The 56,003-nt window shown below is 63.3% G+C and carries 52 protein-coding genes and 12 pseudogenes (1 of these 64 running past the window's edge); 42 read left to right on the top strand and 22 right to left on the bottom strand.

Annotated elements, in window-relative coordinates; all coding sequences use genetic code 11:
- The 4 genes in view from HK436_RS27935 to trbB are tightly spaced (at most 5 nt apart) and all read right to left on the bottom strand, a layout consistent with a single transcriptional unit that may run on beyond the window.
- Nucleotides 1-815: the 5' portion of a conjugal transfer protein TrbE gene (locus HK436_RS27935; protein ID WP_173194898.1), read on the bottom strand. Its footprint begins 1,633 nt before the window's first position; only the first 815 of its 2,448 coding nucleotides appear in the window; its start codon is at nt 813-815; the stop codon falls past the left edge of the window.
- 5 nt (nt 816-820) lie between these two features.
- The gene (locus HK436_RS27930) at nt 821-1,120 is read right to left on the bottom strand and encodes a conjugal transfer protein TrbD (protein ID WP_173194897.1); all 300 of its coding nucleotides are present in this window, start codon (nt 1,118-1,120) and stop codon (nt 821-823) included.
- A complete protein-coding gene (locus HK436_RS27925; protein ID WP_173194896.1) occupies nt 1,113-1,490 on the bottom strand; it encodes a TrbC/VirB2 family protein in 378 nt (125 codons plus the stop codon). The genes HK436_RS27930 and HK436_RS27925 overlap by 8 nt, the downstream gene beginning before the upstream one ends.
- Nucleotides 1,480-2,451 (bottom strand): P-type conjugative transfer ATPase TrbB, encoded by a 972-nt coding sequence (gene trbB, locus HK436_RS27920; protein ID WP_173194895.1) that lies wholly within the window; start codon nt 2,449-2,451, stop codon nt 1,480-1,482. Before trbB ends, HK436_RS27925 begins: the two co-directional genes overlap by 11 nt.
- 435 nt (nt 2,452-2,886) lie before the next feature.
- Here trbB and repA point away from each other — a divergent pair, with 435 nt between their 5' ends.
- From repA to HK436_RS27900, 4 genes are all read left to right on the top strand, one after another.
- Nucleotides 2,887-4,119 carry a plasmid partitioning protein RepA gene (gene repA, locus HK436_RS27915; protein ID WP_009452546.1) on the top strand — a complete coding sequence of 411 codons (1,233 nt, stop codon included), beginning with the start codon at nt 2,887-2,889 and terminating at the stop codon, nt 4,117-4,119.
- A 75-nt stretch (nt 4,120-4,194) separates the two neighbouring features.
- A complete protein-coding gene (gene repB / locus HK436_RS27910; protein ID WP_009452547.1) occupies nt 4,195-5,205 on the top strand; it encodes a plasmid partitioning protein RepB in 1,011 nt (336 codons plus the stop codon).
- Nucleotides 5,206-5,370: 165 nt separating this feature from the next.
- Nucleotides 5,371-6,708, top strand: a complete 1,338-nt coding sequence (repC, locus tag HK436_RS27905) for a plasmid replication protein RepC (protein WP_173194894.1) — start codon at nt 5,371-5,373, stop codon at nt 6,706-6,708.
- A 4-nt stretch (nt 6,709-6,712) separates the two neighbouring features.
- A complete protein-coding gene (locus HK436_RS27900; RefSeq protein WP_119396910.1) occupies nt 6,713-7,375 on the top strand; it encodes a hypothetical protein in 663 nt (220 codons plus the stop codon).
- Between the two features lie 185 nt (nt 7,376-7,560).
- On the opposite strand, the gene HK436_RS27895 is transcribed toward HK436_RS27900, so the two are convergent.
- Nucleotides 7,561-8,484, bottom strand: a complete 924-nt coding sequence (locus HK436_RS27895) for a recombinase family protein (RefSeq protein WP_173194893.1) — start codon at nt 8,482-8,484, stop codon at nt 7,561-7,563.
- A 167-nt stretch (nt 8,485-8,651) separates the two neighbouring features.
- On the opposite strand from HK436_RS27895, the gene HK436_RS27890 reads away from it, so the two are divergent.
- Genes HK436_RS27890 through HK436_RS27880 form a run of 3 tightly spaced genes read left to right on the top strand, consistent with a single transcriptional unit; the run spans nt 8,652 to nt 10,866 of the window.
- Complete coding sequence (locus HK436_RS27890) at nt 8,652-9,944, top strand: hypothetical protein (protein WP_173194892.1); 1,293 nt, start codon at nt 8,652-8,654, stop codon at nt 9,942-9,944.
- Nucleotides 9,945-10,000: 56 nt separating this feature from the next.
- The gene (locus tag HK436_RS27885; RefSeq protein WP_244649497.1) at nt 10,001-10,288 is read left to right on the top strand and encodes an antitoxin Xre/MbcA/ParS toxin-binding domain-containing protein; all 288 of its coding nucleotides are present in this window, start codon (nt 10,001-10,003) and stop codon (nt 10,286-10,288) included.
- 8 nt (nt 10,289-10,296) lie between these two features.
- A complete protein-coding gene (locus HK436_RS27880) occupies nt 10,297-10,866 on the top strand; it encodes an RES family NAD+ phosphorylase (RefSeq protein WP_173194890.1) in 570 nt (189 codons plus the stop codon).
- 26 nt (nt 10,867-10,892) lie between these two features.
- On the opposite strand, the gene HK436_RS27875 is transcribed toward HK436_RS27880, so the two are convergent.
- On the bottom strand, nt 10,893-12,134 hold the full coding sequence (locus HK436_RS27875) for a site-specific integrase (RefSeq protein ID WP_173194889.1): 1,242 nt from the start codon (nt 12,132-12,134) through the stop codon (nt 10,893-10,895).
- 125 nt (nt 12,135-12,259) lie between these two features.
- Here HK436_RS27875 and HK436_RS27870 point away from each other — a divergent pair.
- The 4 genes and pseudogenes from HK436_RS27870 (at nt 12,260) to HK436_RS27855 (ending at nt 15,451) form a co-directional block, all read left to right on the top strand.
- Nucleotides 12,260-13,275 (top strand): annotated as a pseudogene (locus tag HK436_RS27870) (DUF1403 family protein).
- A gap of 5 nt (nt 13,276-13,280) precedes the next feature.
- Nucleotides 13,281-13,994 carry an SMC-Scp complex subunit ScpB gene (gene scpB / locus HK436_RS27865; protein WP_173194888.1) on the top strand — a complete coding sequence of 238 codons (714 nt, stop codon included), beginning with the start codon at nt 13,281-13,283 and terminating at the stop codon, nt 13,992-13,994.
- Between the two features lie 302 nt (nt 13,995-14,296).
- Nucleotides 14,297-14,908, top strand: a pseudogene (locus tag HK436_RS27860) (IS630 family transposase); the annotation flags it as partial.
- Nucleotides 14,909-15,019: 111 nt separating this feature from the next.
- On the top strand, nt 15,020-15,451 hold the full coding sequence (locus HK436_RS27855; protein WP_173194886.1) for a transposase: 432 nt from the start codon (nt 15,020-15,022) through the stop codon (nt 15,449-15,451).
- Here the strand turns inward: HK436_RS27855 and tnpC are convergent.
- The 3 genes and pseudogenes from tnpC to HK436_RS27835 all read right to left on the bottom strand — a co-directional run bounded on the left by tnpC (nt 15,368) and on the right by HK436_RS27835 (nt 19,361).
- Nucleotides 15,368-16,998 (bottom strand): annotated as a pseudogene (tnpC, locus tag HK436_RS27850) (IS66 family transposase). The gene HK436_RS27855 and the pseudogene tnpC overlap by 84 nt on opposite strands.
- A 73-nt stretch (nt 16,999-17,071) precedes the next feature.
- Nucleotides 17,072-17,818, bottom strand: a complete 747-nt coding sequence (gene tnpB / locus HK436_RS32005; protein ID WP_244649496.1) for an IS66 family insertion sequence element accessory protein TnpB — start codon at nt 17,816-17,818, stop codon at nt 17,072-17,074.
- Between the two features lie 382 nt (nt 17,819-18,200).
- Nucleotides 18,201-19,361, bottom strand: coding sequence for an IS110 family RNA-guided transposase (locus HK436_RS27835; protein ID WP_173194885.1), 1,161 nt, complete (start codon nt 19,359-19,361; stop codon nt 18,201-18,203).
- Between the two features lie 72 nt (nt 19,362-19,433).
- Between HK436_RS27835 and HK436_RS27830 the strand changes: the two are divergent.
- The 16 genes and pseudogenes from HK436_RS27830 to HK436_RS27765 all read left to right on the top strand — a co-directional run.
- Nucleotides 19,434-19,905 (top strand): annotated as a pseudogene (locus tag HK436_RS27830) (IS630 family transposase); the annotation flags it as partial.
- Between the two features lie 79 nt (nt 19,906-19,984).
- The gene (locus tag HK436_RS34135; protein WP_512770963.1) at nt 19,985-20,350 is read left to right on the top strand and encodes a transposase; all 366 of its coding nucleotides are present in this window, start codon (nt 19,985-19,987) and stop codon (nt 20,348-20,350) included.
- Entirely contained in the window at nt 20,242-21,039 is a 798-nt protein-coding gene (locus HK436_RS34130; protein ID WP_512770962.1) for a transposase, read from the top strand. The genes HK436_RS34135 and HK436_RS34130 overlap by 109 nt, the downstream gene beginning before the upstream one ends.
- Complete coding sequence (locus HK436_RS34125) at nt 21,012-21,335, top strand: transposase (RefSeq protein WP_512770960.1); 324 nt, start codon at nt 21,012-21,014, stop codon at nt 21,333-21,335. The genes HK436_RS34130 and HK436_RS34125 overlap by 28 nt, the downstream gene beginning before the upstream one ends.
- Nucleotides 21,336-22,082: 747 nt before the next feature.
- The gene (locus HK436_RS27820) at nt 22,083-23,063 is read left to right on the top strand and encodes a TRAP transporter substrate-binding protein (protein ID WP_173194883.1); all 981 of its coding nucleotides are present in this window, start codon (nt 22,083-22,085) and stop codon (nt 23,061-23,063) included.
- A 124-nt stretch (nt 23,064-23,187) separates the two neighbouring features.
- The gene (locus HK436_RS27815; protein WP_173194882.1) at nt 23,188-23,748 is read left to right on the top strand and encodes a TRAP transporter small permease; all 561 of its coding nucleotides are present in this window, start codon (nt 23,188-23,190) and stop codon (nt 23,746-23,748) included.
- A complete protein-coding gene (locus HK436_RS27810; RefSeq protein WP_173194881.1) occupies nt 23,745-25,019 on the top strand; it encodes a TRAP transporter large permease in 1,275 nt (424 codons plus the stop codon). Before HK436_RS27815 ends, HK436_RS27810 begins: the two co-directional genes overlap by 4 nt.
- 7 nt (nt 25,020-25,026) lie before the next feature.
- Complete coding sequence (locus HK436_RS27805; RefSeq protein ID WP_173194880.1) at nt 25,027-25,797, top strand: IclR family transcriptional regulator; 771 nt, start codon at nt 25,027-25,029, stop codon at nt 25,795-25,797.
- Nucleotides 25,794-27,866, top strand: coding sequence for a hydantoinase/oxoprolinase family protein (locus tag HK436_RS27800; RefSeq protein WP_173194879.1), 2,073 nt, complete (start codon nt 25,794-25,796; stop codon nt 27,864-27,866). Before HK436_RS27805 ends, HK436_RS27800 begins: the two co-directional genes overlap by 4 nt.
- A 2-nt stretch (nt 27,867-27,868) precedes the next feature.
- A pseudogene (locus tag HK436_RS27795) lies at nt 27,869-29,433 on the top strand (hydantoinase B/oxoprolinase family protein).
- A gap of 25 nt (nt 29,434-29,458) precedes the next feature.
- Complete coding sequence (locus tag HK436_RS27790) at nt 29,459-29,851, top strand: cupin domain-containing protein (protein WP_244649494.1); 393 nt, start codon at nt 29,459-29,461, stop codon at nt 29,849-29,851.
- Between the two features lies 1 nt (nt 29,852).
- Nucleotides 29,853-30,635, top strand: a complete 783-nt coding sequence (locus HK436_RS27785) for an HpcH/HpaI aldolase family protein (RefSeq protein WP_173194878.1) — start codon at nt 29,853-29,855, stop codon at nt 30,633-30,635.
- A pseudogene (locus HK436_RS33875) lies at nt 30,632-31,518 on the top strand (beta-keto acid cleavage family enzyme). Before HK436_RS27785 ends, HK436_RS33875 begins: the two are co-directional and overlap by 4 nt.
- Before the next feature lie 60 nt (nt 31,519-31,578).
- A pseudogene (locus HK436_RS31995) lies at nt 31,579-32,633 on the top strand (AMP-binding protein); the annotation flags it as partial.
- 45 nt (nt 32,634-32,678) lie between these two features.
- Nucleotides 32,679-33,131: a class I adenylate-forming enzyme family protein gene (locus HK436_RS33870; RefSeq protein WP_376769226.1), complete on the top strand. Its 453-nt coding sequence runs from the start codon at nt 32,679-32,681 to the stop codon at nt 33,129-33,131.
- A 230-nt stretch (nt 33,132-33,361) separates the two neighbouring features.
- Nucleotides 33,362-34,064 (top strand): annotated as a pseudogene (locus HK436_RS27765) (IS6 family transposase).
- A gap of 167 nt (nt 34,065-34,231) precedes the next feature.
- On the opposite strand, the gene HK436_RS27760 reads toward HK436_RS27765, so the two are convergent.
- The 4 genes from HK436_RS27760 to HK436_RS27745 form a co-directional block, all read right to left on the bottom strand.
- Nucleotides 34,232-35,131 (bottom strand): NAD(P)H-binding protein, encoded by a 900-nt coding sequence (locus HK436_RS27760; protein ID WP_173194876.1) that lies wholly within the window; start codon nt 35,129-35,131, stop codon nt 34,232-34,234.
- 43 nt (nt 35,132-35,174) lie between these two features.
- A complete protein-coding gene (locus HK436_RS27755) occupies nt 35,175-35,672 on the bottom strand; it encodes a luciferase domain-containing protein (RefSeq protein WP_173194875.1) in 498 nt (165 codons plus the stop codon).
- 4 nt (nt 35,673-35,676) lie between these two features.
- Entirely contained in the window at nt 35,677-36,435 is a 759-nt protein-coding gene (locus HK436_RS27750; protein ID WP_244649490.1) for a DODA-type extradiol aromatic ring-opening family dioxygenase, read from the bottom strand.
- 121 nt (nt 36,436-36,556) lie between these two features.
- Entirely contained in the window at nt 36,557-36,964 is a 408-nt protein-coding gene (locus HK436_RS27745) for a DoxX family protein (protein ID WP_173194873.1), read from the bottom strand.
- A 133-nt stretch (nt 36,965-37,097) separates the two neighbouring features.
- Here HK436_RS27745 and HK436_RS27740 point away from each other — a divergent pair, with 133 nt between their 5' ends.
- Complete coding sequence (locus HK436_RS27740; protein ID WP_206680605.1) at nt 37,098-37,451, top strand: winged helix-turn-helix transcriptional regulator; 354 nt, start codon at nt 37,098-37,100, stop codon at nt 37,449-37,451.
- A 24-nt stretch (nt 37,452-37,475) separates the two neighbouring features.
- Here the strand turns inward: HK436_RS27740 and HK436_RS33285 are convergent.
- The 9 genes and pseudogenes from HK436_RS33285 to HK436_RS27695 all read right to left on the bottom strand — a co-directional run.
- Nucleotides 37,476-37,565 (bottom strand): annotated as a pseudogene (locus tag HK436_RS33285) (IS6 family transposase); the annotation flags it as partial.
- A gap of 62 nt (nt 37,566-37,627) precedes the next feature.
- Nucleotides 37,628-38,509 carry an alpha/beta fold hydrolase gene (locus HK436_RS27730; protein WP_173194872.1) on the bottom strand — a complete coding sequence of 294 codons (882 nt, stop codon included), beginning with the start codon at nt 38,507-38,509 and terminating at the stop codon, nt 37,628-37,630.
- An 88-nt stretch (nt 38,510-38,597) separates the two neighbouring features.
- Nucleotides 38,598-39,425 carry an alpha/beta fold hydrolase gene (locus HK436_RS27725; RefSeq protein ID WP_173194871.1) on the bottom strand — a complete coding sequence of 276 codons (828 nt, stop codon included), beginning with the start codon at nt 39,423-39,425 and terminating at the stop codon, nt 38,598-38,600.
- Nucleotides 39,426-39,432: 7 nt separating this feature from the next.
- Nucleotides 39,433-39,648, bottom strand: coding sequence for a 2-hydroxymuconate tautomerase (gene thmT / locus HK436_RS27720; RefSeq protein ID WP_173194870.1), 216 nt, complete (start codon nt 39,646-39,648; stop codon nt 39,433-39,435).
- 23 nt (nt 39,649-39,671) lie between these two features.
- On the bottom strand, nt 39,672-40,451 hold the full coding sequence (locus HK436_RS27715) for a 2-keto-4-pentenoate hydratase (protein ID WP_173194869.1): 780 nt from the start codon (nt 40,449-40,451) through the stop codon (nt 39,672-39,674).
- Between the two features lie 61 nt (nt 40,452-40,512).
- Complete coding sequence (locus HK436_RS32635; protein ID WP_173194853.1) at nt 40,513-41,118, bottom strand: TRAP transporter large permease subunit; 606 nt, start codon at nt 41,116-41,118, stop codon at nt 40,513-40,515.
- A 2-nt stretch (nt 41,119-41,120) separates the two neighbouring features.
- Complete coding sequence (locus HK436_RS32630) at nt 41,121-42,323, bottom strand: TRAP transporter large permease subunit (protein ID WP_173194868.1); 1,203 nt, start codon at nt 42,321-42,323, stop codon at nt 41,121-41,123.
- A 115-nt stretch (nt 42,324-42,438) separates the two neighbouring features.
- Nucleotides 42,439-43,452 carry a TRAP transporter substrate-binding protein gene (locus HK436_RS27700; protein ID WP_173194867.1) on the bottom strand — a complete coding sequence of 338 codons (1,014 nt, stop codon included), beginning with the start codon at nt 43,450-43,452 and terminating at the stop codon, nt 42,439-42,441.
- 296 nt (nt 43,453-43,748) lie between these two features.
- Nucleotides 43,749-44,555 carry an IclR family transcriptional regulator domain-containing protein gene (locus tag HK436_RS27695; RefSeq protein WP_173194866.1) on the bottom strand — a complete coding sequence of 269 codons (807 nt, stop codon included), beginning with the start codon at nt 44,553-44,555 and terminating at the stop codon, nt 43,749-43,751.
- 76 nt (nt 44,556-44,631) lie between these two features.
- On the opposite strand from HK436_RS27695, the pseudogene HK436_RS33865 reads away from it, so the two are divergent.
- From HK436_RS33865 to HK436_RS27625, 14 genes and pseudogenes are all read left to right on the top strand, one after another.
- Nucleotides 44,632-45,602 (top strand): annotated as a pseudogene (locus HK436_RS33865) (3-carboxyethylcatechol 2,3-dioxygenase).
- Between the two features lie 76 nt (nt 45,603-45,678).
- Nucleotides 45,679-47,169, top strand: a complete 1,491-nt coding sequence (locus tag HK436_RS27680; RefSeq protein WP_173194863.1) for a 4-hydroxyphenylacetate 3-hydroxylase family protein — start codon at nt 45,679-45,681, stop codon at nt 47,167-47,169.
- 27 nt (nt 47,170-47,196) lie between these two features.
- Nucleotides 47,197-48,066 carry an alpha/beta fold hydrolase gene (locus tag HK436_RS27675; RefSeq protein ID WP_173194862.1) on the top strand — a complete coding sequence of 290 codons (870 nt, stop codon included), beginning with the start codon at nt 47,197-47,199 and terminating at the stop codon, nt 48,064-48,066.
- Nucleotides 48,067-48,136: 70 nt separating this feature from the next.
- A complete protein-coding gene (locus HK436_RS27670) occupies nt 48,137-48,685 on the top strand; it encodes a flavin reductase family protein (RefSeq protein ID WP_206680604.1) in 549 nt (182 codons plus the stop codon).
- A complete protein-coding gene (locus HK436_RS30730; RefSeq protein ID WP_206680603.1) occupies nt 48,682-49,026 on the top strand; it encodes a 2-keto-4-pentenoate hydratase in 345 nt (114 codons plus the stop codon). The genes HK436_RS27670 and HK436_RS30730 overlap by 4 nt, the downstream gene beginning before the upstream one ends.
- Complete coding sequence (locus HK436_RS30725; RefSeq protein ID WP_206680602.1) at nt 49,007-49,477, top strand: 2-keto-4-pentenoate hydratase; 471 nt, start codon at nt 49,007-49,009, stop codon at nt 49,475-49,477. The genes HK436_RS30730 and HK436_RS30725 overlap by 20 nt, the downstream gene beginning before the upstream one ends.
- Nucleotides 49,474-50,418 carry an acetaldehyde dehydrogenase (acetylating) gene (locus HK436_RS27660; RefSeq protein WP_173194861.1) on the top strand — a complete coding sequence of 315 codons (945 nt, stop codon included), beginning with the start codon at nt 49,474-49,476 and terminating at the stop codon, nt 50,416-50,418. Before HK436_RS30725 ends, HK436_RS27660 begins: the two co-directional genes overlap by 4 nt.
- Nucleotides 50,415-51,448: pseudogene (gene dmpG, locus HK436_RS27655) on the top strand (4-hydroxy-2-oxovalerate aldolase). Before HK436_RS27660 ends, dmpG begins: the two are co-directional and overlap by 4 nt.
- Nucleotides 51,449-51,582: 134 nt before the next feature.
- Nucleotides 51,583-52,170, top strand: coding sequence for an NADPH-dependent FMN reductase (locus HK436_RS27650; protein WP_173194860.1), 588 nt, complete (start codon nt 51,583-51,585; stop codon nt 52,168-52,170).
- A gap of 87 nt (nt 52,171-52,257) precedes the next feature.
- Entirely contained in the window at nt 52,258-52,755 is a 498-nt protein-coding gene (locus tag HK436_RS27645; RefSeq protein ID WP_173194859.1) for an LLM class flavin-dependent oxidoreductase, read from the top strand.
- Nucleotides 52,752-53,633 (top strand): LLM class flavin-dependent oxidoreductase, encoded by an 882-nt coding sequence (locus tag HK436_RS27640; protein ID WP_173194858.1) that lies wholly within the window; start codon nt 52,752-52,754, stop codon nt 53,631-53,633. Before HK436_RS27645 ends, HK436_RS27640 begins: the two co-directional genes overlap by 4 nt.
- Before the next feature lie 450 nt (nt 53,634-54,083).
- A complete protein-coding gene (locus HK436_RS27635; protein WP_173194857.1) occupies nt 54,084-54,266 on the top strand; it encodes a hypothetical protein in 183 nt (60 codons plus the stop codon).
- An 88-nt stretch (nt 54,267-54,354) separates the two neighbouring features.
- A pseudogene (locus HK436_RS33860) lies at nt 54,355-54,615 on the top strand (MBL fold metallo-hydrolase); the annotation flags it as partial.
- Between the two features lie 687 nt (nt 54,616-55,302).
- Nucleotides 55,303-55,677 (top strand): 3,4-dihydroxy-2-butanone-4-phosphate synthase, encoded by a 375-nt coding sequence (locus tag HK436_RS27625; protein WP_244649487.1) that lies wholly within the window; start codon nt 55,303-55,305, stop codon nt 55,675-55,677.
- Nucleotides 55,678-56,003 lie beyond the last annotated feature (326 nt).

Here is a 56,003-nt window from a genome sequence, read left to right as displayed (position 1 = left end):
TAAGTGAGCGGCATCAGGTCGAGCGAATTGAGAATCCCCGGCCAGCTCTCGGCCGGAAACCCGTCGATCGCGACGACGGCAAGATACCGTCCGTCGACCACCGGCGACAGGCCGTGGTGAAACTCGGCCGTCGCCAGCCAGTCGAGATACATCGGGATCGCCGGCAGGCGCACCGGATGGCTTTCGCCCACGATGCAGAACCGGATGAACTGGAAGAGTTCGTCGTACCGGGCTTCGCGACCGGATTCAGGGTCGGCGACCGTGCGGGTAACCATGCGCCGGATCGAAAGCACATTGGCCAGATACTGTTCGAACTCGCGGATGGATGTGCGGAAGGTGTCCAGGACCACATCGGCATAGGTCTCCGAGCGGCTCTCACTATCGGAATAGACATAGCGTGCGAGGCCCGACCGGCGCCGCTCGGGTGGCCGGTAGGTGAGAATGATGGCGTGCTGACTCTCGTAATGCCCGCTCTCGGCCTCGAAATGCGCCCGCCGTTCGTCATCGATCGCACGTGTCACCGGGTCAGGGAAATGGCAGTCCTCGCGTTCGGGATAGGCAACGGTGGGGATGCGCACTGCCTCGACCTGGATCATCCAGCCCGAGCCGAGCCGGGACAGGATCGTGTTGATCTGCCGCGACACCTCGTTGCGCTCGAAGTTGGTCGAGCTCTCCGAATCCGGGCCGGCAAAATACCAGCCGGCCATGACCGACCCATCCTTGAGCAGGATCACGCCGTCGTCGACCAGGCCCGCATAGGGCAGAAGGTCGGAGAAGGACGGCCGGGTGTTGCGGAACTGACGAAGCGCGACCATTCCAGTCAGGGCCTCCGCCACGGTGAGGCGGTCGGACGGTAGCCTGCTCGATAGCCGATATGGCGCAGATAGACCTGCCGCATCATCGGATCGGCTTTGGCCATCATGCGAAGCGCCGCCAGCACCGCAGCCCAGATGGCGATCCCGAGCAGCACCGAAAACCACGTCAGGACCACGAAGATCAGGATCACGGCGGCAAGGCCGGTCAGCAACACCAGCTCCCGATCGGCCCCCATCAAATGGTTCGGGCGCGAAAGCGCCCGATGAATGCGGGATCGTGCGAGAGCAACGCTTGGCTCAGCCATCGCTCCCCTCCCCTGCCCTGGCCCGCGACGCCTCGTGGGCCGGATAGCCGATCGAGGCGCCGCTCGCGCCGAATAGGCCGACGATCTGCGTGGCGCCGAGGAGGATGCCGGCGACCAGCACGACATACATCAGCCTGCGCGCGAAATCGTTCAATTCGCCGCCAAAGATCAGCATGCCGCCTGCGACTGCAACGGCGGCCAGCGCGATGAAGCCCGCAACCGGGCCGGTGATGGACTGCTGTATCTGTTGAAGCGGCCCTTCCCAGGGCAGACCGCCACCACTTGAGGCGAGCGCCGGCGTCGCGAGTGCGAGAAAGAAGAGCGTTGCCGCGACCGGGATGGCGGCCAGAGCGCGGTTGTTATGCGGCATGACTTTCCTCATCAATCTGGGGATGGTGATCGGTCGCGTAGCGCGCGCCGTCGAAGCCCGTGACATGCATGACATCACGCACGCGCCGGCCGTGGCCGGCACGTTCGATCGAGACGACGAGGTCGACGGCTTGGCCGATCACCTCACGCATCGGCTGCTGGCTGACCTCCGCGGTCAATTGCTCGAGGCGGCGGAGCGCGGAGACGGCGCTGTCGGCGTGAATGGTCGTCACACCGCCCGGGTGGCCGGTATTCCATGCCTTGAGCAGGGTGAGCGCGGCACCGTCGCGGACTTCGCCGACGATGATCCGGTCCGGCCTCAGCCGCATCGTGCTCTTCAACAGCCGGGCCATGTCCACTGTGTCGCTGGTATGAAGGGCAACGGCGTTGTCGGCTGCGCACTGGATTTCCGAGGTGTCCTCGAGGATGACCAGGCGGTCGTCGGGTGACAGCGAGACAATCTCCGCAATCACGGCGTTGGCCAAAGTCGTCTTGCCCGACCCAGTGCCGCCGCTGATCACAATGTTCATGCGCGAAGCAACAGCGCTCCGCAGCACGGTTGCTTGACGGTGGGTCATGATCCCGGCTCGCACATATTCCTCGAGCGGGATGAGCCGGGATGCCCGCCGTCGGATCGTGAACGTAGGTGCGGCGACAATCGGTGGGAGTAGGCCCTCGAAGCGGTGCCCACCGATCGGGAGTTCGCCCGAGATGATCGGCTGGCTTGCATCCACTTCAGTCTGCAGAGCATGGGCAACGCTGCCGATGATAATCTCGGCGGCGCCGGGCGCGAGCTCGCCAATGGGCTCGACCCCCTGCCCGAGCCGTTCCACAAACAGCCGGCCGTCGGGATTGAGCATGATTTCGACTACCAGCGGATCCTTGAGTGCCCCGCAGATCGCCTCACCGAGCGCGTCCTGGAGTTTGCGCACGAGCCGATCGTGCGATCGCGCCCGGCTCATTCGGCAACTTCCACAAACTGGACCTCGCTAGACGCAGATCTCTCGTATCGAGCGGCTCTACACCGCTCTCGTCTCCATGGCATGTTTCCGTCCTACAAATGCGATCGACGGGCCTATCGATCATGGATAACTGCCTTCCGTCAGCCCGGCAGAATTGCCGGGTTCGGACGGGGGTGAGTCGGGTTCCGGACGGCGGATTGGAGGATATTTGCTTTTCCCGGGCCCAACGGCCGGGCTCGGCCCCGGCAATTCTGCCGGGCCAGAATTTGCTCCAGGTATCATCGGGCAATGTTGGTAAGTGACTGAGAGAAAAGGAAAAAGGCCGCCAAGGTCACGGCCGCCGCCGATCTCGATCACGCTTCTGGCAACCTTCTGTTAACCTAAAATCGCTTGCCAGAGAACGGGAATCGCTCATACTGGCGCCAGATTGGCCGAATGGCCGAATATGGCGCTATTTTCTCGTTCGGGGACAAAGCGGAGATGGCATTTCTCCCAAGTTTTGAGTTTGACGACAAGATCCTCGCCCAAGGGGCCGAGATCTCGCGCAAGCTCGACCAACTGAGGGTCGAGAAGTTTCCGACCGAAGGGCAGAAGACGCTTCGGCGGTTCTCGATGGCCGAGGTCGCCCATTATCTCGGGATCAGTCCAAACAATCTGAAACGCCTCCATCTTGAAAAGAAAGGCCCCGAGCCGTTCGTCGTTGCCGGTGGACGGCGCTTTTACTCCGCCGAGCAGATGACCGAGCTGCGGGACTATCTGGATAAGCACGGGCGATCGGATTCCAAGAAGTATGTGCCCTACCGCAAACCCGGCGAAAAGCTGCAGGTCATTGCCGTGGTCAATTTCAAGGGCGGGTCGGGAAAAACCACCACTACGGCACATCTCGCGCAGCACCTTGCGCTCACGGGTCACAGGGTCCTGACTGTGGATCTTGATCCGCAGGCTTCGCTATCGGCCCTCCATGGCTTCCAGCCCGAGCTCGACAAAAACCCCTCGCTCTACGATGCGATCCGATATGGTGACGCCGCCCCGGTCGAAGACGTTATTCGCAAGACGAACTTCCCGTTGCTCGACATCATCCCGGCGAACCTAGAACTGCAGGAATATGAGTACGAGACGCCACTTGCGATGCAGTCTCCGTCTCAAGAAGGAAAGCGGTTCTTCACGAGGGTCGCCAAGGCGTTGGATTCGGTCAGTGACCGTTATGACGTCGTGGTCGTCGATTGCCCTCCGCAGCTTGGCTATCTGACGCTCTCAGCACTCTCGGCCGCCACCTCGGTTCTGATTACAGTCCATCCGCAGATGCTGGACCTGATGTCCATGAGTCAGTTTCTGCTGATGCTGGGCAATATCATGAAGTCGATCAAGAATGCTGGCGCGCAGGTTCAGCTGGACTGGCTGCGCTATCTCATCACCCGATACGAGCCCACGGACATTCCCCAGGCGCAGATGGTCGGCTTCATGCAGTCGATGCTAGCCGAGGAGATCCTGAAGAACCCAATGCTCAAATCCACGGCGATTTCCGACGCCGGCCTCACCAAGCAGACGCTCTATGAGGTCGAGCGATCGAACTTCAATCGGGATACCTACGATCGGGCAATCGACAGCATGGATGCCGTGAACTTCGAGATTCAGGGACTGATTCACCAGGCATGGGGGCGGCTGTGATGTTGACTGCCGTCAAAACCGCCAAAAAGGTACGCGGTTTCAAGCGCATAAGTCGGATAAGGGGGTGCTAGTCAAATGGCGCGGAAAAATCCCTTTGCGAGCATTATGGACAACGGCAACGCTCCCGCCGAGCGCCCGGTCGCGCGAGACTACGCCTTCAAGGGTGCATCACGCTCGCTCATAAGCTCGATCGACGAAATGGCAGCTCAGGCAGGCAAGCTGCTCGAGGGCGAGACGATAATCGAGGTTGACCCCGACTTGGTGGACCAATCCTTCGCCAACGACCGGCTCAACGTTGATCAGGAAGACTACGAGGCCGACTACGCCCAGGTGCTGGAGTCGATCCGCAGTTCCGGTCAGAACTCCCCGGCCCTCCTTCGCCCTCATCCCGAGCGGTCCGGCCGCTACATGCTGGTCTTCGGTCGCCTCCGCTGGCGCGCCGCTAAGGAGCTTGGTCTCAAACTTCGCGCTGTCATCAAGGAGATCTCCGAGCGCGATCATGTGATCGCCCAGGGACAGGAAAACAACGCGCGAGCGAACACGTCCTTCATCGAGAAAGCGCTGTTTGCCGCCGACATCGTTCAACGGAAATTCGACGAAGACAACGCGACCGCCCTCGCCGCGATCGGTGTCGATCGGCCGACACTTTCGAAGATGCTCTCTGTCGCGTCGATACCCAAGGACCTGCTCGAAGCGATCGGCCGCGCCAAAGCCGTTGGTCGTGATCGCTGGTACGAGCTCAAACTCCTCCTCGACAAGCCGGGCAATGTCGACACTGCCCTGGCTCTAGCGTCGAATTCCGATTTTCAGGGGATGCCAAGCGAAGCGCGGTTCGATGCGATCGTCGCGAAGCTGAAAGCCTCAAAGCCACGGCGCCGTGCCGCGCCGGCACCATCCAAACGCACCTGGGCGCCGTCTGATGGGCGTGTTGCCGCGGAGATGGTGGCCAGTGGCAAGAAATTCACCATCGCCCTAAAGGCGAAGGGGACCGACGCAACAGCGTTCGGTGACTACCTCTCGGAAAATCTCAGCGAGTTGTATGAGGCTTTCCGTCGGGAAAAACGAGCAACCACAAACGGAGATTGAGCGCAAAAGAAAAAGGCCCCCGAAACGGCATTCCGGAAGACCTTCTCTTTAAGTTTGGCGACTGAGAGAATCCCACTTCCGCGAATCATAGTCAAGACCATTCAGGTCGGTTTGAGCGCCGATTCGGCGAGCAGGTTTCTTTTGCCTAGCGATAGGTGAAGAAAAATGCAGACGCATACCCCAACGACGCCCTTTGGGCGGCGAACGATGTCGCTTGGCATGATGGCAAGCCAGGCTGTAGCAAAGACCGTGCCGGAAGGCGCGCAGGTTCAAAAGTGGCAGGTGTTCCACACGATCCGGGAAGCGCGCGACCTGATCGGTGCAACGGACCGCGCACTCGCCATTCTGAACGCCCTGCTCTCGTTCCATCCAGAAACGGAGCTCTCGGGCGACGGTGAATTGATTGTCTGGCCGTCGAACGAGCAACTCATGGCCCGTGCAAACGGCATGCCGGCGACAACGCTGCGGCGGCACCTGGCCGTTTTGGTCGACTGCGGGCTGATCATTCGTCGCGATAGTCCGAACGGCAAACGCTTCGCCCGCAAGGGCAGGGGCGGGCAGGTCGAACAGGCCTACGGGTTCGATCTGGCCCCGATCGTTGCCCGTGCGGAGGAGTTCGAGGAACTGGCGGACGCGGTTCGGGCCGAAAAGAATGCCTTTCGGCTTGCCAAGGAACGCCTGACGTTACTGCGCCGCGACGTCGTCAAGCTCATTGAGACCGGCATCGAGGAGAACGTTCCGGGCAATTGGGGCAGGGTACAGCAGACCTACCAGGCTATTGTCGGCCGCCTGCCGCGCTCTGCCCCGAGGCAACTAATCGAGGACATCTGCTGCGATCTCCACGGTCTCTACACGGAGATCCTCGAGGTGTTGGAATCATTTGCAAAAACACAGAATCCGGACGCCAATGAGTCCCATTCTGGTCGCCACATACAGAATTCAAACCCAGACTCCATATCTGAATCTGAAGAAGGCTCTCGAAAAGAGAATGAAGCGGGCGGCGGCGCCGCGGAAAACGATAACCTGCGGAGCTTGCCGAAGCGGGAGTTGCCCTTGGGGATCGTGCTTGACGCCTGCCCGGACGTGAAGGATTTGGTGCCAGGGGGCGAGATACGCCACTGGCGGGACTTTCTGGCGGCCGCGGAGGTGGCTCGGCCACTGCTTGGGGTCAGCCCGAGCGCCTGGCGGGAAGCCTGCGAGGCGATGGGCGAGGTTCAGGCCGCTATTACGCTCGCGGCAATCCTGCAGCGCTCCGATCAGATCAACAGCGCCGGCGGTTATCTGCGCAGCCTGACGGACAAGGCAAGGGAGGGCAAATTCTCCACATGGCCGATGGTCATGGCGCTTTTGCGCGCCAAGCTCGATGCCGGCAAACGTGCTGAACTCAGCGGGGACCGAGGCGAACTAGCAACGTCTGACGCTTCTGACAGTGCTCCCGGCAAGCTCGAAGTTAGTGAGGCGCTTCTTCGCTCACTCAAAAAGCCGTCCGGGGGCAGGGGGTAATCCAATGGACGCGGACCTGAAACGAGATCTATTGCGGCTTTTTGAGGCCTGTATCGCTCAAATCAGAAGCGGAAAGCCCGGTCCGAGCCTCTTGGTGTCCCGGGAGTTTGAAGCCACTCTGCTGCACTACTGTGAGTGTCTTCGAGCAGAAATGGATGAAGCGACGTCGCCGTACCCCACCCCGCGCGTTCCAATCGAGCTGATTGTCAAGGCGAGCGCTCAAGATGCAAGGGATGGCCTTGACGATCTTCGGCACTGGCTGAGGGGCGCCGAGGAGGTGATCGTGTGCGACCCCTATTTTCTGCACTTCAAACCAACGGGAATGTTTCCGGACATTGAGAGCTATTCGGATGCCCTTGTGCGATTGTTTCCCAAGACGGCAATTCGGGTCGACCTTTATACCAACAGCTATCAACGGACCGTTCGTCCAGCCGTGCTTCGTGCCTTGAAGGAAGGCCGCTCGGTGCGCCACTACATGTCGAGCGACCTTCATGACCGGTTCGTGATCAAAGACAGGTCGGAGGGCAAATCGATTGGAACTTCGTTCGGAGGCTTCGGTCGCAAGTTCTTCGCGATGACGGACCTCAGTCCGGTTGATGTCGCGTCGGTGATGTCCGAACTGAAAAAGCTATGCCCCGAGCCGGTCCGTCCAGGGCGGCGGAGGTAAATCGCTGCAAGAATTTCAGACGCTCCTGGACCCGCGCGATCGCCCATTGCGCGAAATCCTTCCGGCTGTTGACGGTCATCGTTTCCATGGCAGCGCTCTCCGGATTTGTTTGGCGTGTGCTGCCGAAAGTCGGCCCTGCGATCTGTACAGCGCCGCCGCTCCCACGTTATTCCCAGCTTCCGCGCTCAGGCTGCCTCGAGCAAGCCGCTTCGCTTTGCCCGGTCGAGAAGGTTTTTGACGGAGGAGGGCGCCCATCTCGTACCGCCACGCGGTGTGCGCTCATGAAGGCGCTCGAGCTGGTTGGCGATTTCGCGCAAGGTGAGCTCTGGGTTGGAGGAATGGATACCCGCTACAAGCGTCATCAGGCGGTCCTCGGGCGGCCGAGGCGGCGACTTTCTCAGGAGAGACTTATCGGCCATTCCTTCGCTGACCATCCATCTTACCGCGCGCCGCAAGCGCTCAGGGGTCCAATCGAAGCCGCGTTGCTTGAGGACGCGCGAAATGTCGTCCCAGGTGTGGTCTGGTCGCATGCGCCGGACGACTGGAAGCCATTGATTGGCAGTGGACTGGATGCGCGCGCCGTAGGCCGCTTTCTGAGCAGCCGTCATCTTGGCCAGCATCTCCGGCCGACGTTCCCGAACCCCTGGGTTGCCTGGTAGCCGGCCATTTGCCTTCGCAGCTTTGACGCCTGCCTTCGTCCGCTCCGAGTTGAGAGCCCGTTCCAGCTGGGCGACGGCGCCAAGGACCTGCAGCGAAAACATGCCCTGCGGCGTCGTGGTATCGATGGGATCGCTCAGCGAGCGGAAATAGGCGCCTTTGGACGTCAACTCCTCGATGACATTGAGCAAGTGGCTCACCGAGCGCGCTAGGCGGTCGAGCCGAACCACAACGAGGGTGTCGCCGGCGCCGATCTCACGGACCAGCCGGGCGAGGGCAGGGCGGGTCCGCGAGGCGCCGGACCCATGCTCCTGGATGATTGTATCGCATCCGGCCGACCTCAGTTCCATCTCCTGCGCTTCCGTCGCCTGCTCGTCCGTGGAGACGCGCGCATAGCCGATAAGTCGGCCCTGTGGCCGACGGGAAGAGGGATTGCGCGGTGTTTTGGTCATTTGGAGCGCCTGAGAGCCGTGTTGAAGCCGAATTTACAAACATGAAAGATACGGATAACCGATCGGATGTAGGCGCATCTAAGTGGCCAGATCGCTCCCGGTTGCATAATGATTTCATACCTTGACATCTGTGAAATCAAAACGTAAATAGTAGCAGGAGCACGAAGATGAACCAGAACGTCGTCTACCTGCATGGTCAGCCGAAACCGGTTGGCCACTTCTTGCGCGTGGGAACCAGCGGTCACCGGCAGCTCGAAACCCTATTGGGCTCGGGAAAGATGATGGTCGACCGGGTCGTGGTGGAGGCGTCGGCCGCGTTGAGGCAACATGATCTCCTGACAGCGCTTACCGAAGCTGGCGGAGAGTTGATCCTCGACACGAATGTCGCCGAGCTTTCTTCGATCGGTCGATTTGGTGGGGCGGCCAAATCTGCGCCTTGGGCAAATCCGGAGAGCGTGCTGACGCCGGACGATCTACGGGCGAATGCAAACCGGGACGTCATTGGGCAAATAGCCCGCTTTGCGGTGAAGCAGGGCTTTCACGCCGTCCAGGCGCCTGCGCATGTACTTGAGGGCTCGACGGACCCGCTGTTTGCCCTCGACTGCGAGGCCACGGCTGGATTGCGACGGGCGCTCGATGCGGAAGGCGGCAAGCACATCGGCATCGACTACCCGCTCATGATCAAGAATGCATCCCTTCGCGATCCTGCTCAGCGACGGGCGTCCATAGCCGCGTTGAAGAACGTGCCGTTCGACAATCTGTGGTTCCGGGTCTCGGGCTTCGGCGCGGATGCCACCCCGATGGGATTGCGGCGGTACATAGCCGCGATGATGGACTTTCACAGGCTGGAAGTTCCTATCGTGGCCGATGGAGTCGGCGGTCTTGTGGGCGGCGCCATCGCGGCGTTCGGCGCCGCCGGCGGAATTTGTCATGGCGTTGCCGAGAAGGAACGCTTCGATGCCAGTGACTGGGCGAAGCCGCCTCAGACTGGCGGCGGAGGACGCGAGAAGCGGGTTCTGATCGGCGGCCTGGATCGCCTGCTCAGCGTGAAGCAGGTCGACGCGTTGATGGCTGCTCAAGGAGCCAAGCCCCTTTTGAGCTGTCATGATCGGTCATGCTGTCCGAACGGCCTCAGCGACACATTGAAGGATCCGAAAGCGCACTATCTGCGGCAACGCGCTCGTCAGATCCGAGAGCTGTCGGCGGTGCCGGAAGCGCGGCGCTCGCAGCATTTCCTTGAGAAGGAGCTGGCGGCGGCCGAGCGGGTCGCGCGGTCGGCCGCGAAGCTCAAAGTGTCAGACGAGGGCTTGTCCAAACTGCTTCAGCGAAGTAGCGACCGGCTGGAAAAGATGCATGCGGTTCTGGAAGCCTTGGACGGCACGATCGCCGGCCAGCCAAGAGCAACGTTTCCGCTGCGGCGTCAGGGGAGGGGTGCGAACGCAACTTCGCAACGCAGGTAACGACAATGAGCACAGCTGTAGTACGGATTCTAGACGACCTGCGGTCTCGCGGAGGCTTGCAGGGCAAGGACATCGCTAACATTGTCGATGTGTCGACCGCCACCGTGTCGCGATGGTCGCATGGTAATGGTTCTCCAAACCTGCGCACCCAGACGGTCATCGCCGATCTGCGATACGTGGTCGATCGGCTCTCCGACTTTTACACCGCTGATGAAACGCGGCTTTGGCTGCACTCACGTCATCCGCTTCTCAACAACGAGCGGGCGATCGATCTCATCAATGCCGACCGCACGCAGGAAGTGCTGGCAGTGATCGAGCGCCTTGACGCTGGCGCCTACATCTGAGGCGGTGCGTGGAGAGGCGGGCGCGAGATCTCGAACTGCTTGATCTGCTCGATACCCATCAAGGGGTGTCGTTCGAAGGTGAGGTCTGGCGCATTGTGCGCGAGGAGCGAGAGCCACTACTTGGCTATCCGGCTGGGGCTCGCTGGGATCCGGGCTCGTTCGATGTGCTCTACACCTCGCTGGAGCGGGAAGGCTCGCTGGAAGAGATTCATTTTCACCTGAGCCGCCAGCCTGTCTTTCCGTCAAAGATCCGGTCGGTCCTTCATCGGATTTCGGTCCGCACCCAAAGGACGCTCCGGATAGCCAACCTGGTCGAGTTGAAGGCGCTTGGAGTAACGCCGGAGACCTATGGGTCGCTCTCCTATCAGCGCACGCAGGAGATTGGGGATGCGGCCGCTTTCCTCGGATTCGATGGCATTCTCGCGCCGAGCGCGCGATGGCCGTGCCAGAACCTCGTCCTCTTTACCGAGCACTTTATGCCGGCGGATCTTAGTATCATCAGCTCGGAGCCGGTCGATTGGGACGACTGGAGGAAGCGAAGAGACTCGGAAAGAAGGCAACGAGAGCGCACGTCCTGAGTTGCTCCGGGGCAGGGGAGGGGACTTCAAAGCCCTGACGCTTTTGTGAGGTTGACCCGGAACCGGTCCCGCCGCCGCTGATATTTGCGGGTCATCTCCGCCGACGCATGTCCCAACTGCTTCTGGACGTAGCGTTCGTCGACCTCGGCCGAGGAGGCGAGGCCGGACCGTAGCGAATGGCCGGCAAAGAGCTTTCCGCGCTCGCCTTCCGGCAGGTCGCCGCGCACGCCGGCGGCCAGCGCGGTCCGTTTGACGAGGCGGGCGACTTCCTGGTCGTTGAGCCGGTTCGCGCCGACTTTCTTGCCTTGCCCTGTCACCCGGCGAAACAGCGGGCCGTGAGCGAGGCGTGCGAGCTTGAGCCAAGTCTCCAGCGCCACGATCGGGCAGGTTGCGTCGGACGAGCCGCGGCCGATCTCGACCTCGCGCCAGCCGGTCTTGCCGCGCAGGCGCAGCAGCATGCCCTTGTCGAGGATCTCGATCCAGCCGGAAGAATCCTCGGTCTGGTCGCGGCCACAATCCAGGCCGACGACCTCGGAGCGGCGCAGCCCGCCGGCAAAGCCCAAAAGCAGCATGGCGCGGTCGCGCATGCCGCGTAAGGTTCCGCGGTCGAGCACCTCCAGCATGGCGATGAGATCCTCGGGTAGGACCGCCTCCTTCTGCACCGGCGGCTTGGCGTGCGTGTTGCGGATGCCGGCCATCACGGTGGCGATGTGCCGGTCCTTTCTGTCCAGCGGCTGGCCGCGCTGCGCATAATTCCAGGACAGCGAGGACAGCCGGCGTTCGATCGTCGACACGGAATTGGGCTTCTTGTCGCCGGTCGCCTTTCCCGAGGCGCAGGCTGTGATGTAGAGGCCGACCACTTGGGGATCGGGTGGAAACATCTCGACGCCTTGGCGCCGACACCAACTGGCAAACTGCTTCCAGTCCGAGGCGTAGGCGCGCCGCGTGTTGGCCGAGCTCGCCGCCTCGACATAGTCGCGGGCGCGGTCGGCCAGGGCGTCGAGATGCGCCGGCAAGCGCGGATTGGCGACGGTCGGAAGAGGGGAGGGGGCTTCCGCCGGCGGTTCTTCCGGCACGCGACCCATCTCCATGACGACGTCGATGATGTCAGGCAACTCGCCGTCCGGACCGTCGTCGTCGGCTTCCAGCGCGACTTCGGCGGCCGACGGCCGCGCGGCCGAAACATCATCCCGCGCCCCCGGGCTATGGGACGCTCCAGAGGGTCGCACGAGGCGATTTTCGGGCTTCTGCTCGACGTTTTGGGCCATTCTGTCTATAAAGACGAAAACGAACGATAATGCAAGATTATCGGGCATTATACGACACAGACAGGCGCGGCGGTTTTCGGTTACTCGGATTGCCAAAAGCGCCGCCGTGATTCATCCTGTTGGCCATGATTCGCCGGCCCAGACCTTCACTGGCTCGACACGCCGCGATCCCCGGCGCCACTCTCGTCGACCCCGTCGCGACCATACCGACCTGGCTGCGGCGTGCCGTTCCCGACGCGCAATCCCTTGCAAAAAAGACTTTGAGGACGTCGCGCTGGCCGCCGGCGCCGCCATCTGCCTCCTCGATCAGGTCGTGCGCCGGCACGAGCGCTGGGCCGGTGCCTGGCGGCAGCGCCTGGCGCTTTCGGCGGCCGCGGCAACGATGAAACAGGCGGGCCGAATCGAGGACGAGGCCGCCCTGCGCGACGCCGTGCTCCTGACGAAAGCCGGTGACGACGTCGGCCCCGCTGGCCGTTTGCTCCTTGCCTGGCGCCGCCTGGCAGCCCGGCCCGCGGGGGATCTGCTTACGGCGAAAAGCCTCGCTGCGGTGTTGGGAGAGTTCAGCTACGCCCCGGATGAGGAGGTGGTCAATGATCTGGCAGACGAGCTTCGGCAGCTCGGCGCCTGTGATGGGACAGTCGGCATGCTGACCGGCGCGTTCATCGCTGCCGAACGCCACGCCTTCGACCGCACCGTCGGAGCCTGGCTCGCCGATGCCCTGCTGGCGCAACGGCTGGGTTGGGCGCATTCGGTGCCGCTGCTCGGCGCCGAAGCAGCCGTGGGCGCAAGCGCTCGCCTGCGTCGACCAACAACTGGCTCCGGGGCGACAAGCACTGAGACACATCTTGAGCGCGCGAAAGGTTTGCTTGCCGCGCAGGCGCGCGCCGCATTGCGCGCGATCGATCTGTCCGCCGAACTCGGGCGTCGAGCCGATCGGCTGCTCGCCGTGGCGCCAAAACTTAGAGCCAAGGCAGCGGACGCGGTTGTCGACAAGCTGCTGTCCGATGATGCGATCGTTGCCTCGGAAAAGATCGCCGGCATGAGCGATCGCGGCCTGCGCCGCCTGTTCGACCGGCTGGTCGAGTTCGGCGCCGTGCGCGAGCTCTCCGGCCGCCCGACCTTCCGCATCTACGGACTGTGACGATCATGGCCGAGGCGACGCGCGCGAGACGAACGAAACGCCGGCCAGACGAAAGTTTGTTTGACCGGGAACTGGATCACCTGCCGCCGGAAGCCCGCTGGCGGGAATGGATGCACCGCGTCGAGGCAACGATCTTCGCGGCGAGCGAACCGGTCACACGCGAAACGCTCGCCCGCATCGTCGGAAAAAGCTGCAGCATCGATCTTCTCATCGCAGACATCCGCGAGGAACTGCGCGGCCGTCCCTACGATCTGGTTGCCGTCGCCGGCGGCTGGAAGCACCTGACGCGCCCTGTCTACGGCGATGCTATTCGCGCGGCGTTGGGCACGAGCGAGCGTGCCGTCGACCTCACGCAATCCGAGGTGCTGGCGCTGATGACAATCGCCTACTTCCAGCCCATTACCCGCGCTGAGCTGTCGTCCTTCTTCGGCAAGGAGATCAGCCGCGACCTGATCGGCCATTTGCGTGGCGCCGGTCTGATCGCCTCGGGACCACGCAGCCCGACCCCTGGCGCCCCCTACACCTACGTGACGACCAAAGAATTCCTGCTCGAGTTCGGGCTCGACACGCTGCGTGATCTGCCGGATTTTGAGGCGCTTGAGGATGCGGGCCTGCTCAGCAAGGAAAAGCTGCTGGCCGGAGATATTCCAGCGGGGTTGGCGAGCGTCGAGGATGAAATCGAAGAACAAGCCGATCTCGTTGAGGACCGGATGCCTTGAGCGGATGGTTACGAGCTCAACGGCAGCTACGAACTCATGGCCATGATGATTGGTTCTGCGGCAGCCGGTGATCGGGATCATGGACCGCGACCTTGTCGCCGCCGACAAGGTTGGCCGGAAGTCCACGAGATTTGTTCCGCCGGCGTGACGCAGTAACGGGAATAGGATGCCGCGAACACCTGCGGTAATGACCAGATCCGTCAGCTTCCATGATGTTGGGATTTCCTGTCGATGCGGGCGATCTAGTGTTTTGTTGCTGACTCACGATTCACAAATTGGCGTGAACCTGCGAGTCCGCGCCAATGAGAAAGATCGAGCTGATTTCGATCGGCGCAGCCGATCGTGAACGACTGGGGCGACTGGTTCGTGATCGAAACACGCCGCAGAAGGTAATCTGGAGAGCGCGGATCGTGTTGCTGGCTGGCGACGGGCTGACGGCGGAGGGAATTGCGGCGGCGGTCGGCAAGAGCCTGCTTACGGTACGCCGTTGGCGCCGCCGCTATATGGCAAAGGGAGTGGACGGGCTGCTGAAGGATGCGACCCGCCCGTCGCGGGTCAAGCCGCTGGCGGCTGAGACGGTCAAGCAAGTGGTGCACATGACGCTGCACGAGAAGCCGCCGAATGCAACCCATTGGAGCCTGCGCAGCATGGCGAGGGCGACAGGTATCTCTTACAGCAGCGTGCAGCGGATCTGGCAGGCGCACGGACTCAAGCCGCATCGGGTCAAGACGTTCAAGGTCTCGCGCGACAAGAACTTCGCCGCGAAGGTAGAGGACGTGGTCGGGCTCTATCTCAATCCGCCCGACAAGGCGCTGGTGCTTTGCGTCGACGAAAAGAGCCAGATCCAGGCCCTCGACCGGACCCAACCGGGCTTGCCCATAAAGAAGGGCCGCGCCGGCACCATGACCCATGACTTGTATGGGGATTTTGAAGTCAAGGTCTAATCGTAAGCGGGTAAGCCACCCCACGTAGCGGTTTGTCGGTTTGAGGCTCATTTTCGTGGTGAGAATCACGAGGAGAGTCATATGAGCGACAGGGTGGGTCAGGTTCGGACCTTCGAGGTTTTGACGGCAACGGCGGTGTCATCGCGTCGGACGCCTCGCCATTGGTCGGATGATGAGAAGGCGCGGCTGGTCGCGGAGGCGTTTTCGCCGGGAAGCACGGTAGCAGAGGTCGCCCGCTCTTATGAGCTGGACGTGTCCCAACTCTATACGTGGCGGAGGAAGGCGCTGTCCTCGGGGGCGATCGCGCCGTTGGCGGTGCCCTTGTGTGGGCGTGGTGGCTCGGCGACCGATCCGGTGAAGTTCACGCGCTTTGACGCGGGCGCCAGCGCGGCGGTGGAGCTTGTGGTGAGCGATGTCGTTGGTAAGCGGTCAGCCGATGGCGTCAGGGCTGAAGTTCCAGGGCATGAGGGCTTCGATTTCGGTGGCCGGCCATGCTTGAGCGATGCGGCTTAAGGTCTGGGTGAGCCAGGCAAGCGGATCGACGCCGTTCATTTTGCAGGTCTGAAGAAGCGTGGCCAGTGTTGCCCAGGTTCGTCCACCCCCTCGCTACCGGCGAACAGGCTATTCTTTCGCGTAATTGTCTGGGGCCTGATTGCGCGTTCGACAATGTTGGAGTCGATCTCGATACGGCCATCGGTCAGGAACCACTCCAGCGCCTCGCGCCGGGAGAGCGCATAGCGGATGGCCTCAGCGGTTTTGGATTTTCCGGAGATTTTGCGCAGTTCCTTCTCCCACAGGCCGAAGAGGCCGGTGACGATGGCCGCGGACTTTGCCTGCCGCAGCGCCACTCTGGTTTCGGCATTCTGGCCGCGAACCTCATCCTCGACCTTCCACAGCGCGCTCATGGCGACGACCGTATCGGTCGCGGCCTGCGAGACGCCGCTGATGTGCAGATCGTAGAACTTTCGCCTCAGATGCGCCCAGCACCCGGCGAGCTGGATCGCCTGATTGCTGCCAAGCCTGGCCCGCGCCTTGGCGAGGCTCGTATAGGCAGTATAGCCATCCACCTGAAGGACGCCGCTAAAACCGGTGAGATGGCGCGCCACGCATTCCGCACCACGACTGTCCTCGAAGCGATAGGCGACCATTGGCGGGCTGGTTCCGCCATAGGGGCGATCGTCGCGTGCGTAAGCCCAGAGCCAGGCCGTCATGGCCTTGCCGGAGCCGGGTACAAGGGTCGGCAATGTCGTTTCGTCGGCGAAGACCCTTTCGCCCTCCTTGACCAGTTCCAGGATGTAATCGGCGCATATCTGAAGCTCGAAGCCCAGATGCCCCATCCATTGAGCCATCTGGTTCCGGCTGATCTCGACGCCATCGCGCAGATAGATCGCCTCCTGCCGGTAGAGCGGCAGGCCGTCGGCATATTTGGAGACGGCGATATAGGCGAGCAGTTGCTCCGTCGGCAGACCGCATTCGATGATATGCGCCGGCGCCAGCGCCTGGACCACACCATCATGCCCACGGAAGGCGTATTTGGGGCGGCGCGTGACAATGACCCGGAACTTCGGCGGCACGACGTCGAGCCGCTCGGAGCGATCCTCGCCGATCAGAATCTTTTCAAGGCCCGCGCATTCGGCAGGGATTTCCGGCTCGATGACCTCCTCGATGCGTTCGAGGTGAGCGGCAAAGCCTTTCCGAGGACGCGGCGCGCGTTTCGGCTTGTTGCCGGCAGCGCGGTCGAGCTCGCTCTGGATCGCCGCAAGCCCCGTCTCCACCTCCTCGAAGGCGAAGGCCACCTGCTCGTCATCGGCGGCAAGCCGCAACCGCTCCGACCGCGTGCCATGTTGCGCGCGCTGCAGGACATTCATGATCGTCGTCAGGTTGGCGATCCGTTCGTTGGCCGCCGCCTCGACCGCCTTCAGCCGGGCGATCTCCGCCTTCGCTGCGTCCAACTGAGCTGCACTCCCACGCGCAATTTCAGCGTGTTCTCGCGCCATTACCTGGATCATCGCCTTCAGCGCGTCGATGTCGTCCGGCAGTTCGGCAACGGATAAAACCATAGAGGGAGTAGAACAAAACGCCCGATTTTCCAATGGGTTCAGCCGATTTTGAGCGGCCATCCGAGAGGCGATTTCACCCCGTCAGCAGCGGGCGTTTGATCCGCGCAGGACGGATCTTCTTCCAGTCCAGACCGGCCAGAAGCGCCATCAGTTGCGAATGGTCCAGACGCAGCCGCGCCGCCGATACGCCCGGCCAGCAGAAGCTGTTTTCCTCCAAAACCTTCGCATAGAGGCACACCCCGCTGCCATCCCACCACACGATGCGAACCCGGTCCGCCCGCTTCGATCGGAACACATGAAGCGCCCCGGAAAACGGGTCGAGACCACTATCCCTCACCAGCGCCATCAGGGACGCCGCTCCCTTGCGGAAGTCTACAGGCTGCGCCGACACGTAAACCACAACGCCCGACGCGATCATGCCTGGCGCACCGCCCGGATAATCCCGGCCAACCGATCCAGTGCAATATCCTCGCCGACCCGCACAACGACATCGCTCACCACAAGCTCCACCGGCGCTGGCGCCCGCGTCAAAGCGCGTGAACTTCACCGGATCGGTCGCCGAGCCACCACGCCCACACAAGGGCACCGCCAACGGCGCGATCGCCCCCGAGGACAGCGCCTTCCTCCGCCACGTATAGAGTTGGGACACGTCCAGCTCATAAGAGCGGGCGACCTCTGCTACCGTGCTTCCCGGCGAAAACGCCTCCGCGACCAGCCGCGCCTTCTCATCATCCGACCAATGGCGAGGCGTCCGACGCGATGACACCGCCGTTGCCGTCAAAACCTCGAAGGTCCGAACCTGACCCACCCTGTCGCTCATATGACTCTCCTCGTGATTCTCACCACGAAAATGAGCCTCAAACCGACAAACCGCTACGTGGGGTGGCTTACCCGCTTACGTCTAATCTCGTCGCGCTCCTTTCTTGTTTCGGTAGTTCGGACAGAGACGCAATTTTGTGAACGATCTGAGGGGCGCTCGCCGACTGGCGCGAAGCTTCGCGCCACATACTTGTATTCGGTAGATCCAAAGGATCTGGACCATGATGCAGTAATGCGCATCGGCGGCTGAGCTCCGGAGCGGTGGGCCCATTCTACAAGGCGGCATGCAAGCCATTCGTGGGTTCGGGTCACCACCACCTCGGATCGTCATCGGATGCCAGCGATATCCGGGCGGCTCCGAAAGCTTTCTTATTCTCGCCGGTTCAAGCAGGCCGCAGCTCGACGCCGACCGGCGCTTGGCCAGTCGTCACGAAGCGCCATAATTCGATCAGCAGCTTGCGCGCCATGGCGACAATCAGCGACTTGCGCGTGCCATGACGGGCATCGACCGTCCGGCCGCGGTACCAATGCGCGAGGGCGCTTTCCTTCTGGAACATGAGGAAGCGCCATGCCAGTTGGATCATTCCACGACGCACTCGAGCATTACCGGCCCTGGCAAGTCCCTTTTCTCGCCGCTTGGAGCCGCTCTCGTCCGGTGCTCCAGTCAGACCGGCGTAGCGCGCCACCGCTCGTCGATCTCGCAAATTGCGGGAGAGAACCTCACGCACGAGCATATCCGCCGTCTCAATACCGACGCCAATGACTCGAGCTAAGAGGCGCACCATCACATGCGATTTTTCGTCCGGCGCCTGCTCCAACCTTTCGAGGCGGGCAGTCTCGATCTGATGGATCTGGTCTTGGACAAAATGCAGCCGGGCCAAATCACGGCCCATCTCGGCTAAGGCATTTGGGGGCAACGGCGTACCCTCGGGGGTGCGCAGTGTCGCCAGAAGGTTCTTTGCTCGTTGCAGGGTCGGCCTGAAGGTTCGGATTCCCAGCCGGGCCAGACATCCCTTCATTCGATTCACAATTCGGGTGCGCTCGGCGACCAGGCTCTCGCGCTCACGGTGCGGACGCTTGGCATCTTCTTCTTCGATCGTCGGGATCGCCGCCATGCTGCAGTGATCAGGCTCACCACGCAGCCAGCCGAGGAATGCCCGCTTCAGGAGTTCGGTATCTAACCGATCCGTCTTCGCCCGGCGGTGCTCGCGCGACACGGCGACACTTGTCGGGTGGATCACATAGGCTTCGATATCATGCGCCCGAAGCCAGCGGGCGAGCCAAAAGCCATCACGGCCCGCCTCGAAAGCAACGGTGGTGCGTTCGATCTTGCGGCCTATTCGGACGGCCTCATCTTGCCAACGTTGCAGGAGCTGCAGAAGTACGCCTTCGTCGACCGCCAGCTTCTTCAAAGGATGGCGCTCGATCCCTGGAACAATTCCGGCAACGAGCCAACTCGATTGGCTCATCTCGATGACCGCGATCAGGGTAGTATCTTGATCGAATTTGGCGAGCGATCTGCTCAAGTCGTTCAACTGTCGCATGGGGGCACCTCTCGGCTGGTTGTTTGCAGCGCCCAAGGTGCCATTCCCTCGCGGCGCGCGCCCCATAGCATCTACAAGCGCAATGACACCACGACCCTGTTCGCAGCGCTGAACATGCTGGACGGCAAGGTTATAGGGACCTGCATGCCACGTCACCGGCATCGAGAGTTCCTGCGCTTCCTCAAGCTGATCGATCATCAGACACCGTCCGGTCTCGACCTCCATCTGGTTGTGGACAACTATGCCAACCACAAGACGCCGGCCGTAAAGCGCTGGCTCAAGGCGCATCCGCGCTTCCATTTGCACTTCACGCCGACCTCGGCTTCCTGGCTCAACATGGTTGAGCGCTTCTTCGCCGAGATCACACAAAACCGCATCCGCCGCGGTGCCTTCAAAAGCGTCGCCGAACTCGAGAGCGCCATCATGGAATACCTGGACAACCATAATGCCAATCCCAAGCCTTTCATCCATCTGGACTAAGTCTGCCGGCGAAATCCTCGAAAAAGTCGCCCGTGCGAAACAAGCGTTGGAGTCACAACACTAGCAGCCTGTCGGACTTGAGCCGAGGGTTTGGATGAGATTCAGTTGCATTGATTGATTCTGCGGTTTTTGACTGAGGCGTGATGAGCAACTTTCGCCAGGTTGATCGTGAGAGCGGATTTCTGCTGCCACCGTCGGTGGACGAATGGCTGCCCGAGCGGCATCTGGCGCGCTTCGTTGTGGAGGTGATCGAGCGGCTCGACCTGTCGGCGATGGTCAAGGCCTATCGCGGCTCGGGCTCGGCCTCGTATCACCCGAGCGTGCTGTTGGGGCTGCTGGTCTATGGCTACGCCACGGGGTGTTCTCGAGCCGCCAGCTGGAGCGCGCCACTTACGATTCGGTGGCGTTCCGCTTCATCGCCGCCAACGATCATCCCGACCACGACACCATCGCCACGTTCCGGCGCCGGTTTCTCAGGGAGATCGAAGGCTTGTTCGTCCAAGTGCTGATGCTGGCCCGGGAGGCCGGGGTGCTCAAGCTGGGCACGGTGGCGCTGGACGGCACCAAGGTTCACGCCAACGCCAGCCGGCACAGCGCGCTGTCCTATGAGCATGCCAGCAAGCTCGAAGCGCAACTGAAGGCCGAGGTCAAGGACTGGGCGGCGGAGGTCGCCGATTCCGCGTCTGTGCCGGACGGCATGTCGGTGCCGGAAGAGCTGGCCCGGCGCGAGGAGCGCCTGACCCGCATTGCCGAGGCCAAGGCGAAGATCGAGGCGCGGGCCAAGGAGCGCTTCGCGCGCGAGCAGGCCGACCATGAAGCGAAGATGAGGGCCCGCGCGGAGAAGGCGAAGAAGACGGGCCGCAAGCCGGGTGGACGGCCGCCGCAGCCGCCGACGGCAGGGCCCGGTCCCAAGGATCAGGTCAACCTGACCGACGAGGACTCGCGCATCATGCCGGGGCCAGGCGGCGGCTTCGAGCAAGCCTACAACGCGCAAGCCGCGGTGGCGACCGGCAGCCTGCTGGTGGTCGCCACCGATGTGGTGCAGGCCGCCAACGACAAGGAGCAGATCGCGCCGACGCTGGCGGCGCTCGCCGCGCTTCCCGAGGCGCTGGGCAAGCCCGAGGCCATGCTGGCGGACACCGGTTATTTCAGCAACGCCAACGTGACGGCGTGCGCCGCGCCAAGATCGCGCCGCTGATAGCGCTCGGGCGGGAGCGCCACAATCTGTCGTGGCAGGACCGTTTCGCCAAAGCGCCGCCAGCCCCGGACAATCCCACGCCGCTCAAGGCGATGGCGCATCGCCTCGCCACGCCCGAAGGCCGGCAACTCTATGCCCTGCGCAAGCAGACGCCCGAACCGGTGTTCGGCATCATCAAATCGGTCATGGGGTTCCGACAGTTCTCCCTGCGCGGCCTCGAAAACGTCAAAGGCGAGTGGAACCTGGTCACCATGGCCTGGAACCTGAAGCGCATGTTCGCCCTCACCCCCGCGTGACGGGGGACGTGATAACCGCATCATCGACAGGACACTCCGAACCATGAAAACTTCACGTCCATTCTCATTGCGCTCTGACGTCGCACACATCAGTCCGACAGGCTGCTAGCGCCAGGCGCAAGCCCATTCCTTCTTGACGAGGAGCCTCAGCTCGTCGAGCGGCTGGGCGGTTCGGCATTGGTATCGAGCGCGGTCCGCTGGATCGCCCGGCGAAGATCGGCGAGTTCGCGCCTCTGCCACAAAGACGACGGCGCAGATCACGCCCTGACGGATATGCCGGCTTCATCGTCGCGGTCATTGAGGATTGCGCGGACAAGACAGAGCGTTTCGACGCCTGACCGGCTAAACGACCGCCATCGACCGGGTTCCTGCGCCTCTGGTTGTCAAGACAGCCCATTTGAGCGTCAGATGACGATGGAATGTCTCGTCCGGGCCGGTGCGGTGACCTTCACCTGCGCGCCAGAGTCCGGACAAGGCCAGAACAATCTCGCGATAAGTCCTGCGACGAGCTCAGCTGCTGTGCACTGCCGATCGTCGGTGATCGGTCGGCTGCGGCACATCCGAGACTTCCGCCGCGGCTACCTCGCCGCGCCTCAGCCTCGGAAGCCGATGACGCTCGCTTCGTGCGCCGCGCGTAACTGCATCGGCGGCGCGCATGCTCGCCTATATGAGCGCGGTTGACAGACACCCTGTGTATCCCATATTGTAATTGAGTTTCTAAATGTGAAACGTATGGGAGGATTCATCATGAGCATTCGTAACGGCATCATCGCCGCCATAGCCCTGTTGCTGCCGGCCACGGCTGCTCTTGCGCAGGACGTCACCCTGAAATTTGGCCATGCCGCGACCTCGAAACACCTGTTCCAGGACGGGCTGGTGATGTTCGCCGACAAGGTGACCGCCAAGACCGGCGGCAAGGTCAAGATCGAGGTCTATGGCGACCGCCAGCTCGGCGACGACAAGCAGCTTCTCGAAGGCGTGCAGCTGGGCACGATCGACGGCGCGCTGGTGTCCGTGCCGACGATGCCCCTGGTCCTGAACTCGCCGATTTTCGATTCGCTCCAGCTTCCGTTCCTGGTGCCGAGCTACGACAAGATGGCCGAGGTCCTGTCCTCGGATGTCGGCCAGAAGCTGCTCGATTCGCTCGCGACCAACAACATCAAGGGGCTCGGCTACATCGAAGCCGGCCAGCGCCACTTCCTGTCGCGCACCAAGGCGGTCAAGACCGTCGCCGACTTCGCAGGATTGAAGACCCGCATCGTCCCGACACCGCTGCATAAGGCGATCTGGGAAGCTGTCGGCACGGCGCCTATCGGCATGGCCTTCGGCGAGGTCTTCTCGGCGCTCGAGACCGGCACGATCGACGCGGTCGAGATCAACCTCTCCTCTGCCTTCGCCGAGAGCTACTACGAGGCCGCCAAGAACGCGACGCTGACCGGCCATTACTTCTGGCCCGGTGTGCTGATGATGGGCTCCGCCAAGTATGACGGCCTGAGCGACGAGCAGAAGAAGGCGATCGCCGAGGCAGGCCACGAGGTCATTGCCCAACACTATGCACATGCCCGCGACCAGGAAGCCCAGATCACCAAGCAGCTCGAGGAGAAGGGGGTCACCATCTCCAAGATCGAGGACCTCGCCGAGATGCAGGCAAAGACGAAGCCCGTGCTGGACGCGTGGGTTGCCAAGGATCCGCTGATCGAGGCTTTCGTCAACGCGGTTGAGAAGTAAGACCGACTGTTGCGGGGCGGCGCGCTGACGGCCGCCGCCCCGTCCCAACCACCTTTCGGTACCGTGCCTTGCGGCGGCCCTTCCGGCCGCGACGGCGGAGGCACGCCGATGACGAGGCTGAACCATGCTCGCCTTGCGACGCTATTTCGACGTGGCTGTGTCCACCATCCTGATCTGGATGCTGATCGTCCTGCTGACCGTCATGACGCTTCAGATCGTGCTGCGCTACGGCTTCTCGACCTCGCTGATCTGGGCCGAGGAAATCTGCCGCTACCTGCTCGTCTGGGTCTCGTTCCTTGCCGCCGTGCTCGCCTATGAGCGCGGCGAGATCGCCAGCGTGCCACTGCTGCGCGACGTCCTGCCGCCGAACGCCGGCCTGATGCTCGCGATCCTCGCCAACACGCTCGGCATCGTGCTGCTCTCGGTGCTGGTCTGGTACGGCTTCGTCTATGCCTCCCGCCTCGGCTCGTCGCCGATCCCGGCGATGAAGTTCCTGCTCGGCGACCTGTTCGGCCCCGACTTTCCGGTGCCCAGGGTCTACTGGGTCTACGTCGCTCTGCCGGTCGGGCTCGGCCTGTTCGCGCTGCGGCTCGCCATGGACATCGTCCTCTACGCCCGCATGATCGGCACCGGCGCGCGCGCCTCCGACCTCAGGCTCGCAACCGAGATCGAGGCGCACGGATGATCCTCTATCTCGCCATCTTCTTCGCGACGCTTATCATCGGCATGCCGGTGGCGCTCGGCCTCGGCATGGCCTCGCTGGTCTACCTGCTGATCGAGGGCCACGGCCACCTGCTGGTCGCCTTCCCGCAGCGCATGATTGCCGGCATCGACAGTTTCCTGCTGCTGACGATCCCCTTCTTCATCCTCGCCGGAAATCTTATGAGCGCGGCCAATCTGACCGGACACATCGTTCGCGCGGCACAGTTCCTTGTCGGGCGGATCAAGGGTGGGCTGGCGGTCGTGAACGTCCTGTCGAATCTCCTCATGTCCGGGTCGAGCGGCGCGGCCACCTCCGAGGCTGCAGCCGTCGGCGGCATCATGATTCCGCCGATGAAGCGGGACGGTTACGATCCGGCCTATGCGGCAGCCTTGACCGCGTCCGGTTCGCTGCTAGGTCCCCTTATTCCCCCATCATTGCCTCTGATTCTGTTTGGCGTGCTGACCGGCACGTCCATCGGGGATCTGTTCCTTGCAGGTATCCTCCCGGGTCTCATTCTGAGCGGGCTGCTCGTAGGCTATGCGCTCTGGAAGGGCCGCAGAGAGAACCATCCGGTCTCTTCTCCGGTGCCGGCCAAAGAGCGCCGCGGGCTTCTCATCGCGGCCACGCCCGCGATCTTTCTGCCCGTGCTGATCGTCGTCGGCATCCGCACTGGCATCTTCACGCCGACTGAAGCCGCAGGCGTAGCCTGCATCTATGCTCTGGCCATCGGGTTGTTCGTTTACCACTCCCTATCCTGGCAGAAGCTCAAGCAGTGTTTCTACGATACCGCGACAATGTCGTCGGGGGTGATGCTGGTCGTTGCGATGGCGAGCATGACAGGCTTTGTGTTGGGCATCGAAAGCCTGCCGCAGAAGGTCGCCGCTCTGATCCTGGGCGTGTCTGAAAACCCGGCGATCCTTATCATCCTACTCAACGTCATACTCCTCATCCTCGGCCTGTTCCTCGAGCCGTTGGCGGCGATGGTGCTGATCATGCCGGTGCTCAACGCGTTGGCGCCGTCCATCGGCATGGATCCTGTGCAGATGGGCGTCATGGTGGTGCTGAATCTCATGATCGGCATGATTACGCCGCCCGTCGGATTGGTGTTGTTCATCGTCTCCTCGATCGCCCGCAGCCCGCTGCAGGCGGTGACGCGGGCCTCGCTCCCCATGCTGGGATTGTGCATCCTCGTTCTTGTGATGGTCGCCGCGATCCCGGGCCTCTCGCTCTGGATTCCGGGCCTGTTCAAGTGAGGATCAGATGACGGTAGAGCTCGACAAAACGGTCAACCAGTCCACCCAGATGGCCTTCATGATCATCGAGGTGATGGCGGAGATCGGGCAGCCCGTGGGCCTGTCCGACCTCGCGCGCCGGATCGGTGTGTCGAAGGTGCGCGTCTTCCGCTTCCTGCGCACGCTGCTCTCGCTCGGCTATGTGCTGCAGGACCCCGAGACCGAGAAATACCGGCTGTCCTACAAGCTCTACCATCTCGGCCAGGCGCTGGCCGATTCCACCGACATCCTGCGCGAGGCTCGGCCGGTCATGGTCGAACTTCGGGACGCAACAGGCTTCACCGTTTCCTTCTCGCAGATGGAGCAGGGCGGCATGCGCATACTCGACATGGTGCGCACCGAGCAGCCGGTCGTGATCGTCACCCGCCCAGGCGCGCTGCTCGATTTTCACGCCTCGGCGCAGGGCAAGATCGCGCTCGCCTTCGGCGGTGCGAAGCTCGCCGGCACCGCGCTTCGCCAATGGACCAGCGAGACGTCGACCGACCGTTCCGCCGTCGAGGCGGAGGTGGCCGAGGTGCGGACACGGGGTTGGGCCGACGCGCCGAACCAGACGCTGCAGGGCGTCACCGCCGTCTCGGCGCCCGTCTTCGACATGACCGGCGATTTCGTCGCCACGCTGACGATCGCCGGACCCACCAACATCATCGGGACGCCGCCCGACCCTCGCTACGTTGAGGCGCTGACGGCGGCGGCCCGCAAGATCTCCCGGAATCTAGGCAATACGGATCAGATGACATGACCAGATATTCCCTCGCCGTCGACATCGGAGGCACCTTCACCGATGCCGTCCTTCTCGCCAACGACGGCCGCACTTTCGTCGACAAGACGCTGACCACCCACGGCAACCTGCTCGAAGGCTTCTTCCGCGGCGTCGATCTGGTCATGGGCCGCGCCGGCATCGCACCGCCGGACGTCAACGATGTTGTCGTCCACGCCACCACGGTCGTCACCAATGCGCTGATCGAACGCAAGGGGCCGCCGGTCGGGCTGATCCTGACCAAGGGCTTCACCGACATCCTCTACATCCGCGACGAACATCGCTACGACATGTACGATCCGCAGATCGAGTTCGCCGAGCCGCTGATCCCGCGCGAGCGCACCTGGGCTTTGGATGAGCGCGTATTGGCCGACGGCTCGGTCGAGAAGGCGGCGAAGGAAGCCGAGATCGCGGCCATCGCCCGTGACTGCAAGGCGCGCGGCATCCAGTCGGTCGCCGTCAGCCTGATCAACGCCTATCGCAACGGCGTCAACGAGGTGCTGGTGGCCGAGGTCTTCGCCCGCGAGGCGCCCGAGATCTTCGTTTCGCTCTCGTCCGAGATCGCGCCGCAGATGCGCGAATACCTGCGCACCTCCACCGTCGCGATCAACGCCTACACCGTGCCCATCACGCGGCCCTATCTCGACGCGCTGATCAAGGAGTTGGACCGCCAGGGCTTCTCACAGCAGCCGCTGATCATGCTCTCCAACGGCGGCGTCATCGGCGCCGGCCGCGCCGGCACGCTGCCGGTGCGCATGATCGAGAGCGGACCCGCTGCCGGCGCGCTGGTCGCCTGCTACTTCTCGCGCATGTTCGGCCTGCCGGACCTGATCTCCTTTGACATGGGCGGCACCACGGCAAAGGCCTGCATGATCCAGAACCACGAGCCGCTGGTGACGGGCACGTTCGAGGTCGACCGTCGCTACCGCTTCAAGCCGGGCTCCGGCATGCCGATCACCGTGCCGTCGATCGACATGATCGAGATCGGCGCCGGCGGCGGCTCGATCGCATGGGTGGACGATCTCGGCCTGCTGCGCACCGGGCCTGAGAGCGCCGGCTCGATCCCCGGTCCGGTCAGCTACGGGCGCGGCGGCAAGGAGCCTTGCGTCACCGACGCCGACGTGGTGCTCGGCATCCTCGATCCCGACCGCTTCCTCGGCGGCGACATGAAGCTCGACGCCGCGGGCGCCCGCGCGGCGGTCGGCAAGCTCGGCGCGAAGATCGGGCTCACCCCCGAGCAGACCGCCTGGGGCATTTACGAGGTCGTCTGCGAGCAGATGGCGGCGGCCGCCCGTACCCACGCCACCGATCGCGGCGTCGACTATCGCGGCCTGCCGATGCTGGCCTTCGGCGGCGCCGGCCCGGTCCATGCGTGCCTCGTCGCCGACCTGATCGAATCGAAGCAGGTGATTTACCCGCCGCTCGCCTCCGTGCTGTCGGCCTTCGGCACGCTGGTCACGCCGGCACAGATCGACCTGGTGCGTAGCCAGCTCGGCCTGGTCGACCGGCTCGACCCGGCCGAGGCGCGCGAGCTTGTCGGTCAGATGACCGGCGAAGGCACGGCGGCATTGGCTGAAGCCGGCCTCGCGCCATCGGACATCGCCTTCGTCTTCGGCGCCGACCTGCGCTATTTCGGCCAGCAGTCGGAGCTGCGGATCGAGCTGCCCTTCGATCCCCGCGAGAGGCTCGACACCGATGCGATGCGCGCAATCTTCGATCGCGAATACGTGACGCAATACGGCCTGAAGCTCGACATGCCGCTTGAACTGGTCAACTGGCACGTGACCGCGCGCGGCAGCCTGCCGGACCGCGCCGCCGCGACCGTTGCGCGGGGCGGCAGCCGCCCGGCGCCGCGCAGCCGCATCGTCCATTTCCGCGGCAAGCCGGTCGAGACCGCGGTCTACGCGCGCACCGAACTGATGGAGGACGATGCGATCGCTGGTCCCGTCATCGTCGAGGAGCGCGAGACCACCATCTTCGTCCTGCCCGGCTGGACGATCCGACTGCATGCAAACGGCAGCCTGATTGCCGACAAGATGACGGAGCACTGACCATGGACGGCGTGGAACTTCAAATCCTGTGGTCGAACATGATCGGGATCGTCTCGGAACAGGCGCGCGCGCTGCAACGCATCGCCTTTTCGCCGATCGTCCGCGAAGCCGGCGACCTCGCCAACGGCCTGTTCGACGCTCGCGCCCGCATGGTGGCGCAGGCCGTTACGGGCACCCCCGGCCACATCAATTCTCTGGCGCGGCCGCAGCGAACCTGCTCAAGCATGTCGATGCGTCGAGCCTGAAACCAGGCGACGTGCTGATCACCAACGATCCGTGGATGTCGGCCGGCCACTTCTTCGACATCACCGTCCTTTCGCCGATATTCCGCGCCGAGAAACTGATCGGGTACGCCGGGTCCACCATCCACCACACCGACATCGGTGGCTACGGCATCGGCTCGGGCGCGCGCGACATCCATGAGGAAGGCCTCTGGATCCCCGTGCTCAAGCTCTACGAAGCGGGCGTGCGCAACGAGACGCTGTTCTCGATCATCACCCGCAACGTCCGCACGCCGGACGCGCTGCTGGGTGACCTCGGCGCGCAGGTCTCCTCAGGCATGATTGCCTCGCAGCGGCTTAACGCGCTCTGCGACCGCTACGGGCTGAACGATATCGAGGCGCTGTCGGACGAGATCATCGCCCGCTCAGAGAATGCCACACGGGAGTCCATCCGCACCCTGCCGGCCGGCACCTTCCACGGCGAGTCGACCTTCGACGTGCCGGGAGGCGACCGGATCACGCTGAAGACCGCGGTGACCATCGACAACAAGGCCGGTGAGATCACCGTTGATTTCACGGGCTCGTCAGGACGCAGTCCGCGCGGCATCAACGTCGTTCCGGCCTACACCCAGGCCTACGCAACCTTCGCCATCCGCTCGACGCTCAACCCGGACCTGCCCAACAATGCCGGCTCGCTGGCTCCCATCAAGCTGAAGCTGCCGGACAACTGCATCGTCAACGCGACCTACCCTTCGCCGGTCAACGCCCGCCATGTCGTCGGGATGTACGTGCCGTTCCCGATCCTCAATGCCTTGTCGCAAGTCGTGCCGGACAAGGTTGTGGCCGAGGGGTCGGGCGCGGTGTGGACCGTGCAAATCCAGGGCCAGGACGAGGAGGGCCGCGCTTTCACCTCGTCCATGTTCAATTATTCCGGCGGCATGGGCGCACGCGCCGGCAAGCCTGGCATTTCGGCGGTCTGCTACCCAACCGGCGTGTCGGCGGTTCCCGTCGAGGTGCTGGAAGCGGCCTATCCGATCGTCTTCACCTGCAAGGAACTCGAGCGCGGCTCCGGCGGCGCGGGCACGCAGCCCGGCGGCGACGGGCAGCGCATCGGCTTCCGCATGCGGACGACGCAGCCCTGGCTCTTGAACACCGTGCCAAGCCGCCTCAGCGAGGCGCCGCAGGGCCTCGACGGCGGTTCGCGGGGCCGCGCCGGTCAGTTCCTCGTCAACGGCAAACCGGTCGTGCTCTCGGGCAAGACCGACATGAAGGCCGGCGACGAGATCACCATGATCACACCCGGCGGCGGCGGCTTCGGTACGCTGAAGGCAGCCAAGGTGGCCTGACGGATTTCAAGACAGGGAGGACGAGATGAGTGAACTGCAACCCTTCCGTATGCCGGTCAAATGGGAAGACCTGCCGCGCTTCCCGGTGCGCGAGCATATCAGCCGGGCCGGCTTTCGCGGCGAGGACGTGCTGCTGGTCATGAACTGGCTGGAAAAGGGCATGACGCTCGGCATGCACAAGCATCCCTTCGAGCAGATCGCGGTGATCCTGACCGGCCGCATGCGCTGGACCGTCGGGGACGAGACCTTCGAGGTCGGCGCGGGGGAAGTGCTGCGCGTGCCGCCCGACGTGATGCACGGCGGCATGCCGATCTCGGACGAGGTCGTGATGAATCTCGACATCTTCTGCCCGATTCGGAAGGATTATCTCGAGATCGTCGACCACCAGGCCGCCGACTTCCCGCCCGTGGAGAGCTGAGATGGGCTTTCCCGCGGTCCATGCCGCCCTCGCTCCGGCCATCCGCCGGGGCGCGCTGCACCTGTCGACCTTCTGCCAGTTGCCTGATCCCAACGCGATCGAGGCGCTGGCGAAGACGAAGCTTGATTCCTTCATTCTCGACATGCAGCACGGCATGTTCGACGAGGCCGCCGTCGTCGCAAGCGTTGCCGCCGCCGCGCTGGAGGGCAAGCCGGCTTTCGTGCGGCTGCCGGTCGATTGCGGCGGGCTCGCTTCGCGGGTGCTCGATTTCGGCGCGATCGGCGTCGTCTGCCCGATGGTCAATACGGTCGCGGACGCGGAACGTCTGGTGTCCTACACCAAGTTCCCGCCGGTCGGCTTCCGCAGCTGGGGACCGCGCCGCGCGATCCCGCTATCTGGCCTGAACGGCCCTGGCTACCTCGCCAAGGCCAATAAGCTGAACCTTGCAATCGCCATGATCGAGACAAGGCAGGCGCTGGACAACCTCGACGCGATCCTCGCCGTGCCCGGTATCGACGGTGTCTTCGTCGGGCCGTCCGACCTGTCGGTCTCGCTGTCGAGCGGCGCAACGCTCGACAGCCCGGACGTGTCGCCGGCGCTCGACTATGTCGCTGCCCGCGCCCGCGCGGCGGGCAAGTTCGCGGGCGTCTTCGCGATCGGCTCGGGCTACGCCACCGACTGTATCGGGCGCGGCTATTCCTTCATCGCGCTGCTGCAGGATGCGCTGTTCATGCAGCAGGCTGCCGACGCAGCCGTCACCGCTGTGCGGGGCAAGGCGGCATGACGCGCCCGGTCATCCTGACCGTCTGCGTCAACGGTGGACGGCCCGATGCGGCCGAGCTCAACCCGAACCTGCCGGTGAGCCCTGAAGCCATCGCTGCGGCGGTCGCCGAGGCGGCGGAGCTGGGCGCGGCGGTCGCCCACATCCATGTCCGCGATCCGGCAACGGGCCTGCCCTCCAACGACATCGGCCTCTGGCGCGAGACCGTCGGCCTGATCCGCGCCGCCGGCACCGACATCTTGCTCAACCTCAGCGCCTCGATGGACGGACTGCTGGTGCTCGACGATGCGGCGGGCTTCGCGCCGGCCGAAGGCACCACGCTGCGCCCGGCGGCGGGCAGGGCGGACCATGTGCTCGCGCTCACGCCCGAGATCGGCACCATCGACTGCGGCACCTTCGCGCTCGGTCAGGCGATCCACGTGGCGCGCATGGGCGACCTGCGCGAGATGGCGCGGCTATACCGCGAGAAAGGCATCCGCGCCGAGGTCGAATGCTTCGACTTCGGCCATCTGGAGGTCGCAAAAAGCTCGCGGCGGAGGGTGCGTTCGGCCCGACGCCCTTCATGCAGATCTGCCTCGGCACCGGCTATGGCGGCGCGCCCGCGACGCCGGCAGCACTCGCCGCGATGCGCGAACGCATTCCCGTCGGCACGGTCTGGGCGGCTTTCGCGGCCGGCGAGGACAATCTCTGGGTCATGCGCGCGGCGGTCGCCGGCGGCGGCCATGTCCGCGCCGGACTGGAAGACGCGCTCTTCGACGCGGCCGGCAAGCCGACCACCAATGCCGCGCTGCTCTCGTCCGGCGTGGAGACCATCCGCTCCGCCGGCGGCCGCCCCGCGACGCCGGCCGAGGCGCGAGCCATCCTCGGCTTGCCTGCGAGTACCTGAGCGGGTCATGACGGTCGGCGCGAGGCCGGCTTGCGCCGGGCACGAGGCAGGGAGGAAGATATGAACCCGGCACGCTGGCTTGAACGCGCCGCCCTGCTCTGGCCCGACCGGCCGGCGCTGTTCCGCGGCGCGGAAGCGGTCCTCGACTATGCCGGCTTCAATGCCCGCGCCGGGGCGCTGGCCGCCGGTCTCGCGGCGACAGGCATAGCGCCGGGCGACCGCGTCGCGCTCTTCCTCGCCAACCGCATCGACTATCTCGTCGCCATGCAGGCCGTCTGGCGGATCGGCGCGGTGGCGGTGCCGGTCAACGCCAAGCTGCACGAGAAGGAAGCTGCCTACATCCTCGGCCATTCCGGGGCGGCGCTGTGCTTCACCGACGGCGACCATGCCGGCGACCTCGCGGCACTGGCGCCCGAAACGCGCATCGTCGACATGGACGGACCGGACTTCTCGGCACTTGTCACCGACACTCCGGCTACGCCGCTCCATCCGACCGGCCAGAACGACCTCGTCTGGCTGTTCTACACATCCGGCACGACTGGTCGGCCAAAGGGCGTGATGCTGACGCCAGCCAACATCCAGGCGATGATCATGAGCTATCTTGCCGACGTCGATGCGGCCGAGGCCGGCGATGCCAAGGTCTACGCCGCACCCATGTCGCACGGGGCCGGCCTCTATCAGTTCATCTACCTAATCTGCGGTGCGCGCCACGTCGTGCCGGCTTCCGGCGGCTTCGACAGCGACGAGATCCTCGATCTCGCCGAACAGCTCGGCCGGCTCTGCTTCTTCGCCGCCCCCACCATGGTCCGCCGCCTCGTCGCTGCCGCCAAGTCACGCGGGGGCCGGGGGAGGGCATCCGCACGATCGTCTATGGCGGCGGGCCGATGTATCTCGCCGACATCCGCGACGCGATGGACCAGTTCGGCCCCCGCTTCGCCCAGATCTACGGCCAGGGCGAGACGCCGATGACCATCACCGCTCTGACCCGCGCCGCCCATGTCGAGGCAATGGAAGCCGGATGGGACGACGCGCTCTATTCGCGCCGCCTTGCGTCTGTCGGCGTCTCCCAGGCAGGCTGCGAGGTAGCCGTAATTGGACCTGACGAGAAGCGGCTTCCGGCCGGCGAGATCGGCGAGATCGCTGTGTTCGGCCCGTCGGTGATGAAGGGCTACTGGAACGACCCGGCCGCGACCGCCGCTGCGATTCGCAACGGCTGGCTGCATACGGGCGACATGGGCGCGATGGACGAGGCCGGGTTCCTCACCCTGCACGACCGCTCCAAGGACGTGATCATCTCCGGCGGCACGAACATCTATCCTCGCGAGGTCGAGGAGGCGCTGCTGACGCATCCGGCCGTGGCGCAGGTCTCTGTGATCGGCCGGCCCGATCCTGAATGGGGCGAGGTCGTCGTCGCCTGCGTCGTGCTGGAGCCGGGCGCCACCGCCGACGCAAAGACGCTCGACGACCACTGCCTGACCCAGATTGCCCGCTTCAAGCGACCGAAGGACTATGTCTGGCTCGAGGACCTGCCGAAGAACGCCTACGGCAAAGTGCTCAAGACTGAATTGCGCGCCGTACATGGTCTCGCGGAGCGGTCGAGTTCTTCTTCTTGAGCAATCGATGGATTCGACATCGTGGCTCGAGATCAAAGATCGTCGCGGCGGTTTTTTCAACGCTCGCGTGGGCAATCTACAGATGGAGAAGCGACGCATCGCGCGCGTTAAGCGTGAGAGACGGGCCATCGAAAAGCGGCAAAACCTCTCGAGAAGTACAGGCGGAATATGCACCGCGGGCGATGTCACGTTAACTTGCGGTCAGGCATTTGCGGGATAGGGTGGAGGGCATGAGCATCTCTCCCATCAGCTACAAACGCCATCGCTTCCCGCCCCAGATCACCGCCCACGCGGTCTGGCTGTACTATCGGTTTCCGCTGAGCCTGCGGCATGTCGAAGAGATGCTGCTGGCGCGAGGGATCACGGTCTCCTACGAGACGATCCGCCGGTGGGGCAAGAAGTTCGGGCCCGAATACGTCAGTGGCTTGCGCCGCAAGCAACCAGGCTACGACGACATATGGGCACCTCGACGAAGTGGCCATTACGATTGCCGGCGAGAAGCATTGGCTGTGGCGGGCCGTCGACCAGGATGGCTATGTGCTCGACGAAATTGTCCAGCGCCGTCGCAACGCCAAGGCCGCCAGGCGGTTGTTAACGCGTCTCTTGAAGAAGCAGGGCGTCACGCCGAAGCGCATGATCACCGACAAGTTGCGCTCCTACGGAGCGGCCAAGCGTCAGGTCATGCCGGGCGTCGAGCACCGTTCGCACAAGGGCTTCAACAACCGGGCGGAAAATTCGCATGTGCCGCTGCGAGAACGGGAACGGGCGATGCAGGGTTTCCGATCACCGGGAGCGTTGCAACGCTTCGTCTCGATCTTCTCCGCCGTCCGCAACCTTTTCGTCCCGTCCTGCTCACAACGTTCTGCTCTCGGCATCCGCAATCATCGCCTGCAGGCCATGGCGGAATGGAAGGCCGTGACCATCGGCAGCTGACAACCGCGCCACAAATCCCATCGCGTTCAGACGCCGGTAACGTGACATCGCCGGCGCAATTGCATCGCCCGGACCAAGGCCGCAAAAGCGCGTCCAGTTTCAACCGGTCACTCTCCCTCAAGCCGGAGGAGATTGGGGTCTCAGGTCACCTCCGCATGGTTCCGTCCTCAGTGCTGCGGCGGCGTCAACAGCGCCGCGCGGTTCGCCATCAGGAAGTCGCGCACCGTCTGGCCAGGCTGTCCGGTCAGGGTTTTCAGGTCGTCGCCGGCCACGTCTAGGAAACCCTGCGCAATCGCCTCGTCGAATGAGACGAAGACCCGCGCCATGAATTCCGGCAACCCGTTGCCGACCATCGCCTGCACCAGATTCTCGGCGGGCAGGGCGATGTAGGGGATATCCTTGCCCGAAATCTCGGACAGGATCGCCGCGACCTCGGCCTGGCTGACCGCCTGCGGCCCGGTGATATCGAGGGTCTGCCTGCCCATGGCCGTCATCAGCGCCGCGGCTGCGGCACGGGCGCAATCGGCCCGCGTCGCATATCCGGCCTTCCCCTCTGCCGCGGCGGCGAAGTGTTTGCCAATGGCGACGCTCTTCGAGCCGCCCATCAGCAGAAAGTCGGTGTACATGTTGTTACGCAGGATCGTGTAATTTGCCCCACTGGCCGCGATCAGCTTTTCGGTCCCTTCGTGGTCGGGGGCGAAACCAATCGGACTGTCCGGGACAGGGCTCGCGAACGAAGTATAGACGATATGATCGACACCCGCCGCCTTGGCGGCCGCGACGGCGTTGGAATGGGCCGCGAGCCTCTTGCCCGGCTCAAGGTCGTCGGTCGAGATGATGAGAAGGCGCTTGCCGCCCACGAAGGCGCCGTCTAGCGATGCGGGATCGTTGAAATCGCCTTGGCGCGTCTCGACGCCCTTCGCCTGCAGATCGGCCAGCTTGTCGGGATTGCGCGATACGGCAACGATCGGACTGGCGCCTGCCTGTAGCAGCAGTTCGACCACCTGCCGGCCAAGCTGGCCGGAGGCGCCGGTGACGATGAAGGGGCCGTTCTGGATATTGGACATTGTTGGTCTCCTGGGGTGATTTCTGGCGAAGGGCCTTTTGCCCTCAGCCGTGGATATGGACGGGTGCCGGGTTCGCCAGCTTGCCGCGGGCGAAGTCCCAGCTTGTGGTCAACAGGCGCAGCATCACGTCGATCTCGGCCTCGTCACGCGGAGCGAAGGCCATGACCGCCGTAGCGGGGATATAGCCCAGCCGCGCCATCGGATGCGGCTCGCCCCAGCCCTTGGCGATCAGTTCTTCGACCGCCGGCACGGGCAGCATCAGATGCGACGAGCCATCGTATCCAGGGTGAACATGGGCAAATTCGCGCCCGATCATGAAGGCCTCGCGCGGGCCGCAGGCGTATGTGTGCGGCAGCACCAGCGCCTCGGCGCCCGGCACCGAAATGCCGGATGGACGGCGCTCGACGAAGGGCAGCTCGAAGGCGCGGCGCTTGAACTCCGCATGGATCTCGGGTGGCGAGTTCTGCGACACCTGTTCATGCGGGGCACAATCAGTCGTCGTCGGGCGCGTGCCCGGGCGCATCGGCAATTCGAAACTCATCGTGTCACCCGAAGCGAAAGGCGCTTTCCACCGCGCCCATCACATGATCTTCCAGTGTCTTGGTGCCGCGATCGGCCCCTGCTGCCCCGGCCACGACATGCAGCGGGACGAGATGTTCCTCGCGCGGGTTGGCCTCGCGCGCGCCGGGGGCCTTGGCCCAGGCCGTCAGCATCGCGTCGCGACGGGCGGGATCGTCCTGCGTGACGGCGTCGGTCAGCCACTGGTCGAATTCGGTCCCGGCGACGGGTCCGCGCGCGCCACCGCGCATCGCCCGCATCATCACGCCCATGTTGTGATAGGTGTTGCCCGACCCGATAATCAGAACCCCCTCGTCGCGCAAAGGCGCCAGCGCCCGGCCCGCCGCCAGATGCGCCTGCGAGTCGAGGTCGGCGCGCAGGGAAAGCTGAACGGTGGGAATATTTGCATCCGGGAACGCCACCTTCAGCGGCACAAACACCCCGTGGTCGTAACCCCGCGCGGGGTCTTCGCCCGTCTCGAACCCTGCGCCTTCCAGGAGGTCGCGCAGGCGGGCGGCCAGCGCGGGATCGCCCGGCGCGGGCCAGGTCAGCTGATAGGTGTGCGGCGGAAAGCCGTTGTAATCGAAAAGCAAGGGCGGCGCCGGGTTGGTCTGCACGGTAAAGACCCGTTCCTCCCAGTGACCCGAGATCACAACGAGCGCAGTCGGTTTCGCCGGCAGGCTCTCGGGGAACCCCTCGAGAAACCGGCGCTGCCGGTCCCAGGTGTCTGGCGGGTTCCAGTCCATGAAAAAGCATGGGCCGCCGCCGTGAGGAAGAAATACCGCAGGTTGCCTGTCCGTCATGTCATCGTCCTTTCCAGGTCCGGGGGCGGCGGGCGGTGGCGATGCTGCGCGCATCCCATTCCGATCAATGTGCCGTCGTCGGGACCGCCGGTGCATAGGCCGACTTGACCGCGCGCACGCGGTTCGCGGTCAGCCACGATACGATCAGAAGCACCCAGGCCACCACGGCAGGCGTCCAGCCCGGATCGCCCGCGCCGACATGCGCCCCGAAGGCCAGAACCAGATGCCAGAACATCGCCGCATAGACCCAGTCGGCCAGCATTGCCGAAGGACGCCACAGGATGATCACCGCCCCGATGATCTTCAGGATCGCCAGCGGCCAGATGACATAGATGGGGTATCCCAGCACATCGCGGTACATGCCGGCGACCGTTTCGTAGGACGAAAGGTAAAAGGTCGCAGCCCCCAGATAGACCAGCGCCACAAGCCCTGTCGCGATCCAGTAGACATACCGTGCCGCCCTGTCACTCATGGCCGTTCTCCCTGTTGGCTTCAACTTGTGAAGCGATCCTCTCCGCTGTAGGTATGCTTAAACAACATGCTTTAAAAGCTAAAGTAGGCACTTTAAAGTAACCAACTTTCCGTCGCTGCGAGGAATGTCCGCAATGAAGACCGTCCTGCCCCCATCCTGCCCAATGGAAGCATTGCTGCGGGTCATTACTGGCCCCTGGACGATATACATCCTTTGGGTTCTGTCCGAGCAGGGGCCGCAGCGTTTCGGCGCAATCAAGCGCTTGGTGCCCGGAATTTCCACTCGCATCCTGACCGAACGGCTGCGGATGCTGGAACATGCCGGCGTCGTCTGGCGCGAGCAGGCCATGACCATCCCGCCCGCCGTCACCTACGGGCTGACCGAGCGCGGCGCGGAACTGCGCGGTATGCTCGATACGCTCGGCGCCATTGCGCGCCGCTGGGAGGATGAGGGTATCTTTGCCGAGGTCCGGAGCGGGACAGAGTGACGACGCAGTATTTGTCCGCTTGAATGCCTGAACGACGAGCCATGCCTCGAAATGCCGCCCTGTGAAATCATCCCTCGACTGACGCTTCAGCTTCTCGGCAACAGCATTCAGAATATAGGCATGCTCCACGACATTGGGAGCGGCAATTTCCCTAGACTTAGTCAACAGCTCGTTGACTACGAGAATTTGCGACAAGCCCCTAGGAAATCTATTAGGAGTCGATTGAAGCGTTCGGCATGCTCCCATTGGGCCCAGTGGCCGCAACGATTGAACACATGCAGCTGCGCATCCTGAATGCCCGCCACCAAGCGTAGCCCGGCGTCCAGCGGCACGAACCGGTCGTCACGCCCCCAGAAGATGAACGTTTCGGCCTTCACTTCACGAAGGCGCGGTCCGAAATCAGGGTATTGGTTCGGATTTAGGCGCAAGCTCTCGATGAAATTCTCGAGATGCTTGCGCTGCTGATGAATGTTTTCGAGGCGCGTCTGGAAAAGTTCGTCCGTCAGGTCCGACGGGTCATAGACGAACACCTCCATCATCTGGCGAAGGTTCTCGAGCGTCGGGTCGCGATAGAGCTTGTTCACCAGTCGAATGCCCTCGGTCGGCATCGGTGTGAAGCTGCTGATCCCGCCGGTTCCCCCGCCCATCAGAATCAATTTGCCCACATGCTCCGGCCAGGTCAGCGCGAACGCCATCGCGCTATGCCCGCCCATCGAGTTGCCGACGGGGTGCACGCGCGCGATCCCTAGGGCGTCAATCAGCCCCTTGACGAAATGCGCGTTGAGGTCCGGCCTCGAACCGGGGTTTATGATTGGGTCACTCGCGCCCCAGCCAGGCATGTCCATGAGGATAACTCGGTAGCCGGCATCGGTCAGCGGGTCGATGTTGCGGTTGAAGTTTGCCCAGCTCGTCGCGCCAGGCCCCGAACCGTGCAGCATCAGGACTACTTCGCCACCGGTCCCGGGATCGCAGTCGTTGTAGTGCACACGATAGTCTTCCCCCTGGTGGGCCAGGGTGACGAAGTGGCTAGTTTCTAATTCGGTATAGGTTGTGCTCATTGTCGCTTCCTTCTTGTGATTGGGTGGCCAGACAGCTCTGCACACTCAGGAAATTGCTCATGTTCGCGTGAGACGCGGTCGGGGCGACTCAGGCCGCGGCCAGCACGGCCACCAGGAATGCCTGCAGCGCGTCAAGGCTTTCCGGCTCGTCGAGGAAGGGCATGTGGCCGCGGTCCGGAACCACGGCGCGGATCAGGTCGGGCCGACGAGCGGCCATCATGTCCACGATCCGCCGCGACAGGATGTCGGAGTTTTCCCCGCGGATTACCGCCACGGTCTTGCCGGCCAGCGCATCGAAGCCGTGCCACATGTTCGGCGCACGGTCGAGAGTCGTCATGAAGGCTTCCCTCAACGTCGGGTCGTAGGCAATGCGCAGGCCGTCGCGCGCCTCGACGAAGTGGCGTCGGACCTCCTCGCGCCATCGCTCTTCCGGCACGTTGGAAAAACCGGGGCTGTGTTCCGGCATCGCGGCGACCCGTTCCTCAATGCTCCGCTCCTTCGGCTGAAAGCCGACATAGGTTGTGATCCGCATCCGGCCGTCGGGTTCCATCTCGGGGCCGATGTCGTTGAGACAAAGACCGAGGATGCGATGCTGCGCGCGGGCGGCCAGCGCCATCGAGACCATGCCCCCGCGAGAGGTTCCCAGAAAGGCCGAAGACGCGAGCCCGAGATGGTCGAGCAGGTTCAATACGTCTTCGGTTTCCCGAGGAAGGGTGTAGGTGGCGGCGCCGGTCCGTTCCGACTGCCCGCGGCCACGGGCATCCGGCGCGATCAGCCGTACACCCGGCAGGTGTAGCCGCAGAACATCGAAATCGCCCCCGTTGCGGGTAAGGCCGTGCAGGCAGACCAGGGGGCGGCCTTCGCTGCTGTCCCGATAGAAGAGGCGGGCGCCATCCGAGGCGGTGAATTCAGGCATGACGGGCCTATAGCTTGCCCGGCGCCTTGCCAGCCGCCCGGCTGTCGGCGATGGCGACGCCCGCGACTGAGAAATGCATCGTGGGGATTTCCTTCAGGATGACGCGCACCCGCTCTGGCTCGGCCCCGGTAGAGCGCACCAGGGCGTCCGTGACCTCCTTCAGGATGGTGCGCTTCTGGTCGTCGGTGCGGCCCTCGAAGATAAGGACTTCTGCTATCGGCATGGAACGCACTCCTTTTGATTGGTTCAGGTTGCGGTCGTTCGGGCGCCGAAGCCGGCGCGCAGCGTCAAATGGCCAAGGGCGCCAAACCGGGCGTTTACCTGCGCGCCGTCTCTGAGCGGAATCGCGGCCGTGGCTGCACCCGAAAGCACTACGTCACCTGCCGCCATGGGAATGCCCTGAACGGCGGCGATGCGCCCTGCCTCGGCAAGGGCGCGCAGCGGATGGCCCAGGATCTCGGCGCTCGATCCGGTTTCACCGGTCTCTCCTGCGAGGGCAAGCTCGATCGGAATGTCGCCGACATCGGTTCCCACCGGATGCCAGGGCCCGAGCACAAAGCCCGCCGACGAGGCGTTGTCGGCCACGACATCACCGAGGTCGAAGCGGAATCCCTGATAACGCGAATCGATGATTTCGAGCGCTGCCGCCACGCCCGCGACGCAGGCGAGGACGCTGGCCGGGTCGGATGTGGGCGGCAGCGGTCGGCTCAGCAAGAAGGCGACTTCGGGCTCGACGCGCGGATGGATCATCCGGCCAAGGTCGACGAACCCGCCATCACTGATTTGCATGGCGTCGGTGAGGCGGCCGAGGATCACCTCGCGAACGCCGACCTGCCGCATCTTCGCCTCGCTGGTGAGGCCGACTTTCAGGCCTACCGGGCGCTCGCCCCGTTCCAGCCGTCTGGCGACGACCCGGGCCTGAGCCCGGTAGGCGTCATCCAGCGAGAGCGATTTGCCAGGCGGCGATTGTGGCACGGCGCGGGCCTCGCAGGCCGCCCGGTCAAGGGTTTCGGCAAGGTCGGTCATGCCGGCAACTCCGTGGCTGGGGGCTACTGTCTGCCGTGTCGGGAGGCGGTTACAGAAGGGGTTATTCAAGGACTGTCCCCAGCCAGAGCGACAACGAGGGAAAGGCGATCAGCAACACCAAACGCAGCATGTCTGCGGCCAGGAAGGGCATAACGCCACGGAATATTGTCTCAAGCCTCACAAGGTTGCCCACGACGGCCTTCATCACGAAGATATTCATCCCGATCGGCGGCGTGATCATGCCGATCTCGACCAGTGTCAGCGTGACCACGCCCCACCAGATCGGATCGAACCCCATCGAGAGGATGATGGGTAGGACGAAAGGCACAGTGATGACCACGGCCGCCACGGTGTCGAAGATGCTCCCGAGAACGAGATACATCACGGCAAGCAGGGCCAGGACCAGCCAGGCGGGCATGGTCTCGGGGTTGATCACGGATGACAGTGCCTGGGCCATGTTGGCGAAGTTCAGATGGCCGCCGAACATGTTGGCACCGATAATCAGCAGATAGAGTCCGGCGCTCGTGCCCAGGGCGCTGCGCAGGGCCTCGAACAGGCCCGGGAACGAGGCCCGGCCCGAGACGAGCCAAGCGATAAAGGCAAAGCCCGCACCCATAGCGGCAGCTTCCTGCGAGGTAAAGACGCCGCCGTAAAGCCCGCCCAGCACGGTTACGAAAAGGATGATCGGTCGCCAGGTGATGCGCAGGGCGCCGAACGGCGAGAACTTTGCGTCCGGTTCGGGGGCGGAGCCAGCGAGGGCATGAGCCGCACCTGGATGACGACGGAGAGAACGTAGAGCGCGGTCGCCATCAGCCCCGGCAGGAGAGCGGCGGTAAACGCCTTGCTGATCGAGACCTCGGCAATTACGCAGTAGATGATCAGGATGACGGAAGGCGGGATCAGAGCGCCGAGCGTGCCGCCGGCGGCGACGCTGCCGGTGGACAAGGACGGCGCATAGCGGCGCGCCTGCATTTCCCGGAAGGCGACCCCGCCCAGAGTTCCGGTGGTGGCGACGGAGGAACCGCTTATCGCGCCGAAGCCTGCACAACCCATCACCGTTGCCATCGCATGCCCGCCCCGCATCCGGCCGAAGAGCAGCGTCGCCGCAGAGAAGATGTCGTCCGCAAAGCCTGCTGCGATCGCAAAATTGCCCATCAGCAGGAACAGCGGGACCGCGGCCATATCGACACTGGACAGGCTTCCGACAAGGTTGTTGGTGCCGACCAGCAACGCCGGGCGCAGCCCCATCTGCAAGAGCACCGCGCCGAGACCGGCTATCGCCAGCGACACACCGATAGGCACATGGGCCAGCGCAAGCAGGTAGAGGACCGCGAAAGCGGCTAGGATCTTCGGGCCGGCGCCGATCGTTGGGGCGTAATGGGCGGTCACAAGGAGGATCGCCAGCGCAGCGGCCACCATTGCGACCGGCGGCACGAGATTATGAAGCCGCCGGCTCCCGTGCCGGACATAGGCCGCCAGTTCCGCACCGAAGACGGCAAGCTGCGCCAATGTCGCCAGTGCCATCGCGACGGCCGCCGCGCCCCAGAACGGCGCCTTGGGCAGACCGAGCACGAGTGTCGTCTCGCCGTAGCTCGCCTTTGTCATGGCGTAGCGCATGAGGAACCAGACGAACAGGCCGAGCACCCCGAGATTCAGCAAGGCCGCAACCAGGCGTGGTGCGTCGTCGCGGCCGGTGATCTGTCCCAGGATGCCCATGGAAACATGTGACTGCTGGGTGTTGGTCCAGACCAGCGCCAGCGCCATCACTGCTGGGAAGCAGACCTCCGCAACCTCGTAAAGGCCCAGGATCGGCGTCCCAAAGGCCCAGCGCAGAATCACGTCGAGCGTGAGGGACAATGTCAGGGCCAGCAAGCCGATTCCTGCCACGTTGACGAGAAAGCGGGCTGCTGTTTCACGCAGCCCACCCTGAACCCCGGCTCTGACGGCAGCTAGCGCGGAGCTTTTTTCCACTTCGATACCCCGGGCGTCAGTGCTTGGCACGCCAAGCGGAGATTTCAGCCTTGTAGGCATCGAGCACAGCAGCGCCATTCGGCGTCGCGGCAACCCAGTCCGCGATCACCTTGTCCGCTGCGACCTTCCATTCGGCCATCTCGGCATCGGTGGGCGTTATGATCTTGTGCCCCGGAGTCGTCTCGACCACTCCGCGGACGCGATCGCTTTCCTCCTCGAGAAGTGGCCCCCAGAATTCAGCGAAGATCTTGGGCGGATTCTCATCGAATACCTTGCGGATATCCGCTGGCAGTCCGTCATAGACCGACTGGTTCATGATCACGTACATTGCGGTTGTGCCCAGCGGAATATCGACATGTGAGCGTGTCACATCGAGCAAAGAGAAGCCCTTCACAGCGAACCAGTCGGCTGCGGCGGCATCGACGACGTTCTTGGAGAGACCTTCGGCGATGGCAGGCGCCGGCATCCCCACCGGCGTCGCCCCGACTGCCGTGATCATCGCGGAAAGGACGCTGCCCGCCGCGCGCACCTTGGCACGCTTGAAGTCCGACAGGCCGGAGATGTCGCCCGCATGGTGCAGGCGCGCGATGTCAGCAGTGGCGATGCCGACGACCTTCACCGCTTCGAACCCCGTGACAAGCCCCCTGTCATAAAGCGCGGCGATCGCAGCGGAGGTCTCCGTCGATCCTGTGGCAAGCAGCGGAAGTTCAGTGACGCCGGCGGCGGGGAAGCGACCGGGATTGTAGGACGTGATGCTCCAGCCCATGTCCACGAGACCAGCCTCGACCGTATCGAACACTTCGGTCGGGGCCGCAGCCGAGCCGCCGGTCAGGAACTCGACCTTCAGCTTGCCACCCGATTCCTCCTCCAGCTTCTGAAACCAGGGACCCAGAATGTCGGTGTTCAGGAAATTGGTCGGCCCCGGAAAACTCGCGAACCGCAGGACCACTTCCTGCGCCTGAGACAGGTCCGCCGTGAAGAGCACCCCGAGACCTATGGCCGCGCCCGCGATTTGTTGACGAAATGACATGTTGAACCTCCCTGTTGCTAGCCCAAACCATCCCGCGTGCGCCTCCCGAAGGGCGGCGCACCGCCTCCGGGAGGATCGGGCACATTTTGATGCCGAGACACCGGACCCGTCCGTCGGCCCGTGCCAGATCGCGGGACTGCGCCGCAATGGCTCTTCTTGGCGACCGAGGGCGATTCCTCAAGCGCGCATGACAAAATGTTCGTCAGGTGAACACTTCGATCACTTGGTCGTTTCGATCGCTACGGACCGACTTGGCACATGGAGGTGCGATGCCAACAGGGCGCTGGCCCGTGCAGTCATCTCGCGAAGCGGGGAAGACAGGTGTCCACCGCTTCTGCGGTCGACATCGCGCTGCGGAAGTAGACGATGTTTACGGCACCTATTGCCTTGCGGCCGACTTGTACTGGAATGGCGACCGCACCGATATTCTGCTCGACAAGGCCGATCGAAACCGCGTAGCCACGATGGTGCACCTCGTCAATGGCGCGCTCGACGTTAGCCGGATTTGCAATGTCGGCCTTGTCCAGATTGCCTGTCCGACAAGCGATTTCCAAGGTTCGCTGGCGTGCGCCCTTCTCCAGCGCGCTCAGATATGCGAGACCTAAAGCCGAACGCAACAACGGCCGGGTCTTTCCCACGAGTTTTCGGTGGACGGAAACCGGACTGTAGATGTGGCTTGACGCCTGAATCACCATCTGACCGGCAATGAAGGCGCCAAAGTCGCTGGGCCACATCACTCGTTCGGTTAGCTCGCGCATCAGCGGTGAAAGCACCTTTGCCGCTATATCCTCCTGACGAATGCCATCAGCTATCTGGCCAAACCGATTGCCCAGCGAAATCGCTCCGTCCTCGGCACGACGACTAAGATATCCGGTAGTTTCGAGCGTGTGTATCAGACGGTAGAGCGAGCCCCGATCTATGTCGGTATAGGATGCGAGCACACCGACCTTGACCCAGCCGAGGTCTGCGATGGCCTCAATAACCTCGAGCGCTCGGGTCACCGCCTGGATCTCTTTGTAGGGCTTCCGGACCGAAGCCTTCGGCTGTACTGGCATCGTGCCTCCAAGTTCTCCACACGAACATTTTAGGGGTTTGCGTTGCAATCAGTCAACATCGACGCGACAACTCCCCTCGTTGGCCGAAAGATGAGGCGCCTGAAGCGCCGATTGCCGCAAGTTCATGCGGGAACGGGCTCAGCGTGGTCAGGGAGGAACCAGTATGATCGTCGGATGCGTATGTACGTCCCACAGTCCGCTCATGGACCGCAATCGGGCCACACCGGAGGCAGAGGGGCGTTTCTGGTCAGCCGTCGACAAGGCTGCCCAGTTTGTTGCGAAGGCGGAGCCTGATCTGGTCGTGGTGTTTCATCCCGATCATGTGAATGGTTTCTTCTACAAGCTTCTGCCGTCCTTTTGCGTCGGAATCGAGGGAGCTTCAGTCGGCGACTTCGGTACCGTAGCGGGAAAGCTTGAAATTCCCGAGAATCGAGCCTGGTCCTGCGCAGAGCATACGTTGACCGAAGGCGTCGATGTGGCAATTTCGTATCGGATGGACGTCGATCATGGCGGAGCCCAGCCTATTGAGCTGCTGTCGGCAAAGTTTCCTCTGACGCGCATGATCCCGATCTTTGTGAACTGCGCGCTGGCCCCCGTCCGCGGATGGAACGGGTGCGCGCGCTTGGCCGGGCGGTCGGCCGCTGGGCAATGGCCTGCCCGGAGCGGGTACTGATCCTGGGTTCGGGCGGCCTTTCTCACGATCCTCCTATCCCGTCCCTGGCAACGGCAGCGCCGGAGGTGCGGACCCGGCTGATCGAGGGTGGAGTGCTTCCGCACTCGGCGCGGATGACGCGTCAGAACAACGTCATGGGCGAAGGTCCGCGCTATGCCGCAGGCCAGTCGAAGCTGCTCCCCCTCGACGAAAAGTGGGACCAGATGTTGCTTGACGGCTTTTCGTCCGGAGATCTCACCGTGCTCGACGCGTCCGATGACGATGCGATCACCGCGACCGGCGGCCGCGGCGGACATGAGGTGCGCTGCTGGATCGCCGCGCTGGCGGCGATGGGCGAGGGCTACAAGTCCGACGTTCTCTTCTACGAGCCGATACCGGAATGGCTGACCGGCATGGGCATCATGACGGCCACTCCGGCCTGAGCTGCCAGGGCGGCGCCGATTGCGTGCATGAGTGCGGCGCCCCTTCTCTCAAACAAGACTCAACAGGAAGTTTGAAATGGGTGTACGAAGCGGAAAGCAATTCGTTGACGGCTTGAAGGCAAGCCAGCGCGATGTCTGGATCAACGGCGAGAAGATCGAGGATGTGACCACTCATCCCGCCTTCACGCGCATCGTTCATCAGCTCGCCCGTCTGTACGATGCGCAGGTGGATCCGGCGACGCGCGACAAGCTGACCTATGTCGTTCCCGAAACCGGCGAGCGCGCCGGGATGGCGTTCATGCCGGCCCGGACTGCGGCAGATCTGGCCCGCCGGCGCGAAGCCTATTACCACTGGGCCTCGATGAACTTCGGCCTCATGGGGCGGTCTCCGGACTTCCTGAACACCAGCCTGCTCGCATTCTCGGAGGCGCGCAAGGTCTTCGGGCGCGGCGGTCAGAAGTTCGCGGACAATATCGTGAAGTACTACGAGTACATTCGCGACAACGACCTTTTCCTCAGCCATGCGCTGATCACGCCGCAGAACGACCGCACCAAATCGTCGGCCGAACAGAAGAACCTGCACATGCGGGTGATCAAGGAAACCCCGGAAGGCATCTACGTGCAGGGCGCCCGCATGGTCGCGACCTTGGGCGCCGTCGCCGACGAGATGCTGATGTACTGTCTGCCGGGCATTCCGGAAAGTGACTCCGACCATGCGCTGGCCTTTGCCGTCAAGGTGTCGGATCCCGGGGTGCGCCAGATCTGCCGCGAGCCCTACACGCTCGATGGCCAGCGGTCGGATTTCGACCATCCGCTGTCGAACAATTTCGAGGAGAACGATTCTCTCCTGATCTTCAACAACGTCTTCGTTCCCTGGGAACGGGTGTTCATGTATCGTGACGTGGCGCTTAACAACGCGCTCTATAACGAGACGGCGCTACGCAACTACACGTCGCACCAGACCAACACCCGCGCGCTGGTGAAGATGCAGTTCTCGGTCGGTGTCGCCGTCGCAGTGGCCCGTTCGATCGGCGCCGACAAGTTCCTGCATGTCCAGCGCATGCTGGGCGAGGCGCTGAACGGGATCGAGTTCCTCAAGAGCGGCCTCGTACGCGCCGAGGTGGAGTGCGAGCAGACCGGATATGGCACCGTGCGTCCCGCGCTTGCGCCGCTGCAGGCGCTCCGCACCTTCCTGCCGACGGCCTATCCCAAGGTGGTCGAGATGATCCAGACCATCGCGGCGGGCGGCTTCATGATGATGCCGTCGGGCGCAGACTTCGCGGTCCCCGATCTGTCCGAAGAGACCGCTCTCTATTATCAGGGCACGGGCGGGATGTCTTCGGTGGACCGGGCGCGGCTGTTCAAGCTGGCTTGGGATCTTTCCGGTGAAGCCTTCGGATCGCGGCTGCTCCAGTATGAGCGTTATTATGCCGGCGACCCAGTCCGGACCACGGCCTCGAACTATCTACAGGTCGACGACCGCGAGATGATGACTCTGGTTAACGAGGCGCTCGCGCTTGCCGGCGACCCGTCGGCCGCGAGCCGGCGGTCGGCCGCCGCCGCCTGATAACGCCAAAAATCGGAGTTCTTTCAAATGACAGCGCAGCAACATGCGTCGATCTGGACCGACCTGACCCGAGTTGCCTTTACGCAGGGCTACCTCGACGCAGGCGGTGTTCGCACCCGTTTTCTGGCGGCTGGGGACGAGGACAAGCCGCTTCTCATCCTGATCCACGGCACCGGCGGTCACGCCGAGGCCTACAGTCGCAACCTTGCCGCGCATGCCGCGCATTTCCGGACGTATGCCATCGACCTGGTCGGTCATGGTTGGAGCGACAAGCCGCCCCTGGCCTACGAGATCGCCGACTATGCCCGGCATGTGATCGACATCATCAAGGCGCTGGGCCGCAAGAAGGCCCATGTCTCGGGTGAATCGCTCGGTGGCTGGGTTGCGGGGTGGCTGGCTGTCCACCATCCCGAATGGGTTGACCGCGTGGTCTTGAACACCGCCGGGGGCTGGACGGCCTATCCGGAAGTGATGGAGCGTATCAAGCGGTTGACGACCGAGGCTGTGACCGACCCGACGCCGGAGCGGATCAGGACGCGGCTGGAGTTCCTGATGCACCACAAGTGGAAGGTGAACGATGACCTCGTGGAGGTGCGTCGGGCGATCTACTCGCAGCCCGGCTACTCAGAGACCATGAAACGCATCCTCTGCCTGCAGGAGATGGAGACGCGCCGGCGCAACATGTTCAGTGCCGAGGACAGCGCCAGTATCAAGGCGCCGACCCTCGTGCTCTGGACCTCGCACGATCCCACCGCCACTCCCGAAGAGGGCCGCAAGATCGCCGAGGCGATCCCGCGTGCCCGGTTCGAGGTCATGAACGAATGCGGGCACTGGCCTCAGTTCGAGGATCCGCAGACCTTCAACCGCATCCACCTCGATTTCCTGCTGGGACGCTGAGCGCCCGGGCCTTCCTGGGTAAGAACGGCCATGCGGGCATCGACCCCCAACCAACGATGGATACGATGACATGATGCACATACAGACAGACCGTTTCCGCGGTGGCGGCTCGCCACCGCCACTTGCCCCGAATGCCTTCCGCGAGGCTCTGGGGCGGTTTGCAAGCGGCATCACCGTCATGACCACCAATGATGCTGAAGAGGGTCGGTACGGCGTCACGGCGACGTCCTTTTCGTCTCTGTCGCTCGACCCGCCCCTGGTGCAGTGGAGCCTGCGCAACACCGCCTATTCGCTGCCGATTTTCCTGCGCGCCGGCTGTTTTTCGGTGAACATCCTTGCCGCCGACCAGACGGCGATCTCCCGCCGGTTCGCCACGCCGGACACAGACCGCTTCGCGGGCCTCGACGTGACCGAAGGGCTTGCAGGCATGCCGCTGATCGACGGTGCCGCGGCCTGGATCGAATGCACGCTTGAGTCCACTCTTCCGGGCGGAGACCATACCATCCTGATCGGACGGGTGGTGCGGGCCGAGACTTTCGCCAAGACACCTCTGCTCTACTGGCGCGGCAGCTATCTGCCGATCGAGAGCTCCGCCACGCCTCCCGAAGGAACGACATGACCATCCCCATCGACGAAATGGCCGCCGCACTGGTACAGGCCCGTACCGATCTGGCGCAAATCCCGCCGTTGCGCGAAAGCCACGGCCTAGGCTCCGTGGAGGACGCCTACGCGGTGCAGGATGCCGTGAACCGGCACTGGCTGAACCACGGGCGGCGGCTCGTGGGGCGCAAGATCGGCCTGACCTCTCCGGCGGTGCAGGCGCAGATGGGGATCGATCAGCCCGATTTCGGCATGCTCTGGGCAGACTACTTCTTTACCGAAGGCGAAGTGGTGGACACACGCCGGTTCATGCAGCCTAAGGCCGAGCTCGAGGTCGTTCGTGATGGACAAGGGCCTTGACGATCCGCAGGCGCCGATGGCCGAACTGATACGCCGTGTGGCCTATGCGGTGCCGGCGCTGGAGGTGGTAGACACCGCCATCCGCGACTGGAACATCAAGCTGGTGGACACGGTCGCCGACAACGCCTCGGGCGGCGGCTTCCTTCTGGGCCTCGGGGCACGGCGCCTGACCGACATCGACCTGCGCCTTTGCGGGGGCATCCTGTCGCGCAACGGCAGCGTGGTGTCGCGCGGGCTGGGCGTGGACTGCATGGGCAGTCCGCTCAATGCCATGCTTTGGCTGGCGCGCAGGATGGCGGAACTGGGGCAGCCCCTCAAGGAGGGTGACATCGTGATGTCGGGGGCCTTCGGGCCGATGGTTCCTGTACGTTCCGGCGAGGTGTATCTGGCCGAAATTTCCGGATTCTCACCCATTCAGGTGAATTTTGAAGACGGGAGGGCGGACGCTTGAGCCAGAAGATCAAAGCCGCGATCATCGGATCGGGCAACATCGGCACGGACCTGATGATCAAGATATTGCGCAACTCCAAGGTTTTGGAGATGGGCGCCATGGTCGGCATCGACCCGGCGAGCGATGGGCTCGCCCGCGCCGCGCGGATGGGCGTTGCGACCACGCATGAAAGCATCGACGGGCTAACTCGCCTGCCCGTTTGGCCCGAGATCGGCGTCGTCTTCGATGCGACCTCGGCCGGGGCGCACCGGCGCAACGACGAGATCGTGCGCGGCGCCGGTAAGGTCATGATAGACCTCACCCCGGCGGCGATGGGGCCGTTCGTTGTTCCGGTTGTTAACATGTCCGACCACCTCAAGGAAGATAACGTGAACATGGTCACCTGCGGCGGGCAGGCGACGATTCCGATCGTGGCGGCCGTGTCGCGCATCGCCGAGGTGACCTACGCCGAGATCGTCGCCTCGATTTCGTCGCGCTCCGCCGGTCCGGGCACCCGCGCCAACATCGACGAGTTCACCGAGACCACGTCACGAGCGATCTGTGACGTCGGCGGCGCCAAGAGCGGCAAGGCCATCATCATCCTGAACCCGGCCGAACCGCCGCTGATCATGCGCGACACCGTGTATTGCCTGGCGAAGACCACCGACCGCGAAGCCGTCCGACGCTCGATCGGGGCGATGATTGCCGAGGTGCAGGACTATGTGCCCGGCTATCGCCTGAAGCAGGATATCCAGTTCGAGACCATCGGTGACAATTCCGCCGCCCGCATACCCGGCGTGGATGACCGGGCGACCGGGCTGAAGGTCAGCGTCTTTCTCGAAGTGGAAGGAGCCGGCCATTACCTGCCGAAATATGCGGGAAATCTCGACATTATGACATCGTCGGCGCTGAAGACGGCCGAGCGGCTGGCGCAGCGGCTACTGAAGGAAAGCGTGGCATGACAGCGACGAAGAAACCCGAACTCTATATCCAGGACGTGACACTGCGCGACGGAATGCATGCCATCCGTCACCGCTACACGCTGGATCAATGCGACAACATTGCCTCTGCCCTGGATGCCGCCGGGGTGGCTGCGATCGAACTGAGCCATGGCGACGGCCTGGCCGGTTCGAGCTTTGCATACGGTTTCGGGCGGCATACCGATCTGGAGTGGATCGCTGCTGTTGCAGGAAAGCTGAAGAACGCGAAGCTGACCGCGCTGCTGGTGCCCGGAATCGGCACGATCCACGACCTTCAGGCCGCCTTTGACGCCGGTGTGCGGTCGGTCCGCGTGGCCACGCATTGCACTGAGGCCGATGTGGCCGCACAGCATATCGCCCATGCTCGCAAGATCGGGATGGACGTTTCCGGCTTCCTGATGATGGCTCATATGCTTGCCCCGAAGGAGCTTTCGGCGCAGGCAAAGCGGATGGAGAGCTACGGCGCGCATTGCGTCTATGTCACCGACTCGGCCGGGGCGCTCCTGATGGATGGCGTGCGCGACCGGATCCGGGCCTATCGCGACGTGCTGAACGCTGAAACCCAGGTCGGCATCCACGCGCACCAGAACCTGTCGCTCGCGGTGGCCAATTCGGTCGTCGCGGTGGAGGAGGGCGCCTACCGGGTGGATGCCTCGCTGGCCGGCATGGGGGCGGGCGCGGGCAATACACCGCTCGAGGCCTTTATCGCCGTGGCTGAACGGCTTGGCTGGCAGCACGGCTGCGATGCCTTCGCGCTGATGGATGCGGCGGACCGCCTGGTGCGCCCGATCCAGGACCGCCCGGTTCAGGTAGACCGAGATACCATCGCGCTGGGTTTTGCCGGAGTCTATTCAAGCTTCCTCCGTCACACGGAAACGGCGCGGCGGCCCATGGCCTCGACTCCCGCGACATACTGGTCGAACTTGGTCGGCGGAAGATGGTCGGCGGGCAGGAAGACATGATCGTGGATGTCGCGCTCGACCTGCTGGGCTCCCGCGACTCCGCGAAATAGATATTCGCAGAGCGAACATAATTCATGGAAGCGTTGCTTCAATCTAGCGACACATCTAGCAAAGCTAGAAAGGCAATCGTAGCGCCCGTTAATTCGGACACTTACCGTCGACCGGAACTTGGGAGGGTTCTTCGATGTCAGTTCGCATAAGGAGTCCCCTCGTTCTCGGGATCGGCGGGACTTTGCGCGCGCAATCCACCGGCCAGAAGGCGCTTGCCCATGTCCTGCAACGGGCAAGCGAGCTGGGCGCGCGCACCGAACTCTTGTCGGGGGAGGCGCTGAGCCTTCCACTCTATGCCCCGGAAATTCCAGAGCGGAGCAAAGCCGCCGGTCGGCTGGTGTCGTTGATGCGGGAATGCGACGCCGTGGTGATTTGTTCTCCGGCTTATCACGGTTCGGTTTCGGGACTGGTCAAGAATGCCCTGGATTACACCGAGGACATGAACCGCGATGAACGGGTTTATTTCGATGGTCTGCCAATCGGCTGCATCGCATGCGGCGCGGGTTGGCAGGCCGCTGGACAGACTCTGGCGGCGCTGCGCTCGATCGCCCATGCGCTGCGCGGTTGGCCGACGCCAATGGGTGGGATGATTAATTCGTCACTGCCGGTGTTCGATGTCGAGGGCAAGTGCGTCGATGTGTCGATACGCTTCCAGCTCGACACGATCGCCGCGCAGGTGACCGAATTCGCGATGAGCAGGCAGAATATGCAGGCCGCCTAGTCGGTCAAGCAAAGTCTCGCGGCACCGCGCCGTGCAACGGGCGACAATGCAAAGGCAAAGTTGCTAGCCTTGAAGGGAGAAGACAGTATGAGATTCGGAGCGTTTCTGTTGCCAGCATCTGCTGCCAAGCACAACGAATTGAAGGGCGCGAAGTATCCGGGTGCCGACCCAACCTATTATCAGCGTTCGCTTAACGAACATGCGCGCATCATCAAGCAGCTCGAAGAACTCGGGTTCGATTTCGTGGCATTCTCCGAACATCATTTCCACCTCGAGGGGCTTGAGATTTCCAACAACCCAATTCTTTTGGGAGCTTGGGCGGCGGGCATAACCAAGAAGATCCGCATCGGCCAGATGGCGACGGTTCTGCCGGCGCGCAACCCGATCCTCGTGGCCGAGGACCTAGCCATGCTCGACCACTTCTCGGAAGGCCGCATGTTCGCGGGATTTGCGCGTGGCTACCAGTCGCGGCACGTCACCACGATCGGCCAAAGAACGGCGCTGTCGCGACCTTCGCGACCGACCCGGAGTATGCCAAGAACGACGCGATCAACCGCGAATTGTTCCAGGAAGCCTACGATGTGATCTGGGGCCTCCTGAACAACACCACATTCTCCTACAAGGGCAAGCATTGGCAGGTTCCGCCCGACAATATTCGGTGGGATCACCCCAAGACCAAGATGCTTGCTCCCGACATGGTCGAGAATGACATTCTGAAGAAGATCGGCATTGCGCCGAACACCCTGCAGGATCCCAAGACCATCGAATTGATGGTGCCTTTCACCCTCAGCCCCAACACGATGCGCTGGGCCGCCGGTGAGGGCGCGATGCCGATCGTCTTCACGCCGATCGACCATATCCTGCGGTCCTGCCTCGACGCCTATCACAACGAGGCGCTGAAACGTGACCCGAAAATCAAGTGGGGCGAGAATGTCGGCCACTTCCGTGACATAGTGGTGGCGGACACAGATGAAGAGGCATTCGCTATTGGCGAACAAGCCCTCGGCTACATCTGGACGGGCTGGCACGACCACTTCGGCTTCAACGAGGCGCTACGCCTGCCCGGCGAAACCGGACCGATCCCGAACACCTACCGAACCATGGTGGATCGCGGATATGCGATCGCCGGTTCGGTCGATACGGTCGCCCGCAAGCTCGAGGATGCCATCAAGACCTATAACATGGACGTATTGGTTCCCTGGATTGGCGTCGGCCCCGGCCCGGTGGACAAGCTCCTGCGGTCGAACGAACTTCTTGTCGAGAAGGTGCTGCCGAAGATTGGCGTCAAGCTCGAACAGCGCAAGCCAGTGTTGCGCAAGGAGATGCGCGAAGAAACCTGGCGCAACCGGCCCTTTGAAACCACCAAAATAATCAAGCATGCCGTGCGCCAATTTTTGTGCGCAGGCCATAAAAAACATCGGTGGACGGAAATCGGGAGGGAACTAACAGTGCTTAGTGTCTGAATCAAGAAGCGTCAGACCGAGGGCGAAAATAGCGATTTCGAGAACCGGAGCGCAGCGTACATTCGGGTACGTGAGCACCGGAAGCGCAGAAATCGCGATTTGCAGCCCGGTATGGCGACTTTTGGATCAGACACTTAGAAAATCGATCAGGATGTTGCGTGGGGTCTGGTTTCACTGCGGCACAGGCTACTCTTCATGTGAGCGAGGTTTTCGCCGCGATGCACAACCCGACGATTTCTTACCTGCGCCTGCGGGTGCAGATCCCTGTTTAGTTTAGCTTGCTCTCGGGGGAGCACACCTATTCTTCATGGGGGATGAAGGTGGGTACCGACGCCGCTAATGGGCTCAGGAACGCTGTGGCCGTCCTGTTGCGGCTGGCAAAGTTCTTCTAATCGGCGCGCAGTGACGCCTCTTTTGAAACGAAAACGGCTACTGTTGGAGGAGATGCAAATGCCTGTTAATCAACAAATAAGGCAGGTGCCAGGCCTTTACCGCAAGCGTGTTGGCGACATCGTGATTACCGCCGTGAATGACGGCATAGTTCCGTTGCCACCCGAGGTAATGGTCGGCATGGCCCCCGACGGCGTGCGCAAGACGCTGACGGGCCGTTTCGTCCCGCCGAGCCGCATGTGACCGTCGGCGCATATCTGGTCGAACATGGTGAGCGGCGTATTCTCATTGATACCGGCTCAGGGAGTCTGATGGGGCCGACACTGGGAAGGTAATGCAGAACCTTGCGGCTCTGGGGGTGTCTCCGGATCAGATTGACTCTGTCGCTCTGACGCATATGCACGCCGACCACGCTGGCGGCATGCTTGACGGTTCGGGCGCAGCCATTTTTCCGAAGGCCGACGTGTTCCTTGCAGTCGAGGAGGATAGGCACTGGTATGGCGGCGAGCCGCCAACCGATCGGGGGTCTCCGAGCAGGTCAACAGCTACTCGGGCAAGCTGCGCGCCGCCTATGCGGGGCGTTGGCATCTGATCGCTGAGGAAGAAATCCTGCCGGGATTGGGCGGATGGCATTGCCAGGCCACACGCCGGGTCACAGCGGATACATGGTCTCGAGCGGTGACGACCAGCTCCTGATCTGGGGTGACATAACCCATGTCCCCGTAGTGCAGATTGGTGCACCCCGAGGTCGGAATGGTCTTTGATGTCGATGTCGAACAGGCGCGCGCAACCCGAAAACGTATCCTTGACATGGCAGCCACCGATGGTCTTGCCATTGGTGGAATGCATCCTCGAATTTCCGGGTTTCGGCCACGTTATCCGCAATGGTGCCAACTATGAATATGTGCCAAGACCTCTGGCTGCCTGAAATGTGAGATATCGAGCGGCGACCGCGCCTCCAGTCGCGGTCGTCCTGCTCGACCCGGACTTGAGAACCAGCCACTACATAGAACGGAAAACGTGCGTGACCTTCCAGAAACACTCTGATTTCTTCGATCCCATCGGTCGCCCTGCACGAACTTGTCACCGAAGAACTGGACTCGTATCTGGAGTTTGACTCGATCGAGGGTGCGCTCTCCGCAATCGCGAACGGCGAAATGGTCATTGTTGTGGACGACGAGGGTCGCGAGAACGAGGAGACCTGATCATGGCGCGGATGCCGTAACGCCTGCCGCCATCAACTTCATGGCAACCTTGGGACGCGGCAGTCTGTGTCGCCATGACGACCAACCGGCTAGAAGATCTCGCCCTGCCTCAGATGGTGCCAGAGAATACCGAATATCTCTCGACCGGCTTCGCGATCAGCTGCGATCTCAAGGAGGGTACCACGACGGGCATTTCGGCAACCGACCGGGCCAAGACGATCCGCGCGCTCGCGGATGCCGCCGGGTCGCGGCCGATTTCAACCGCCCCGGCCACGTCTTCCCGCTTCGCTTTGCGCAGGGTTTCTGAGGCGTGCAGGGGCACACCGAGGCGCGGTCGATCTGGCGCGGGATTTGCGGGCGCTTATCCGGCAGGGGTGCTTTGCGAGATCGCGCAGCCGGACGGCGAATGGCGCGCCTGCCGGGAGGCTGGCGCTTTAGCCGGCGGCTGAGCTGACGCTTGTCAGCATCGCCGACCTGATCGTCTGGCGCGAAGCGCGTTACGGTTTCACCGATCAGCCTTTCTGAAGCCCGTCCGCGCAGGCGCGGCAATACTGAATCAAGGGTCGCTAACACGGTCCGGAAACGACAAGGAGGGCACAGTATGACTGAGCGCAAGGTCGCGTCGTACCGGGGCCAGCACCGGCAAGGGCAGGGCCACGGCGGAGGCTGGCCGTCAGAAGAGGGATACGACCTGGTGCTGTCATCTCGCCAGCCGGAACATGCCGCAGAGGGAGATAAAGATCCGGTTTTGACGTCCGAGGTCGAGGCGGTGGCC

The organism is Neoaquamicrobium sediminum (genome assembly GCF_013240295.1).
In the GTDB taxonomy this organism is placed as follows: Bacteria; Pseudomonadota; Alphaproteobacteria; order Rhizobiales; family Rhizobiaceae; genus Aerobium; species Aerobium sediminum.
Note: the sequence above shows the minus strand (reverse complement) of the source record. Positions and strands in the feature narration are given on the sequence as shown.

Bases quoted from the DNA above. Each gene is read 5' to 3' on its own strand.
- HK436_RS27670 (WP_206680604.1), top strand. From the start codon at position 48,137: ATGATGCACATACAGACAGACCGTTTCCGCGGTGGCGGCTCGCCACCG.
- tnpB (WP_244649496.1), bottom strand. From the start codon at position 17,818: ATGAGCGACAGGGTGGGTCAGGTTCGGACCTTCGAGGTTTTGACGGCA.
- HK436_RS27895 (WP_173194893.1), bottom strand. From the start codon at position 8,484: ATGACCAAAACACCGCGCAATCCCTCTTCCCGTCGGCCACAGGGCCGA.
- HK436_RS27725 (WP_173194871.1), bottom strand. From the start codon at position 39,425: ATGCCTGAATTCACCGCCTCGGATGGCGCCCGCCTCTTCTATCGGGAC.
- HK436_RS27700 (WP_173194867.1), bottom strand. From the start codon at position 43,452: ATGTCATTTCGTCAACAAATCGCGGGCGCGGCCATAGGTCTCGGGGTG.
- HK436_RS27815 (WP_173194882.1), top strand. From the start codon at position 23,188: ATGCTCGCCTTGCGACGCTATTTCGACGTGGCTGTGTCCACCATCCTG.
- HK436_RS27925 (WP_173194896.1), bottom strand. From the start codon at position 1,490: ATGCCGCATAACAACCGCGCTCTGGCCGCCATCCCGGTCGCGGCAACG.
- HK436_RS27890 (WP_173194892.1), top strand. From the start codon at position 8,652: ATGAACCAGAACGTCGTCTACCTGCATGGTCAGCCGAAACCGGTTGGC.
- HK436_RS27855 (WP_173194886.1), top strand. From the start codon at position 15,020: ATGAGCGACAGGGTGGGTCAGGTTCGGACCTTCGAGGTTTTGACGGCA.
- repA (WP_009452546.1), top strand. From the start codon at position 2,887: ATGGCCGAATATGGCGCTATTTTCTCGTTCGGGGACAAAGCGGAGATG.
- HK436_RS27715 (WP_173194869.1), bottom strand. From the start codon at position 40,451: ATGACCGACCTTGCCGAAACCCTTGACCGGGCGGCCTGCGAGGCCCGC.
- HK436_RS27875 (WP_173194889.1), bottom strand. From the start codon at position 12,134: ATGGCCCAAAACGTCGAGCAGAAGCCCGAAAATCGCCTCGTGCGACCC.
- HK436_RS27820 (WP_173194883.1), top strand. From the start codon at position 22,083: ATGAGCATTCGTAACGGCATCATCGCCGCCATAGCCCTGTTGCTGCCG.
- HK436_RS27740 (WP_206680605.1), top strand. From the start codon at position 37,098: ATGAAGACCGTCCTGCCCCCATCCTGCCCAATGGAAGCATTGCTGCGG.
- HK436_RS27760 (WP_173194876.1), bottom strand. From the start codon at position 35,131: ATGTCCAATATCCAGAACGGCCCCTTCATCGTCACCGGCGCCTCCGGC.
- HK436_RS30730 (WP_206680603.1), top strand. From the start codon at position 48,682: ATGACCATCCCCATCGACGAAATGGCCGCCGCACTGGTACAGGCCCGT.
- HK436_RS27675 (WP_173194862.1), top strand. From the start codon at position 47,197: ATGACAGCGCAGCAACATGCGTCGATCTGGACCGACCTGACCCGAGTT.
- HK436_RS27745 (WP_173194873.1), bottom strand. From the start codon at position 36,964: ATGAGTGACAGGGCGGCACGGTATGTCTACTGGATCGCGACAGGGCTT.
- HK436_RS27900 (WP_119396910.1), top strand. From the start codon at position 6,713: ATGGACGCGGACCTGAAACGAGATCTATTGCGGCTTTTTGAGGCCTGT.
- HK436_RS27790 (WP_244649494.1), top strand. From the start codon at position 29,459: ATGAGTGAACTGCAACCCTTCCGTATGCCGGTCAAATGGGAAGACCTG.
- HK436_RS27750 (WP_244649490.1), bottom strand. From the start codon at position 36,435: ATGGACTGGAACCCGCCAGACACCTGGGACCGGCAGCGCCGGTTTCTC.
- HK436_RS27730 (WP_173194872.1), bottom strand. From the start codon at position 38,509: ATGAGCACAACCTATACCGAATTAGAAACTAGCCACTTCGTCACCCTG.
- HK436_RS34135 (WP_512770963.1), top strand. From the start codon at position 19,985: ATGAGCAACTTTCGCCAGGTTGATCGTGAGAGCGGATTTCTGCTGCCA.
- HK436_RS27755 (WP_173194875.1), bottom strand. From the start codon at position 35,672: ATGAGTTTCGAATTGCCGATGCGCCCGGGCACGCGCCCGACGACGACT.
- HK436_RS33870 (WP_376769226.1), top strand. From the start codon at position 32,679: ATGAAGGGCTACTGGAACGACCCGGCCGCGACCGCCGCTGCGATTCGC.
- HK436_RS27835 (WP_173194885.1), bottom strand. From the start codon at position 19,361: ATGCGACAGTTGAACGACTTGAGCAGATCGCTCGCCAAATTCGATCAA.
- HK436_RS27930 (WP_173194897.1), bottom strand. From the start codon at position 1,120: ATGGCTGAGCCAAGCGTTGCTCTCGCACGATCCCGCATTCATCGGGCG.
- scpB (WP_173194888.1), top strand. From the start codon at position 13,281: ATGGCCGAGGCGACGCGCGCGAGACGAACGAAACGCCGGCCAGACGAA.
- repC (WP_173194894.1), top strand. From the start codon at position 5,371: ATGCAGACGCATACCCCAACGACGCCCTTTGGGCGGCGAACGATGTCG.
- HK436_RS27810 (WP_173194881.1), top strand. From the start codon at position 23,745: ATGATCCTCTATCTCGCCATCTTCTTCGCGACGCTTATCATCGGCATG.
- HK436_RS27805 (WP_173194880.1), top strand. From the start codon at position 25,027: ATGACGGTAGAGCTCGACAAAACGGTCAACCAGTCCACCCAGATGGCC.
- trbB (WP_173194895.1), bottom strand. From the start codon at position 2,451: ATGAGCCGGGCGCGATCGCACGATCGGCTCGTGCGCAAACTCCAGGAC.
- HK436_RS27635 (WP_173194857.1), top strand. From the start codon at position 54,084: ATGCCTGTTAATCAACAAATAAGGCAGGTGCCAGGCCTTTACCGCAAG.
- thmT (WP_173194870.1), bottom strand. From the start codon at position 39,648: ATGCCGATAGCAGAAGTCCTTATCTTCGAGGGCCGCACCGACGACCAG.
- HK436_RS27645 (WP_173194859.1), top strand. From the start codon at position 52,258: ATGAGATTCGGAGCGTTTCTGTTGCCAGCATCTGCTGCCAAGCACAAC.
- repB (WP_009452547.1), top strand. From the start codon at position 4,195: ATGGCGCGGAAAAATCCCTTTGCGAGCATTATGGACAACGGCAACGCT.
- HK436_RS27680 (WP_173194863.1), top strand. From the start codon at position 45,679: ATGGGTGTACGAAGCGGAAAGCAATTCGTTGACGGCTTGAAGGCAAGC.
- HK436_RS27625 (WP_244649487.1), top strand. From the start codon at position 55,303: ATGACGACCAACCGGCTAGAAGATCTCGCCCTGCCTCAGATGGTGCCA.
- HK436_RS27650 (WP_173194860.1), top strand. From the start codon at position 51,583: ATGTCAGTTCGCATAAGGAGTCCCCTCGTTCTCGGGATCGGCGGGACT.
- HK436_RS27785 (WP_173194878.1), top strand. From the start codon at position 29,853: ATGGGCTTTCCCGCGGTCCATGCCGCCCTCGCTCCGGCCATCCGCCGG.
- HK436_RS27800 (WP_173194879.1), top strand. From the start codon at position 25,794: ATGACCAGATATTCCCTCGCCGTCGACATCGGAGGCACCTTCACCGAT.